General features: G+C 55.7%; 51 protein-coding genes, 1 other RNA gene and 2 pseudogenes (1 of these 54 running past the window's edge). 21 read left to right on the forward strand and 33 right to left on the reverse strand.

Annotated elements, in window-relative coordinates; genetic code table 11:
* On the forward strand, positions 1 to 282 hold a 282-nt coding region (locus tag BM029_RS26310; RefSeq protein ID WP_244545077.1), incomplete at its 5' end, for a transposase.
* Positions 283 to 364: 82 nt separating this feature from the next.
* Here BM029_RS26310 and ilvC read toward each other — a convergent pair.
* The 3 genes from ilvC to BM029_RS15480 form a co-directional block, all read right to left on the reverse strand.
* Positions 365 to 1,381, reverse strand: coding sequence for a ketol-acid reductoisomerase (gene ilvC / locus BM029_RS15470; protein ID WP_092437502.1), 1,017 nt, complete (start codon positions 1,379 to 1,381; stop codon positions 365 to 367).
* Positions 1,382 to 1,456: 75 nt separating this feature from the next.
* A complete protein-coding gene (ilvN, locus tag BM029_RS15475; RefSeq protein ID WP_014005248.1) occupies positions 1,457 to 1,948 on the reverse strand; it encodes an acetolactate synthase small subunit in 492 nt (163 codons plus the stop codon).
* 2 nt (positions 1,949 to 1,950) lie between these two features.
* Positions 1,951 to 3,678, reverse strand: coding sequence for an acetolactate synthase 3 catalytic subunit (locus BM029_RS15480; protein WP_092437504.1), 1,728 nt, complete (start codon positions 3,676 to 3,678; stop codon positions 1,951 to 1,953).
* 621 nt (positions 3,679 to 4,299) lie between these two features.
* Between BM029_RS15480 and BM029_RS15485 the strand changes: the two genes are divergently transcribed.
* The 4 genes from BM029_RS15485 to BM029_RS15500 are packed head-to-tail and all read left to right on the forward strand — an operon-like array spanning position 4,300 to position 6,585.
* Entirely contained in the window at positions 4,300 to 4,869 is a 570-nt protein-coding gene (locus tag BM029_RS15485; protein ID WP_092413402.1) for an RNA polymerase sigma factor, read from the forward strand.
* The gene (locus BM029_RS15490) at positions 4,866 to 5,273 is read left to right on the forward strand and encodes a DUF3619 family protein (protein WP_092437506.1); all 408 of its coding nucleotides are present in this window, start codon (positions 4,866 to 4,868) and stop codon (positions 5,271 to 5,273) included. Before BM029_RS15485 ends, BM029_RS15490 begins: the two co-directional genes overlap by 4 nt.
* The gene (locus tag BM029_RS15495; protein ID WP_244545078.1) at positions 5,270 to 6,031 is read left to right on the forward strand and encodes a DUF3106 domain-containing protein; all 762 of its coding nucleotides are present in this window, start codon (positions 5,270 to 5,272) and stop codon (positions 6,029 to 6,031) included. The genes BM029_RS15490 and BM029_RS15495 overlap by 4 nt, the downstream gene beginning before the upstream one ends.
* 5 nt (positions 6,032 to 6,036) lie before the next feature.
* Entirely contained in the window at positions 6,037 to 6,585 is a 549-nt protein-coding gene (locus BM029_RS15500) for an RDD family protein (protein ID WP_092437508.1), read from the forward strand.
* Between the two features lie 110 nt (positions 6,586 to 6,695).
* Here BM029_RS15500 and BM029_RS15505 read toward each other — a convergent pair whose 3' ends face one another.
* Positions 6,696 to 7,538 (reverse strand): ferritin-like domain-containing protein, encoded by an 843-nt coding sequence (locus tag BM029_RS15505; RefSeq protein WP_092437510.1) that lies wholly within the window; start codon positions 7,536 to 7,538, stop codon positions 6,696 to 6,698.
* Positions 7,539 to 7,662: 124 nt separating this feature from the next.
* Here BM029_RS15505 and BM029_RS15510 point away from each other — a divergent pair, with 124 nt between their 5' ends.
* Both BM029_RS15510 and hslO read left to right on the forward strand, forming a co-directional pair.
* Complete coding sequence (locus tag BM029_RS15510; protein ID WP_092437512.1) at positions 7,663 to 8,187, forward strand: gamma carbonic anhydrase family protein; 525 nt, start codon at positions 7,663 to 7,665, stop codon at positions 8,185 to 8,187.
* 75 nt (positions 8,188 to 8,262) lie between these two features.
* Complete coding sequence (gene hslO, locus BM029_RS15515; RefSeq protein ID WP_092437514.1) at positions 8,263 to 9,231, forward strand: Hsp33 family molecular chaperone HslO; 969 nt, start codon at positions 8,263 to 8,265, stop codon at positions 9,229 to 9,231.
* Positions 9,232 to 9,268: 37 nt separating this feature from the next.
* Here hslO and ftsB read toward each other — a convergent pair whose 3' ends face one another.
* From ftsB to BM029_RS15535, 4 genes are all read right to left on the reverse strand, one after another.
* On the reverse strand, positions 9,269 to 9,649 hold the full coding sequence (gene ftsB / locus BM029_RS15520; RefSeq protein ID WP_092413415.1) for a cell division protein FtsB: 381 nt from the start codon (positions 9,647 to 9,649) through the stop codon (positions 9,269 to 9,271).
* A 153-nt stretch (positions 9,650 to 9,802) separates the two neighbouring features.
* On the reverse strand, positions 9,803 to 11,086 hold the full coding sequence (gene eno, locus BM029_RS15525) for a phosphopyruvate hydratase (protein ID WP_092413417.1): 1,284 nt from the start codon (positions 11,084 to 11,086) through the stop codon (positions 9,803 to 9,805).
* Positions 11,087 to 11,217: 131 nt separating this feature from the next.
* Positions 11,218 to 12,072, reverse strand: a complete 855-nt coding sequence (gene kdsA / locus BM029_RS15530) for a 3-deoxy-8-phosphooctulonate synthase (RefSeq protein WP_092437516.1) — start codon at positions 12,070 to 12,072, stop codon at positions 11,218 to 11,220.
* A 9-nt stretch (positions 12,073 to 12,081) separates the two neighbouring features.
* The gene (locus BM029_RS15535; protein ID WP_092437518.1) at positions 12,082 to 13,737 is read right to left on the reverse strand and encodes a CTP synthase; all 1,656 of its coding nucleotides are present in this window, start codon (positions 13,735 to 13,737) and stop codon (positions 12,082 to 12,084) included.
* Positions 13,738 to 14,061: 324 nt separating this feature from the next.
* On the opposite strand from BM029_RS15535, the gene BM029_RS15540 reads away from it, so the two are divergent.
* From BM029_RS15540 to BM029_RS15565, 6 genes are all read left to right on the forward strand, one after another.
* The gene (locus BM029_RS15540) at positions 14,062 to 15,474 is read left to right on the forward strand and encodes an MFS transporter (protein ID WP_092437520.1); all 1,413 of its coding nucleotides are present in this window, start codon (positions 14,062 to 14,064) and stop codon (positions 15,472 to 15,474) included.
* A gap of 169 nt (positions 15,475 to 15,643) precedes the next feature.
* The gene (locus BM029_RS15545) at positions 15,644 to 17,152 is read left to right on the forward strand and encodes an efflux transporter outer membrane subunit (protein WP_092437522.1); all 1,509 of its coding nucleotides are present in this window, start codon (positions 15,644 to 15,646) and stop codon (positions 17,150 to 17,152) included.
* A gap of 17 nt (positions 17,153 to 17,169) precedes the next feature.
* A complete protein-coding gene (locus BM029_RS15550; protein WP_092437524.1) occupies positions 17,170 to 18,366 on the forward strand; it encodes an efflux RND transporter periplasmic adaptor subunit in 1,197 nt (398 codons plus the stop codon).
* Positions 18,363 to 21,548, forward strand: a complete 3,186-nt coding sequence (locus BM029_RS15555) for an efflux RND transporter permease subunit (RefSeq protein ID WP_092437525.1) — start codon at positions 18,363 to 18,365, stop codon at positions 21,546 to 21,548. Before BM029_RS15550 ends, BM029_RS15555 begins: the two co-directional genes overlap by 4 nt.
* Positions 21,549 to 21,675: 127 nt before the next feature.
* Entirely contained in the window at positions 21,676 to 22,389 is a 714-nt protein-coding gene (locus BM029_RS15560; protein ID WP_092437527.1) for a heavy metal response regulator transcription factor, read from the forward strand.
* Positions 22,386 to 23,783 carry a heavy metal sensor histidine kinase gene (locus tag BM029_RS15565; protein WP_092437529.1) on the forward strand — a complete coding sequence of 466 codons (1,398 nt, stop codon included), beginning with the start codon at positions 22,386 to 22,388 and terminating at the stop codon, positions 23,781 to 23,783. Before BM029_RS15560 ends, BM029_RS15565 begins: the two co-directional genes overlap by 4 nt.
* Positions 23,784 to 23,899: 116 nt before the next feature.
* On the opposite strand, the gene ffs is transcribed toward BM029_RS15565, so the two are convergent.
* Positions 23,900 to 23,998, reverse strand: an RNA gene (gene ffs / locus BM029_RS15570) — signal recognition particle sRNA small type.
* A 114-nt stretch (positions 23,999 to 24,112) separates the two neighbouring features.
* Entirely contained in the window at positions 24,113 to 25,597 is a 1,485-nt protein-coding gene (ubiD, locus tag BM029_RS15575) for a 4-hydroxy-3-polyprenylbenzoate decarboxylase (RefSeq protein ID WP_092437531.1), read from the reverse strand.
* 493 nt (positions 25,598 to 26,090) lie between these two features.
* On the opposite strand from ubiD, the gene BM029_RS15580 reads away from it, so the two are divergent.
* Positions 26,091 to 27,146 carry a lytic transglycosylase domain-containing protein gene (locus BM029_RS15580; protein ID WP_244545079.1) on the forward strand — a complete coding sequence of 352 codons (1,056 nt, stop codon included), beginning with the start codon at positions 26,091 to 26,093 and terminating at the stop codon, positions 27,144 to 27,146.
* A 95-nt stretch (positions 27,147 to 27,241) separates the two neighbouring features.
* Here BM029_RS15580 and BM029_RS15585 read toward each other — a convergent pair whose 3' ends face one another.
* The 11 genes from BM029_RS15585 to BM029_RS15635 all read right to left on the reverse strand — a co-directional run bounded on the left by BM029_RS15585 (position 27,242) and on the right by BM029_RS15635 (position 39,455).
* Positions 27,242 to 27,964, reverse strand: coding sequence for an ABC transporter ATP-binding protein (locus BM029_RS15585; RefSeq protein WP_092437533.1), 723 nt, complete (start codon positions 27,962 to 27,964; stop codon positions 27,242 to 27,244).
* Positions 27,964 to 28,734 carry an ABC transporter ATP-binding protein gene (locus BM029_RS15590; RefSeq protein WP_092437535.1) on the reverse strand — a complete coding sequence of 257 codons (771 nt, stop codon included), beginning with the start codon at positions 28,732 to 28,734 and terminating at the stop codon, positions 27,964 to 27,966. Before BM029_RS15590 ends, BM029_RS15585 begins: the two co-directional genes overlap by 1 nt.
* A gap of 9 nt (positions 28,735 to 28,743) precedes the next feature.
* Positions 28,744 to 29,958 carry an ABC transporter permease subunit gene (locus tag BM029_RS15595; RefSeq protein WP_092437538.1) on the reverse strand — a complete coding sequence of 405 codons (1,215 nt, stop codon included), beginning with the start codon at positions 29,956 to 29,958 and terminating at the stop codon, positions 28,744 to 28,746.
* A 14-nt stretch (positions 29,959 to 29,972) separates the two neighbouring features.
* Positions 29,973 to 30,902, reverse strand: coding sequence for a branched-chain amino acid ABC transporter permease (locus BM029_RS15600; RefSeq protein ID WP_092437541.1), 930 nt, complete (start codon positions 30,900 to 30,902; stop codon positions 29,973 to 29,975).
* 658 nt (positions 30,903 to 31,560) lie between these two features.
* Positions 31,561 to 32,493, reverse strand: coding sequence for a 4-hydroxy-3-methylbut-2-enyl diphosphate reductase (ispH, locus tag BM029_RS15605; RefSeq protein ID WP_092437542.1), 933 nt, complete (start codon positions 32,491 to 32,493; stop codon positions 31,561 to 31,563).
* 55 nt (positions 32,494 to 32,548) lie between these two features.
* Positions 32,549 to 33,004, reverse strand: coding sequence for an FKBP-type peptidyl-prolyl cis-trans isomerase (locus BM029_RS15610; RefSeq protein ID WP_092437544.1), 456 nt, complete (start codon positions 33,002 to 33,004; stop codon positions 32,549 to 32,551).
* 794 nt (positions 33,005 to 33,798) lie between these two features.
* A complete protein-coding gene (locus tag BM029_RS15615) occupies positions 33,799 to 34,959 on the reverse strand; it encodes a porin (RefSeq protein ID WP_092437546.1) in 1,161 nt (386 codons plus the stop codon).
* A 236-nt stretch (positions 34,960 to 35,195) separates the two neighbouring features.
* On the reverse strand, positions 35,196 to 36,332 hold the full coding sequence (locus tag BM029_RS15620; RefSeq protein WP_092437548.1) for an ABC transporter ATP-binding protein: 1,137 nt from the start codon (positions 36,330 to 36,332) through the stop codon (positions 35,196 to 35,198).
* A 57-nt stretch (positions 36,333 to 36,389) separates the two neighbouring features.
* The gene (locus tag BM029_RS15625; RefSeq protein WP_244545080.1) at positions 36,390 to 37,196 is read right to left on the reverse strand and encodes a carbohydrate ABC transporter permease; all 807 of its coding nucleotides are present in this window, start codon (positions 37,194 to 37,196) and stop codon (positions 36,390 to 36,392) included.
* Positions 37,197 to 37,222: 26 nt separating this feature from the next.
* A complete protein-coding gene (locus BM029_RS15630; RefSeq protein WP_092437552.1) occupies positions 37,223 to 38,137 on the reverse strand; it encodes a carbohydrate ABC transporter permease in 915 nt (304 codons plus the stop codon).
* A 46-nt stretch (positions 38,138 to 38,183) separates the two neighbouring features.
* The gene (locus BM029_RS15635) at positions 38,184 to 39,455 is read right to left on the reverse strand and encodes an ABC transporter substrate-binding protein (protein WP_092437554.1); all 1,272 of its coding nucleotides are present in this window, start codon (positions 39,453 to 39,455) and stop codon (positions 38,184 to 38,186) included.
* 427 nt (positions 39,456 to 39,882) lie between these two features.
* Between BM029_RS15635 and BM029_RS15640 the strand changes: the two genes are divergently transcribed.
* The 3 genes from BM029_RS15640 (at position 39,883) to BM029_RS15650 (ending at position 43,692) form a co-directional block, all read left to right on the forward strand.
* A complete protein-coding gene (locus tag BM029_RS15640; RefSeq protein ID WP_170851097.1) occupies positions 39,883 to 40,911 on the forward strand; it encodes a substrate-binding domain-containing protein in 1,029 nt (342 codons plus the stop codon).
* Positions 40,912 to 41,259: 348 nt separating this feature from the next.
* A complete protein-coding gene (locus BM029_RS15645; protein WP_211482488.1) occupies positions 41,260 to 42,630 on the forward strand; it encodes a class-II fumarase/aspartase family protein in 1,371 nt (456 codons plus the stop codon).
* A 57-nt stretch (positions 42,631 to 42,687) separates the two neighbouring features.
* Positions 42,688 to 43,692: a glucokinase gene (locus BM029_RS15650; RefSeq protein ID WP_092437558.1), complete on the forward strand. Its 1,005-nt coding sequence runs from the start codon at positions 42,688 to 42,690 to the stop codon at positions 43,690 to 43,692.
* A gap of 783 nt (positions 43,693 to 44,475) precedes the next feature.
* Here BM029_RS15650 and BM029_RS26625 read toward each other — a convergent pair.
* From BM029_RS26625 to BM029_RS25650, 3 genes and pseudogenes are all read right to left on the reverse strand, one after another.
* Positions 44,476 to 44,562: a hypothetical protein gene (locus BM029_RS26625; protein WP_371329127.1), complete on the reverse strand. Its 87-nt coding sequence runs from the start codon at positions 44,560 to 44,562 to the stop codon at positions 44,476 to 44,478.
* 28 nt (positions 44,563 to 44,590) lie between these two features.
* Positions 44,591 to 44,929, reverse strand: a pseudogene (locus tag BM029_RS15660) (transposase); the annotation flags it as partial.
* A gap of 158 nt (positions 44,930 to 45,087) precedes the next feature.
* Positions 45,088 to 45,390 carry a hypothetical protein gene (locus tag BM029_RS25650; protein ID WP_139217260.1) on the reverse strand — a complete coding sequence of 101 codons (303 nt, stop codon included), beginning with the start codon at positions 45,388 to 45,390 and terminating at the stop codon, positions 45,088 to 45,090.
* Between the two features lie 551 nt (positions 45,391 to 45,941).
* Between BM029_RS25650 and BM029_RS15665 the strand changes: the two are divergent.
* The 3 genes and pseudogenes from BM029_RS15665 to rpmG all read left to right on the forward strand — a co-directional run.
* Positions 45,942 to 46,163, forward strand: a pseudogene (locus tag BM029_RS15665) (JAB domain-containing protein); the annotation flags it as partial.
* Between the two features lie 135 nt (positions 46,164 to 46,298).
* Positions 46,299 to 46,535, forward strand: a complete 237-nt coding sequence (rpmB, locus tag BM029_RS15670; RefSeq protein ID WP_014005219.1) for a 50S ribosomal protein L28 — start codon at positions 46,299 to 46,301, stop codon at positions 46,533 to 46,535.
* 22 nt (positions 46,536 to 46,557) lie between these two features.
* Entirely contained in the window at positions 46,558 to 46,725 is a 168-nt protein-coding gene (gene rpmG / locus BM029_RS15675) for a 50S ribosomal protein L33 (RefSeq protein WP_009667251.1), read from the forward strand.
* Positions 46,726 to 46,830: 105 nt separating this feature from the next.
* On the opposite strand, the gene BM029_RS15680 is transcribed toward rpmG, so the two are convergent.
* Positions 46,831 to 47,805, reverse strand: coding sequence for a quinone oxidoreductase family protein (locus BM029_RS15680; RefSeq protein WP_092437562.1), 975 nt, complete (start codon positions 47,803 to 47,805; stop codon positions 46,831 to 46,833).
* A 103-nt stretch (positions 47,806 to 47,908) separates the two neighbouring features.
* On the opposite strand from BM029_RS15680, the gene BM029_RS15685 reads away from it, so the two are divergent.
* Positions 47,909 to 48,760 carry a LysR family transcriptional regulator gene (locus BM029_RS15685; RefSeq protein WP_092437564.1) on the forward strand — a complete coding sequence of 284 codons (852 nt, stop codon included), beginning with the start codon at positions 47,909 to 47,911 and terminating at the stop codon, positions 48,758 to 48,760.
* Positions 48,761 to 48,897: 137 nt separating this feature from the next.
* Here BM029_RS15685 and BM029_RS15690 read toward each other — a convergent pair whose 3' ends face one another.
* The 8 genes from BM029_RS15690 to BM029_RS15725 all read right to left on the reverse strand — a co-directional run.
* Entirely contained in the window at positions 48,898 to 50,091 is a 1,194-nt protein-coding gene (locus BM029_RS15690) for a DesA family fatty acid desaturase (protein ID WP_371329126.1), read from the reverse strand.
* 135 nt (positions 50,092 to 50,226) lie between these two features.
* Positions 50,227 to 51,627 carry a mechanosensitive ion channel family protein gene (locus tag BM029_RS15695; RefSeq protein WP_092437568.1) on the reverse strand — a complete coding sequence of 467 codons (1,401 nt, stop codon included), beginning with the start codon at positions 51,625 to 51,627 and terminating at the stop codon, positions 50,227 to 50,229.
* A gap of 65 nt (positions 51,628 to 51,692) precedes the next feature.
* Positions 51,693 to 52,946, reverse strand: coding sequence for an RsmB/NOP family class I SAM-dependent RNA methyltransferase (locus tag BM029_RS15700; protein WP_092437570.1), 1,254 nt, complete (start codon positions 52,944 to 52,946; stop codon positions 51,693 to 51,695).
* Between the two features lie 93 nt (positions 52,947 to 53,039).
* Complete coding sequence (gene purN / locus BM029_RS15705; protein WP_092413459.1) at positions 53,040 to 53,654, reverse strand: phosphoribosylglycinamide formyltransferase; 615 nt, start codon at positions 53,652 to 53,654, stop codon at positions 53,040 to 53,042.
* A gap of 182 nt (positions 53,655 to 53,836) precedes the next feature.
* Complete coding sequence (locus BM029_RS15710) at positions 53,837 to 54,235, reverse strand: barstar family protein (protein ID WP_092413460.1); 399 nt, start codon at positions 54,233 to 54,235, stop codon at positions 53,837 to 53,839.
* 73 nt (positions 54,236 to 54,308) lie between these two features.
* Complete coding sequence (locus BM029_RS15715) at positions 54,309 to 54,743, reverse strand: guanyl-specific ribonuclease (protein ID WP_170851098.1); 435 nt, start codon at positions 54,741 to 54,743, stop codon at positions 54,309 to 54,311.
* A 125-nt stretch (positions 54,744 to 54,868) separates the two neighbouring features.
* Positions 54,869 to 56,077 (reverse strand): patatin-like phospholipase family protein, encoded by a 1,209-nt coding sequence (locus BM029_RS15720; protein WP_092437572.1) that lies wholly within the window; start codon positions 56,075 to 56,077, stop codon positions 54,869 to 54,871.
* A 237-nt stretch (positions 56,078 to 56,314) separates the two neighbouring features.
* Positions 56,315 to 57,671: the 3' portion of a sodium-translocating pyrophosphatase gene (locus tag BM029_RS15725; protein WP_092437574.1), read on the reverse strand. Its footprint extends 1,127 nt past the window's final position; the window shows 1,357 of its 2,484 coding nt (coding positions 1,128-2,484); the start codon falls outside the window, past its right edge — the gene reads right to left on this strand; its stop codon occupies positions 56,315 to 56,317.

A 57,671-nucleotide genomic window follows, 5' to 3' on the forward strand; every position in this document is an offset into this window, starting at 1 on the left:
AAGGAAACGGTGGAGCGCAGTTTCGCCGATGCTAAGCAGCTACATGGCCATCGCTACGCAAAGATGCGTGGCTTGCGCAAGCTCGCCGAGCAGTGTCTGTTGGGGGCGGCTTGCCAGAATATGAAGAAGATCGCGCTGCTGCTGGCGCGGCTTTTAGCTTCTTTAAACGTCCATTTCGACCGCGCATACGTCTTTATGTGCCATTTCCTCTTGTATGGTGCCTTCTTCTGCCGATTGCCTGTTTTTTTAGAGGCGCGACCCAATTCAAACCACAAAAAATAAAACCCACCAAAAAATGGTGGGTTCGTCAGCAACCTGAGGACGGCAATGCCGTCCTTTTTTTTCGGAGCTAATCGTTTTCTGATTAGTTCTTCGACTGGTCAACCATTTTGTTCTTTTTGATCCAAGGCATCATGCCACGCAGTTGCTCACCAACTTGCTCGATCTGATGTTCTGCAGTGATGCGGCGACGGGAAATCAGGGTTGGCGCGCCAGCCTTGTTTTCCAGGATGAAGCTCTTCGCATATTCACCAGTCTGGATGTCCTTCAGAACCTGACGCATTGCGTTCTTGGTATCTTCTGTAACAATCCGCGGGCCAGTGACATATTCGCCGTACTCAGCGTTGTTGGAGATCGAGTAGTTCATGTTGGCGATACCGCCTTCATAGATCAGGTCAACGATCAGCTTCAGTTCGTGCAAGCATTCGAAGTAAGCCATTTCCGGCGCGTAGCCAGCTTCGACCAGAGTTTCAAAACCAGCCTTGATCAGTTCAACTGCACCGCCGCACAAAACAGCTTGCTCGCCGAACAAGTCGGTTTCGGTTTCTTCGCGGAAGTTGGTTTCGATGATGCCGGCACGGCCGCCGCCATTGGCGGTTGCGTACGACAAGGCGATATCGCGGGCGCTACCGGATTTGTCTTGATAAACGGCGATCAGGTGCGGCACGCCGCCACCTTGGGTGTAGGTCGCACGGACTGTGTGGCCTGGCGCTTTTGGCGCGATCATGATGACGTCGAGGTCGGCACGTGGCACGACTTGGCCGTAATGCACGTTGAAGCCGTGGGCAAACGCCAATGTTGCGCCTTGCTTGGCGAACGGTGCGACGTTTTCTGCGTAGACTTGAGCAATGTTTTCATCTGGCAGCAAGATCATGATGACGTCGGCTGCTTTCACTGCGTCGTTGACTTCAGCTACGTTCAGGCCGGCATTCTTTGCCTTGTCCCACGATGCGCCGCCTTTACGCAGGCCGACTGTGACCTTGACGCCGGAATCGTTCAGGTTTTGCGCGTGCGCATGGCCTTGGGAACCGTAACCGATGATGGCAACGTTCTTGCCTTTGATCAGGGAGAGGTCGCTGTCTTTGTCGTAGAAAACTTTCATTTTTAATCCTATATATGTAATTTGATGTTTAAGTTCATTGCACTGAACATTTCAGCGCGCCGTCTTGTTCTTTGCTTAGACTTTGAGAATGCGTTCGCCGCGACCGATGCCGGAACCGCCCGTACGGACAGTTTCCAGAATCGCTGCACGATCGATCGAATCGATGAATGCGTCCAGCTTGCCCTTGTTGCCCGTCAGTTCCAGGGTGTAGGACTTGTCGGTGACGTCGATGATGCGGCCACGGAAAATATCCGCGGTGCGCTTCATCTCTTCACGTTCCTTGCCGACCGCGCGCACCTTGATCAGCATCAGCTCGCGTTCGATATGTGCGCCTTCGGTCAGGTCGACCACTTTGACGACTTCAATCAGACGGTTCAGGTGCTTGGTGATCTGTTCGATCACGTCATCCGAACCGCTTGTCACGATGGTCATGCGTGACAAGGTCGCATCTTCGGTCGGTGCGACCGTCAATGTCTCGATATTGTAGCCGCGGGCCGAAAACAGACCGACCACGCGCGACAAGGCGCCCGCTTCATTTTCCAGCAATACAGAAACGATATGTCGCATGATTACAGATCCTCCGAACCGAGCAGCATTTCAGTCAAGCCCTTGCCCGCCTTGACCATAGGCCAGACGTTTTCGGTTTGATCCGTAATGAAATTCATGAATACCAGGCGATCCTTCATGCCGAACGCCTCTTTCAGTGCACCGTCCACATCGGCCGGATTTTCGATCTTCATGCCGACGTGACCGAACGACTCGGCCAGCTTGGTGAAGTCCGGCAGCGAATCCATGTAGGACTCGGAATAGCGCGAACCGTAATCGATCTGCTGCCATTGACGGACCATGCCGAGGAAACGGTTATTGAGCAGAATGATCTTCGGCGTCAGGTGATATTGCTTGCAGGTAGCCAGTTCCTGGATACACATCTGGATCGATGCTTCGCCGGTGATACAGGCCACGGTCGAACCCGGATTGGCCATCTGCACACCCATCGCATACGGCAAGCCGACACCCATGGTGCCGAGGCCGCCGGAATTAATCCAGCGGCGTGGCTTGTCGAAGCCGTAATACTGGGCAGCCCACATCTGGTGCTGGCCGACGTCGGAGGTGATGAATGCATCGCCGTCGGTGATCTGCCAGACCTTCTGTATCACGGACTGCGGCTTGATCACTTCTTTCGAATCGGCAAATTTGAGGCAATCGCGGCCGCGCCATTCGTTGATCTGCTTCCACCAGTTGGACAGGGCCGGAGCATTTGGCCGGGTCTCGGCAGCATCCAGTTGCGCCAGCAGTTCTTGCAGCACATCCTTGACGTTGCCGACGATAGGAATATCGACCTTGACGCGCTTGGAAATCGACGACGGATCGATGTCGATATGGATGATCTTGCGCGAGACCGAGGTGAAATTCTTCGGGTTGCCGATCACACGGTCGTCAAACCGGGCGCCGATCGCGATCAGCACATCGCTGTTCTGCATCGCCATGTTGGCTTCGTAAGTACCGTGCATGCCAGGCATGCCGACAAACTTGTCGCTGGACGACTTGTAACCGCCGAGGCCCATCAAGGTGGTGGTGCATGGGTAACCCAGGCGATCCACCAGCTTGTTCAGCTCAGGCGAAGCATTCGCCAGGATCACGCCGCCGCCGGCATAGATCATCGGCCGTTCGGCTGTCAGCAATAATTGCACCGCCTTGCGGATCTGACCGGAATGACCCTTGTCGACCGGCTTGTAGGAACGCATTTCGACTTCCTTCGGATAGTCGAAAACGTGGCGGTGCATGGTGATGTCTTTAGGGATATCCACCAACACCGGGCCGGGACGGCCGGTACTGGCGATAAAGAACGCCTTCTTGATGGTCGATGCCAAATCCTTGACATCCTTGACCAGGAAGTTGTGCTTGACGCACGGGCGTGTAATACCAACCGTGTCGCATTCCTGGAACGCATCTTCGCCGATCGCATAAGACGGCACCTGACCCGAAATCACCACCATCGGGATCGAGTCCATATAGGCCGTGGCCAGGCCGGTCACCGCATTGGTGACGCCAGGACCGGACGTGACAATAGCCACGCCAACCTTGTTCGAACTGCGGGAATAGGCATCGGCTGCGTGAATCGCAGCTTGCTCATGACGTACCAGGATATGCTGGAATTTTTCTTGCTGGAAAATGGCGTCGTAGATGTACAACACTGCGCCACCGGGATAACCGAACACATGTTCGACACCCTCTTCTGCCAGGCAGCGCACGAGAATTTCCGCGCCGGTAATAGGCAAATTTGTATCTTTGTTCATGATGACTAGATCCTTTCAAGGTCCATTGGAAATTGATCGGATGCTCTTTCCTGACGAAATGGCGCAGCGTACCAGTGCCACGGCGTCCCTTTTTTGTGCGATCACGTCATTCCGTTGCGTAGCCGTAGATACGATTCAAAATGGCGCTAAACGCTACTCGTTCGGCCGAAAATTCTGATTCCACCGCTGCCTGTTTCTCGCGCTTGTGGCACGGGTTGGAGCAAACAGCTTACAAATGTAAAGCATGCCTTTCTGTTGAACAACATCTTGAGTCGTCAGCGAAAAGGCTTGCACTTCAGGATTCTGAAGTGGATAGCTACCATAATGCGTAGTTTCATTCCGGTCAAGCCAAATTACATGAAATCCAAGTTAAATCGTGTCTTTTGCTGTAGATTTGCCCACAACCCGCCCCTTTTTTGCTAGGATTCGGCCAGTCTGGAAATTTATTGCAAGCCATTGTTTTCATTGTTGCTTGTATTGTTTATCCGGACGCAGGCCAAGGGCGGCAAGCGTAGACGAGTCAACATCGGGGTCCGTCCCAGGCGTGATCGTATTCCGACTCGCAACAGAATCTTGAATTAGCAGTAGGTAGTTAGTGTATGACCCAATTCGCCGCGAAGCATGGCCACAGATAAAGAACTTTCCGATTTCCTTGAAAACGTAGAACGCCGGGCTTTCAAGCAGGCGGTGTACGCCGTCCGCAAGGACGAATCCGCCTTGGACATCGTCCAGGACGCCATGATCAAACTGGCGGAAAAATACGGCGATAAACCGGCGGCCGAGCTGCCGATGCTGTTCCAGCGCATCCTGCAGAACACTATCCATGACTATTTCCGCAGGGAAAAGGTACGCAATACCTGGGTCAGCCTGTTTTCCAGCATGGGGCACAACAATGCCAATGACGAGGATTACGACGTCCTGGAAACCTTCGAGTCGGATGAAGATTCGCAAGCGACCGAATCCAGCGCCAACAAGCTGGAACGTGAGCAAATTCTCAATATGATCGATGAGGAAGTACAGAAACTCCCTGCGCGTCAACGAGAAGCCTTCCTGATGCGTTATTGGGAGGACATGGATGTTGCCGAGACCGCGGCCGCAATGGGATGCTCGGAAGGCAGCGTAAAAACGCACTGCTCTCGCGCAACGCACACTCTGGCGCTATCGCTCAAGGCCAAAGGAATCAGTTTATGAACACTAAAGAAATCAATTTCGCTTTCAAGGTGCGGCACGCACTGAATGAAAACCTGGACAATTTGCCAGCCCCTACCGCTGACCGCCTGGCTGCTGCCCGCAAGGCGGCGATGGCGCGCAAGAAAAAAGATGCCCCGACCCGTGTGCTGGCGCGCCAAGGCGTATTGGCAGGCCACGCCGGCAGTTTCTTCGGCGACCGCCTGTCCTGGCTGATGCGGATCGGCGTTGCCGCACCAATTCTGGTCGGCGTGGTGCTGCTGTCCGGTTTGTATCAATATGAACAGCAACATCGGATTACTGCCGCCGCCGATATCGATGCCGCCATGTTATCGGACGAATTGCCGCCATCGGCCTACCTGGACCGCGGTTTTAGCGCCTACCTCGCCCAGCAGCAAGAACAATGACGTCAAACTCTTCCTCCAATACGAGCGCCCGCAAGCTAACCATCAACATGTTAGGCAGCCGCCGCAAGCGTTTCATCGGCGCCGCGTGTGCGTTGCTGGTGACCGGCGCCGCAGCGCTGGCAGTACTAGGCCCGGTTGCGCCGACCCAGGCCGCCGGCCGCCCGGCTGCCGCCAGCGTCAAGGAAGTCCCGAGCACCCCCGCTGGCAACCAGCCCAAGATGACCAAGGTGGTGAATAGTGCGGCTCCTACCTGGAATGAGCTGAGCGCCGTCCAGAAACATGTCCTGGAGCCGCTCGCCCCCGACTGGGATAAATTAAAACCGACCACCAGGAAGAAGTGGCTGGAAATCAGCAACCGCTACGCCAGCATGACGCCGGCCGAGCAGGAAAGATTGCAGGCCAGGATGCGCGGCTGGGTGACATTGACCCCGGAGCAGCGCCGTATCGCCCGTGAAAACTATGCCCGCGCCAACAAGCTTGATACCGAGCAAAGAGCGCTGCGCTGGCAGCAGTATCAGCAATTGTCGGAGCAGCAAAAGGAAGAGCTGGCTGAACAGGCAACACCGCGCCACAAACGGGTAACCACCTTGCCGCCTGCCACGCTCAACAAATCCAAACCGGCAGCGCCAGCCAAACTGCCCCCCCCTGCGAACCAGGAACAGACTGCAGTAGTCACACCGACACCAGCGCCTCCATCGGCACCGGTGCCAGCACCTGCAGCGGCTCCAGCGCCGACGCTGGCGCCAGCCACGAAATAAACATTTTGAATCCTGCCGCAATCGACCAGCTTGCCAGCCAACAGCAGACGCCATCGCTGAAACGCCGCTTCGGCAGCATCATGTATGAAGCCATGCTGCTGTTCGGCATCCTGTTCATTTCGGGATGGATTTTTTCCACCTTGCTGCAGCAGCGCAACGCGCTTTACCTGCGTCACGGGCAACAAGCCTGGCTATTTATCGTACTCACCCTGTATTTCGTCTGGTCCTGGAGTCATGGCGGACAAACACTGGCCATGAAAACCTGGCGTATCCAGCTGGTCAACCGCGACGGCAGTGCGGTCAAGGCCGGCCGTGCCGCCATCCGTTTCCTGCTCAGCTGGTGCTGGTTCCTGCCCGGACTGGCGCTGGCCTGGGCGCTAGGCGCGCATACCTGGATGCTGGTATTGATCCCGGCGGCGAATTTCGTGCTCTGGGCCATGACTATCTATCTCGATCCGCAACGGCAATTCCTGCATGACCGTATCGCAGGCACCAAGCTGGTGAATATGGCGGAAATCGTCAAACCCGCCGGCAGACACAAGTGGTATCACTAAACTATCCAAAGCCCTTGTAGGGTGGGCACGCCTTTGTGCCCACGCGGGCTCCGCATTTGCCATCCAGCGTGGGCACAAAGGCGTGCCCACCCTACACCGCAGCCGCTCGCTTAGAGCGGCTTTGTTTCTTCTAACAGGGCAAGTAATTCCAGCTCGGAAAACCCGGCCGCCCTCCTCGCTTCCAGATTGAATGGCCCACGCAATATCGGCGCCTTGTGCTTCAGCGCCAAGGCTGAAAAGGTTGCCAGCGGCTCCAGCTGACGCGCCTCGCACAGCCAGCCATACCAGTGGTTGCCGATCGCCACGTGGCCAATCTCGTCGCGCAGGATAATGTCGATGATCGCCGCCGCATCCTCGTCGCCGGCCTGCGCCAGCTTGGCGCGTGTGCGTGGTGATGCGTCCAGGCCGCGTGCTTCCATCATGCGCGGCACCAGCGCCATCCTGGCCAGGATGTCATGACTGGTTTTCTCCGTCAGTTCCCACAAGCTGTTGTGCGCCGAAAAATCGCCATAGGCAAACCCCAGCGTCTGCAGGTGACTTGCCAACAAGCTGAAGTGATAAGCTTCTTCCCTGGTGACACGCAGCCAGTCGACGTAATAATCTTCCGGCATCCCGGTAAAACGCCAGATGGCGTCGAGCGCCAGGTTGATGGCATTGAATTCGATGTGCGCCAGCGCATGAATCATGGCGGCACGCCCTTCCAGCGAAGCCATGGAGCGATGCTTGACTTCGCGCGGCGGGACCAGCGCCGGCAGTTGCGGGCGCCCGGGTATGCTTAAGGTTGCGCTCAGCACGCGCTGCTTATCCAGTGTCATTTCGGCATTTTTCCAGCCTGCCGCCATTGCCTCGACCCCGGCTACCTTGGCGGCAACATCAGCCTCGCAGAGCCAATGCAGGGCTGCACCACGTAGCTCCGGCTCATCCGGCGTTACGAGAAAGGGAGAATGGTTCATGTTGACAGCGGTAAAATGGCGCTACTGTTGAAAAATCGCACTTCGGACATATCTACACACATTAAATAAGCATCCAGCAAAAGGGCATCACGCAGGCCCGGCAACCAGCATTCTACGGAGATTTATGGCCATCTACCAATTGGGCGAACATGCCCCCGACATCGACCCTTCAGCATACATTGCGCCGTCTGCCAATCTGATCGGCAAGGTCAGGATCGAAGCCGACGCCAGCATCTGGTTCGGCGTCACTATCCGTGGCGACAATGAATTGATTACGGTCGGCCAGGGCAGCAACGTGCAGGAAAGCAGCACGCTGCACACCGATATGGGTTTTCCGCTGACACTCGGAAAGAACGTCACCGTTGGCCATCAGGCAATGTTGCATGGATGCACGATTGGCGATGGTGCATTGATCGGAATCCAGGCGGTCATCCTGAACGGCGCCAAAATCGGCAAGAATTGCCTGGTCGGCGCCGGCGCGCTGGTTACCGAAGGCAAGGAATTCCCGGACAACTCGCTGATTATCGGCTCACCGGCCAAAGCCGTGCGAACCCTGAGCGAGCAAGATGTTGCGGCGCTGGCCGGCAACGCTACGCATTATATAGAACGCGGGCTAGAGTACAAAACGGGCCTGAAGCAAATCGGATAAGCAGTTGCCAATAAAGTAATACTCAAGCAGAGAATCGGCAACAAATTAGCAGCAACAAATTAGCGGATAAAAAATATGGACGTAACAAAAATGATGGATGCCGGCGAACTGCACGGCGATAGCGACTCACTTCAGAAATTCATGGTTGAGAACGCTGCCGTGCGTGGCGAACTGGTACAGCTGTCTGCCACCTGGCAGCAAACGCTGACGCACCGCCAGTACCCGGCGCCAGTCACGACTTTGCTGGGCGAAATGATGGCTGCGGCAGCGCTGCTGTCCGCCAATTTGAAATTCAACGGCGTCATCGTCATGCAAATATACGGCGACGGCCCGATCCGGCTGCTAGTGGTTGAATGCGATTCACAACTGCGGATGCGCGCCACGGCAAAGCTCGCGCCCGATGCCGTGATCGACCCGGACGCTACCATGTCGCAGCTGGTTAATCTGAATGGCCAGGGGCGTTTTGCCATCACGCTGGACCCGCAGGATAAAATGCCCGGCCAAAAGGCTTATCAAGGCATCGTCCCGCTGGATGGCGAGAGCATCGCCACCGTCATCGAAAATTATATGCTGCGCTCGGAACAGCTCGATACCAGGCTCTGGCTGGCAGCTGACGACAAAGTTGCACGCGGTTTGCTGCTGCAGAAATTACCGAATCACGGCGGCATCGATGTGCCCGTCAACGACGATCTGGAAACATGGAATCGCTTCTTGGCGCTGGGCGGTACTTTACGTCCTGAAGAAATGCTGGCAACCGATATCCAGACACTGCTGCGCCGCCTGTTCTGGGAAGAAACCATCCGTGTTTTCGAACCGCAGCAACCCAGCTTCCAATGCAATTGCTCACGAGAGAAAGTCGGCAACATGTTGAAAATGCTGGGTCAGCCCGAGATCGAGGAAGCCCTTGCCGATTTGGGCAAGCTGGCGGTGGATTGCGATTTCTGCGGCAAGCATTATGAATTCGACAAAGTCGATTGCGCACACCTGTTTGCCAGCGCGGCGCCGGTTGAAGCGTTGCTGCCTACAGGCAGCAGCAAGCACTAAAGGTAAGTACTAAGGGCTGATATGGAGATGCAAGAGATCAGGGCTCTGATTTCTTGTTCGTTTCGGTTGGCACCGCGACCGCGACCGTCTTTTCTATCGCTGCCAGTGCCGCATTTGGCGGAGCCGGCGCATCTGCCGGATTGCCGTTCGGATCGAGAATCTGTATGAAAATCTCGTTTTGCTTGATCATGCCCAGCTCGGTGCGCGCCCGTTCTTCGACCGCACCGGTGCCTTCTTTCAAATCATGTACTTCCGAATCCAGCTTGGCATTGCGGGCTTTCAGTTCGTCGACCTTGTCATGGGCAGCATGCACTTGCTGATCCATGTCCCACACACGCAGCCAGCCGCCCTTGCCTAGCCACAGTGGGTACTGGACCAGTATCAGCAAAGCGGTCAGGAAAATGGCAATCAGGCGCATTGTTTGGGGGTGGGTCTACCGTCTTATCTAATCTAGTCAAACGCGGGGTGGGTAGTCATACCCACCCCACTCTCTAATCAGTTGAGGAAAGAGTCGCCCAGAAGAGGGTCATTCGCCACGCTACGGTGGCTCTTAAACTCTTTCCCCAATTTGTTACTTCAGATTATAAAACGCGCCACGGCCAGGATAGCTGGCGATGTCGCCCAGATCTTCTTCAATGCGCAGCAACTGGTTGTACTTTGCCATGCGATCCGAACGCGACAACGAACCGGTCTTGATCTGCAAGGCATTCATACCTACCGCGATATCGGCAATGGTCGAATCTTCAGTCTCGCCCGAACGGTGCGAGATCACCGCGGTGTAGCCGGCGCGCTTGGCCATTTCAATCGCAGCGAAAGTTTCGGTCAAGGTACCGATCTGGTTGATCTTGATCAGGATCGAGTTGGCGATATCTTTATCGATACCTTCCTTCAGGATCTTGGTATTGGTGACAAACAGGTCGTCGCCAACCAGCTGGATTTTCTTGCCCAGCGTTTCTGTCAGCAGTTTCCAGCCGTCCCAGTCGTTTTCGGCCATGCCGTCTTCGATGCTGATGATCGGGTACTTGTCGCACCACGATGCCAGCAAACCGGTGAATTGCGCGCCGGTCAAAGTCATGTTTTCGCCGGCCAGGACGTAGCTGCCGTCTTTGTAGAATTCGCTTGCAGCGCAATCCAGGCCCAAGGCGATCTGGGTGCCTGGCTCGTAGCCTGCGGCTTCGATTGCCTGGATGATCAGTTTCAGTGCATCTTCGTGGCTAGCCAGCGATGGTGCAAAACCGCCTTCATCGCCAACCGAGGTTGCCAGGCCCTTGTCGTGCAAGATTTTCTTCAGCGCGTGGAATACTTCAGCGCCGTAACGCAGCGCTTCGCGGAAGCTAGGTGCGCCGACCGGGATGATCATGAATTCCTGGATATCCAGGTTGTTGTCGGCATGCTCGCCACCGTTGATGACGTTCATCATCGGCACAGGCATTTGCATCGCGCCGCTGCCGCCGAAATAACGGTACAGAGGCAAACCGGCTTCTTCTGCCGCCGCTTTGGCAACTGCCATCGATACTGCCAGCATGGCGTTAGCGCCCAGGCGGCTCTTGTTTTCAGTGCCGTCGAGATCGATCAGGGTGCGGTCCAGGAACGCTTGTTCGCTGGCGTCCAGGCCCATGATGGCTTCGGAAATTTCAGTATTGATATGCTCGCAGGCCTTCAACACGCCCTTGCCGCCGTAACGGCTCTTGTCGCCGTCGCGCAGTTCGATCGCTTCGCGTGAGCCGGTGGAAGCGCCGGACGGTACTGCTGCACGCCCCATGACGCCGGATTCCAGCAAGACGTCGCATTCGACTGTCGGATTACCGCGCGAATCAATAATTTCGCGGCCAATGATGTCAACGATTGCACTCATGTATTTCCCTATCAAATAAAAATATGCGCGATATTAAAACCATTTACGGGGTCAAACTGCTGGCGCTGCCACTTGTGTGTATAGCGGAAGCGATATAGTCAAACGACTCTAGCGAGCCCGACCCCAAGCAATCAACCGAAATTGCTTTCGATAAAGCCATTCTTTTTGACGACCCGATCCAGGTCTATCATGGTCGACAACAATTCTTTCATACGTCCCAGCGGCACCGCATTCGGTCCGTCGGATTTAGCTTCTGCAGGATTCGGATGGGTTTCCATGAACACCCCGGCAACGCCGACCGCAATCGCAGCCCGTGCCAATACCGGCACGAATTCACGCTGACCGCCGGAAGTGCTGCCCTGGCCGCCCGGCAATTGCACCGAGTGGGTAGCATCGAACACTACCGGGCAACCGGTTTCGCGCATGATCGCCAGCGAGCGCATGTCGGATACCAGGTTGTTGTAACCGAACGACGCACCGCGTTCGCATGCCATGAAATTATCTTCCGGCAGGCCGGCTTCACGGGCAGCGGCACGCGCCTTGGCGATGACATTGATCATGTCGTGCGGCGCCAGGAACTGGCCTTTCTTGATATTCACCGGCTTGCCTGATTGCGCGCAAGCATTGATGAAATCAGTCTGGCGACAGAGGAAAGCCGGTGTCTGCAAGACATCGACCACCGCCGCCACCGGCTTGATTTCATAGATTTCGTGGATATCGGTCAGTACCGGCACGCCGATTTGCACTTTGACGTCAGCCAGGATCTCCAGCCCTTTTTCCATGCCGAGGCCGCGGAAAGAAGTGCCGGACGAACGATTCGCCTTATCGAAAGACGATTTGTAAATGAAGTTGATGCCCAGCGCGCTGGTGATCTCTTTCAATTGTCCGGCGGTATCGAGCGCCATCTGGCGCGATTCGATAACGCACGGGCCGGCGATCAGGAAAAACGGTTGATCCAGACCAACATCAAAGCCACAAAGTTTCATGTTCTTTCCTTACGCTGCGGTTGCAGTATTAGCTTGCTTGTGCGCCAACGCAGCCTTGATGAACGAAATAAACAGCGGATGTCCATCGCGCGGAGTCGATTTGAATTCCGGGTGATATTGGACACCAACGTACCAAGGGTGGGCATTATCGCCGTTGCGTGGCAGTTCCATGATTTCGCACAGGCCTTCGGTCGGCGTACGGGCCGACACCACCAAACCGGCCGCTTCGATACGGTCCAGGTAATGGTTGTTGGCTTCGTAACGATGACGATGGCGTTCGGTCACGGTCGGACCGTAGATTTCAGAGGCCAGCGTATCCGGTTTGACATCGCAGGTTTGCGCGCCCAGGCGCATGGTGCCGCCCAGATCGGAGTTAACATCGCGCAACTCTACCTTGCCATCGTGATTTTGCCATTCGGTGATCAAGGCCACTACCGGCTGATCGGTTTGCGCATCGAATTCAGTCGAATTAGCGAGCGGCAGGCCGGCCTTGCCGCGTGCATATTCAATCAGTGCAACCTGCATGCCGAGACAGATGCCCAAATAAGGAATCTTGCTTTCACGGGCGAAACGGGCCGCCGCGATCTTGCCTTCGACACCACGCTTGCCAAAGCCGCCTGGCACCAGGACCGCATCGTACTTGGCCAATGCGCCAGTACCGTTGGCTTCGATTTCTTCGGAGTCCAGGTATTCGATGTTGACCCGGCTGCCGGTATGGATACCGGCGTGGCGCAACGCTTCAGTCAGCGACTTGTACGATTCGGTCAGGTCGACATATTTGCCGACCATGCCGATAGTGACTTCGTAGGTTGGATTTTTCAGCGCGTGCACCAGCTTGGTCCAGACCGAAAGGTCGGCCGGCCTAGGCGACAGGCCCAGCTTTTCGCAGACGATCGCATCCAGCCCCTGGTCGTGCAGCATTTGCGGGATCTTGTAGATAGTGTCAGCGTCCCACACCGAAATCACGGCGTCTTCCTGGACGTTCGAGAACAAGGAAATCTTGGCCCGTTCGTCGTCAGGAATCGGACGGTCGGCACGGCACAGCAATGCATCTGGCGAAATACCGATTTCGCGCAGTTTCTGCACACTATGCTGGGTCGGCTTGGTCTTCAATTCACCGGCCGATACCAGATATGGCACCAGGGTCAGGTGGACGAAAGCGGCTGCATTGCGGCCCGCACGCAGGCTCAGCTGACGCGCTGCTTCAAGGAACGGCAAGGATTCGATATCACCGACAGTACCGCCGATTTCCACCAGCGCCACGTCGAAACCTTCGGCGCCGCGATAGATGTAATCCTGGATTTCATTGGTGATATGCGGAATGACCTGCACCGTCTTGCCGAGATACTCGCCCCGGCGTTCCTTCCGGATCACGGATTCGTAGATCTGGCCGGTAGTGAAATTATTCACCTTCTTCATCTTGGCCGTAATGAAGCGCTCATAGTGGCCGAGATCGAGATCGGTCTCTGCGCCATCGTCGGTCACAAACACTTCGCCGTGCTGGAACGGGCTCATGGTGCCTGGATCGACGTTGATGTACGGATCGAGTTTAAGAAGGGTGACTTTAAGGCCGCGCGATTCTAATATCGCGGCGAGAGAGGCGGCTGCAATCCCTTTACCAAGGGATGAGACAACGCCACCGGTAACAAATACAAACTTAGTCATTACGGAAGGTGCCGAACGGCACATGCGGGAAATTCGAATTATACATCAAACAGCCGTCGCGACAGCCGCCGGTGTTCCTAAAAATCGCTGCTTTTGTTGCCAGGCCCAAGATAAACCCGTGACCCCCTACTACAATCACTAAGCCGATGCCTGCGTGAAATTGTGCTTCATGTGATAATTCGCGACTTCCGCCTCGGCCTATCAATGCTTCCCTGATTTTAATGCTGACAGTGCCTGCCCCGCCATTACTCCGTTCAAGTGTTGCGCCAAAGTCGCGCCGCCAGAAACTCGACGCCTGTAACCCATTTTATAAATGCATTTCATATGAATAAGCTCTTCGGCGATCTCCCCGAGGACGACGGCCTGCCCGGAGCAACGCGCCGGGTGGCGATTATCGTCGTCATTTTTGGCACCAGCATGAGCGTGCTGGACGGCTCTATCGTCAATGTTGCACTGCCCACGATTGCGCGCAGCCTGCAGGTCGATGCGGCTGCCGCCGTATGGATAGCCAACGCCTACATCCTCGCCGGCGCCATCACCATGGTCGCTTTCGCCTCGCTGGGCGAGGTGCTAGGCTTTCGCCGTGTATATATGAGCGGGATCCTGGTATTCACCCTGGCTTCGCTGGGTTGTGCGCTGTCGCCCTCGCTGGCGATGCTGACCGGCATGCGTTTTTTACAAGGTCTGGGCGGCGCTGCCGCCATGAGCATCGGTCCGGCGCTCTACCGCAATATATTCCCTACCCGCCTGCTGGGAGCGGCGTTAGGCGTCAACGCCCTGGTGGTGGCCTCCTCTACTGCTGCCGGCCCGGCGATTGGCGGCCTGATGTTGTCTGTGCTGAGCTGGCCGTGGCTGTTTGCGATCAATGTCCCGATCGGCATTATCACGCTGTTGATGGCATGGAGCGTGCTGCCGCGCGATCCGGGACGCGGCGGCAAATTCGACGCCATCGGCGCCGTGCTCTCGGCAGTGGCCCTGGGCACCTTCGTCATGGCCGTCGACGGCTTGGCGCGCCACGACAGCTGGGGCAAGGAAATGCTGCTCTTCGCGATCGCGCTGGTTTCAATTGTTTTATTTATCATTAGACAACGACGTTACACAGCACCGTTACTGCCACTTGATATTTTTGCATCACAACGGTTTTCCATGGCGGTAGCTACTTCGCTTTGCTCTTTTGTCGGCCAGGGAATTGCCTTTATTGCACTACCATTCCTGTTTCAGGGCGCCTATGGCTATAGTCCATTGGTATCGGCAGCCTTATTTACGCCGTGGCCGGTGGCGATTGCCATCACGGCGCCGATCGCCGGCCGCCTGGCCGACCACTATTCGGCATCGCTGCTATCAACCTGCGGCCTGCTGGTGCTAACGCTAGGCCTTGTCTTGCTAGCCTGCCTCGGCGAACACGCTTCGATACCGGATATCTTGTGGCGCGCCTTTGTGTGCGGACTTGGTTTCGGTTTTTTCCAAAGCCCCAACAATCGCGAAATGCTAAGCAACGCACCGCGTGCGCGCAGCGGCACCGCATCCGGCATGCTGGCGATTGCCCGCACTTTCGGTCAATCCCTTGGCGCAGCGCTGGTCGCCGTGGTGCTGGCGGCAACCAGCATCGCCCAGGCTTCCGCCGACACCGCGCATATCGACGCCAGCGCGGTCCATTTGTCGCTATGGCTGGCGGCAGGCGCAGCCTTGCTTGCCACTGTCATCAGCGCACTAAGAATCAAGCACGGGCGAAACTGACAGAATTGTCATATTTGCGACAGCATCAGGTACTGCAGCAGGACTTAAAGTAAGTCCTGAATAATGCCCGATGCTGCGATTGTTGTGACTGTTGCGATTATTGCAACCGCTGCTTGTTCGCCGCTCGGACATTCCATCCGATGTTCCGAACGTCAGACCAAGCAGACTCATGAATTTCTCCTTTCCCCCAAGATCCCAGCGTTCGTTTGCAACCAGCGTCATGGCTGCAGCAGTGGCGCTATCACTGACAGCATGCGCAGTCGGCCCCGATTATGTGCGGCCGTCGATGGATGTGCCTGCCAGCTATAAAGAGAGCGGTCCGTGGAAACAGGCACAGCCGCAGCCAATCGACAGCAGCAACTGGTGGGAAGTGTACGGCGACGCCACCCTGAACAGCTTGATACAGCAAGCTAACCAGGCCAACCAGAATATTCGCCAGGCGGAAGCCCAGTATCGCCAGGCGCGCGCTGCCGCCGATGCGGCACGTGCCGGTTTCTGGCCGACGATCGGCGTCAACGCCGGCGTCGACCGCGCCCTCAGCAACACTAACGGCATCAAGCTCAGTAATGGCTACACCGCTGGTGTACAAGGCAGCTGGGAGCCAGATGTCTGGGGTAGCGTGCGGCGTTCGGTGGAAGCCGGCGACGCCGGTACCCAGGCGAGCGCCGCCGACCTGGCCGCCGCTCGCCTCAGCATCCAGGCAACCTTGACGCAAGACTATCTGCAACTGCGGATTACCGATCTGCTGAAAGATTTGTATGCGCGCACCACTGCCGCCTATACCCGCTCGCTGCAACTGACCAAGAGCCAGTACGCCGCCGGAGTCGCGCTGCGCTCAGATGTGGCGCTGGCGGAAAGCCAGTTGAAAACCGCCGAGGCGCAAGCCATCGACTTGCAAGCGCAGCGCAGTCAGCTGGAACACGCGATTGCCATCCTGACCGGCAAGGCGCCTTCCGGATTCAATTTGACCGCACTGCCGGCCGACACCCAAATGTTAAGCAAAATGCAGGCAGGTTTGCCGCCGGTTCCAACCGGCCTGCCTTCGGATCTGCTGGAACGCCGGCCCGATATCGCCAGCGCAGAACGTCACGTTGCGGTTGCCAACGCCAACATCGGCGTCGCCAAGGCCGCCTTTTTCCCGGCATTGACGCTGAGCGCGAGCGGCGGCTTCAACAGCGCCAGCCTGGCGCAGTGGTTCAACACGCCAAGCCGGGTCTGGTCGCTCGGCGCGGCGCTGGCAGAAACCATTTTCGACGGCGGCTTGCGGCGCGCGCACAGCGCTGGGGCAATTGCCGCGTATGACGTCGCGGTAGCGCAATACAAGCAAACCGTACTGGGCGGCTTCCAGGAAGTCGAAGACAACCTGGCCACGCTGAACGTCCTGGCTCAAGAGGCGATCGCCCAAAACCAGGCGGTGCAAGCCTCGCAGCTGGCAGAACGGCTGGCGCTCAGCCAGTATCGCGCCGGCACTGCGACTTATCTGACCGTGGTCACGGCGCAAACGCTTTCCCTGAGCAATGAACGCACTTTGGTGCAACTGCTTGGACGCCAGTTGCTGGCGAGCGTGGCCTTGATCAAGGCCGTCGGCGGCGGCTGGGATGCCGGCCAGCTGAGCGGCGCCGAGCGCCCAAGCCAGACTCCAGCGGCACAGCAGGCACAAAACAATACGACCAACTAATTCTCCGAGCAGACAACATGACCACCACACTTTCCAAACCACGTTCAACGCTGCTCATTACCGCCGCGATACTGGTCCTGATCGGCGCTGCCGGCTGGGGCATCGTACACAAGGCCAGCGCCGTCTCTGCGCCACCCGCCGCAGCCAACGCCATATCGGTCACCACCGCAGCCGTCAAGCAGCAAGATATGCCGATCTACCTGACGGGAGTCGGCACCGTCACCTCGAATGCCAGCGTCACTGTCAAGGCACGTATCGACGGCCAGCTGGACAAGGTCGGTTTTGTCGAAGGCCAGGACGTGAAGGCCGGCCAGTTGCTGGCGCAAATCGATCCGCGCACCTTGCAGGCGCAACTGGACCAGGCCGTAGCGCAAAAGGCCAAGGACCAGGCGCAACTGGCAAATTCCAGGCTCGATCTGCAACGCTACACCACGCTGGTGCAACAGGATGCCGCGACACAACAGACGCTGGATGCAACGCGCGCGCAAGTGACGCAACTGCAAGCCGCGGTGCAAGCCGACGAAGCGCAGATCAACTACGCCAAAGTACAACTCAGTTTTACCCGCATCCTGGCGCCGATCAGCGGCCGGGTCGGTGCGCGATTGGTTGATCCTGGCAATATCGTCCACGCTGCCGATGTCAATGGCCTGGTGGTGATCAATCAAATCGACCCGATTGCAGTCGTGTTTACGCTGCCGGAAGAAACCTTCCAGAACATCAACACTGCCTTGCATGGCAGCCAGAAACCGTTGAGCGTGCAAACCTTCCCGCGTAACAGCACCACCATGCTGGCCCAGGGTAATCTGGCATTGCTGAATAACCAGATCGACACCAGTACCGGCACGGTGCAGCTGAAAGGCATTTTCCAGAATCCGTCGCATGTGTTGTGGCCGGGCCAGTATGTCAACGTAAGGCTGGTGCTGGGCGATCGCAAACAGGCGTTGACGATTCCTGCAGCGGCAGTACAACGAAGCCAGGACGGCACCTACGTCTACGTCGTCGATGCCGACAATACGGTAAAGAATCAGCAGATTCAACTGATCAATATCCAGGACAACGTAGCCGTGATCGACAAGGGGTTGAATCCGGGGCAACGGGTGGTGGTCGATGGCCAGTACAAGCTGAAGCCCGGCATCAAGGTCGCCGAAGCCGGCGCTGCTGCCAGTAGTACCGGCACCGTACCAGCTCCAGCCGCCAAAGGGGCAAGCAATTGAGCATCTCCGCGAACTTCATTAAACGCCCGATCGGCACCACGCTGCTCGCTATTGCGATATTCCTGATTGGCGCTGCGGTGTGGCCGCTGCTGCCGGTGGCGCCGTTGCCTCAAGTCGATTTCCCGACGATCCAGGTTTCCGCCAACCTGCCCGGCGGCAATCCGGAAACCATGGCATCGAGCGTGGCGCAGCCGCTGGAACGGCAATTCTCATTGATTGCCGGTTTGTCGCAGATGACCTCGACCAGCACGCTCGGCTCTACGCAAATTACTTTGCAGTTCGACCTCAACCGTAGCATCGACGCTGCCGCGCTGGATGTGCAGGCCGCGATTACCGCTGCCAGCGGCCAGCTGCCGGCTAATCTGCCGAGCCCGCCGACGTTCCGCAAAGTGAACCCGGCCGATTCGCCGATCCTGGTGATGTCGGTGCAATCGGACGCGTTGCCGCTGATCCAGGTGAACGACTATGCCGATAATATTCTGGCGCAGCAGATTTCGCAGATTCCTGGCGTTGGCCTGGTCAACATCGGCGGCGTGCAAAAACCGTCGGTGCGGATCCAGGTAGATCCGACCAAACTGGCAGCGATCGGCATCAGCCTGGAAGATATTCGCGGCGTCATCGCCAGCCTGACTGTCAATCAGCCGAAAGGCACGGTAGACGGCGCCAAGCAAAGCTTCACTGTCTACACCAACGATCAGCTGCTGAGCGCAGAACCATGGAACGACATGGTATTGGCTTATAAGAACGGCGCTCCGATCCGGGTGCGCGACATCGGCGTCGCGATTGATGCGGCGGAAAACCTCAAGGTTGCCGGCTGGGCCTTTGCCGGTGCCGCCGCACCGGCCGCCAACACGATTACCAACGGCCGCTCGATCGTGCTGGCGGTGACCAAGCAACCTGGCGCCAACGTGATCGAAACCGTGGATCGCATCAAGGCTGCCCTGCCGCGCCTGCAAGCGGCGATTCCGCCGACAGTGCACGTCAATACCTTGATCGACCGCACCCAGACCATTCGCGCCTCGGTGCTGGATGTGGAATTTACGCTGGTGCTGACCATCGCGCTGGTGGTGCTGGTGATCTTCCTGTTCCTGCGTAACATCCCGGCTACCTTGATCCCGAGCGTGACCGTGCCGCTGGCGCTGCTCGGCACCGCAGCTGTCATGTACCTGCTCGGTTTCAGCCTCGATAATTTGTCGCTGATGGCACTGACCATCGCGGTCGGTTTCGTAGTCGACGATGCGATCGTGATGCTGGAAAATATCTATCGATATGTCGAAGAAGGCATGTCACCGATGGAGGCCGCCTACAAGGGTGCGGGAGAAATCGCCTTTACGATTATTTCGATCTCGGTTTCGCTGGTTGCCGTGTTTATTCCGCTGCTGCTGATGGGCGGTATCGTCGGCCGCCTGTTCCGTGAATTTGCTATCACCGTGACATTGACGATTGCGGTATCGGTCGTCATTTCGCTGACGCTGACGCCGATGCTGTGCTCGCGCTTCCTGAAGCCACATAGTGCTGAATCGCATGGCCGCATGTATCAGATGTTCGAACGCGGCTTCGATGCCATGCTCAATGGCTACAAGCGCGGCCTCCATGTCGTGCTGCACCATCAGTTCATTACCCTGATGGTGTTTTTCGCCACTATGGCGGCTACCGTGGTGTTGTTCATCGTGATCCCGAAAGGCTTCTTCCCGCAGCAAGATACCGGCTTCGTTTACGGCTTTGCCGAATCGGCGCAGGATTCGTCGTTTTCTTCGATGAACAAACGCATGCTGGCGCTGGCCGATGTGGTACGCAAGGATCCTGATGTCACCGGTTTCGGCATGAGCGGCGGCTTCAGCACATTCAATACTGGTAATTTTTTCATCAGCCTGAAACCAAAAGATGAAGGACGCACCGCCAGCGCCGACGAAGTGATTGCACGCTTGCGGCCGCAACTGGCCAAGGTGCAAGGGGTCAACCTGTTCCTGCAAGCGGGCCAGGACATCAACGTCGGCGGCCGTTTGTCGCGCACGCAATATCAGTACACGGTGACGGACTCGAACCTGGACGAACTGAACGTCTGGGCGCCGAAGCTGATGAACCGTTTCCGCCAATTGCCGCAACTGACCGATGTCGCTTCCGACCAGCAAAACGCAGCTGCGGCAGCCAACCTGACGATCGACCGGGCGCGCGCTTCCAGCTTCGGGATTTCACCGGCGCTGATAGACTCGACCATCTACGATGCCATAGGCCAGCGCCAGGTCGCCCAATATTTCACGCAGATCAACAGCTATCACGTGATCCTGGAAGTGACGCCCAAGCTGCAGCAAGATCCCGAGCTGTTCAGCAAGCTTTACCTGACCTCGCCGATCACCGGGCAGCAAGTGCCGCTGTCGACCTTTGTCACCGTCGATACCAGCAAAACCTCGTATCTGGCAATCAGCCATCAAGGACAGTTCCCGGCCGTGACGATTTCCTTTAACCTGGCGCCGAATGTGGCGCTTGGCGAAGCAGTCGATGCGATCCAGAAGGCCCAGCACGAGATGGGCGTGCCGGACACCTTGACGGGTGCTTTCCAAGGTACCGCCAAGGCGTTTGGCGATTCGCTGTCGTCGCAGCCGTATCTGATTGCAGCCGCGCTGGTTGCGGTGTATATCGTGCTCGGTTTGCTGTATGAAAGTTATATCCACCCGCTGACGATCTTGTCGACCTTGCCTTCAGCCGGTGTCGGCGCCCTGCTGATCTTGATGATGGGCGGTTATGATCTGAGTGTGATTGCATTGATCGGCATCATCCTGCTGATCGGTATCGTCAAGAAAAACGGCATCATGATGATCGACTTTGCGCTGACTGCGGAACGCGAGCACGGCATGAAACCGGAGGAAGCGATCTACCAGGCTTGCCTGCGCCGTTTCCGGCCGATCATGATGACAACCATGTGCGCGCTGCTGAGTGGTTTGCCGCTGATGCTGGGTCACGGCGCCGGCTCGGAATTGCGGCGTCCGCTGGGTTATGCGATGGTGGGCGGCCTGGTGCTGTCGCAGGCGCTGACCTTGTTCACGACGCCGGTGGTCTATCTGTACCTGGACCGGGCCCACTACTGGTACATGAGCCGCAAGGAAGCGCGGCAGGCACGCAAGGCAAATAAAGCCGGTATTGCTACAGATATCGGGACGGCAAGCGTGATAGATTCAAAGTAATGCGTCGAAGTAATTCGTCGAAATAATGCATCAACATGATGTACCGAAATAAAATAGTAAAACGTCTTCCTGCATATCGATCTGTTCCTGGCGATATGCGGGAGACTAGCCAGGAGACAGGCCGCACATGAAAATCCTGATCGTCGAAGATGAACAGAAGACGGCCGACTACCTTTGCAAGGGGTTGACCGAGCAGGGTTGCGCTGTCGATGTCGCTCATAACGGCGTCGACGGCCAGCACCTGGCTTTACAGCATGACTACGACGTCATCGTGCTCGACGTCATGCTGCCCGGCATAGACGGCTTTGCGGTATTGCACGCCCTCCGCGAAATCAAGCAAACCCCGGTCATCATGCTGACTGCACGCGATCGCGTGGAAGATCGCATCAAGGGCCTGCAAGGCGGCGCCGACGATTATCTGGTCAAGCCGTTTTCGTTTCTCGAATTGCTGGCGCGCCTGCAAGCGCTGACGCGGCGCGGCCGCGCTTTGGAGCCGGCGCAATTACGCATCGCCGATCTGCAGATCGACCTGATCAGCCGCAAAGCCTATCGCGCCAATGTCCGTATCGACCTCACCGCCAAGGAGTTTTCCCTGCTGGCGGTACTGGCGCGGCGCCAAGGTGAAATCCTGTCCAAGACGGCCATCGCCGAACTGGTTTGGGACATGAATTTCGATAGCAATACCAACGTCGTCGAAGTCGCCATCAAGCGCTTGCGCGCCAAGATCGATACGCCGTTCAGCCCCAAGTTGCTGCATACGATACGGGGCATGGGTTATGTTCTGGAACCGCGGGAAGCGCAGGAATCGCAGGAACCGCGCACCCAGGAAAGTAACCAATGAAGCGTTCGATCACCGTCCGCCTGGTAGCGATGTTCGCTTTGGCCGCGTTGCTGATTTTTTCCCTGATCGGCAGCGCGCTGTATGGCGTGCTGCGACGTGAACTGGCGCGTCACCAACAGGATGAGCTCAACACGCGATACCTGGACACCAGTTACATGATCGGTCACAACGGCGACCCGGCACGGTGGCCGCGGGTTCAGGCCAAGCTGGATACCCTGTCGCCAGCCGACGGCAGCATCCGTTACTGGGTGCTAGGCGACGATGCGCGTTTTCAATATGGCAAAGGACTGGCTGAAATCGAACAGCTGGACCGTAATCCGAATGGCATGGGAGTCATGACGCTGCACGGTCGCGAGTATCCGATGCATACCATGATCGGTACGATCGAGCCATTCCAGGACCGGCCTGCGGTGCGCCTGATCGTAGCAGTCGATGCCGCACCTTACATGCATACCCTGCATGCCTTCATGACGGCACTGGTCGGCCTGTCTCTGCTGGGTGTGCTGCTGGTCATGCTGCTGGGTTACTGGATCGCGCAGGTCGGCTTGCGGCCGCTGAAGCAACTATCCAGCGCCGCCCAATCGCTCGGGCCCAAAACGTTATCGCAGCGTTTGCAAATTTCCCAGCTGCCGGGCGAATTGTCGGATTTGACGATTGCCTTCAACGGCGCCCTGGAACGTATGGAAGGCGCTTACAACCAGCTCGAAGCCTTCAACGCCGATGTCGCGCATGAACTACGCACACCTCTGGCAAACCTGATCGGCGAAACCCAGGTAGCATTGTCACGGCAACGCACCGCGCCGCAATTCGAGGAAGTGCTGCAGTCGAACCTGGAGGAACTGGAACGTTTGCGTTCGATCATCAACGACATGCTGTTCCTGGCCCGCGCCGACCAGGGTGAAGCCGCCACCAGCCTGGTGCGCACCTCGATCGCGCTGGAAATCGGCAAGACCGTGGAGTTCTTTGAATTCGTTCTGGATGATTTGAAAATGGCGGTCACGGTCGATGGCGATATCAACGCCGAAGCCTCCATCGAAACCTCGCTGTTCAAGCGCGCCATGAGCAATCTGCTGCATAACGCGATTCAGCACTCCGACCCCGGCGCCGCAATTGCGGTCAAGATCACGCAGCAGCCTGCGGCGATCCAGATTGCTGTATCGAATCCCGGCAAACCGATCGCCGAGAATCATCTACCACGCCTGTTCGATCGTTTCTATCGGGTCGATGCTGCCCGCAACGACACCAATCAAAGCCAGCTGCACGGCCACGGCCTGGGGCTGGCAATCGTCAAGGCGATTGCCAAGATGCATGGCGGAGGCGTGTTTGCCAGCAGCGTCGACGGCATAACGACGATAGGCTTCAACATTCCTGCCGGCGATGCGGTAACGCACTGAAATAGCCTGCAGGCTTGTATAGATGGTAACGCCTGGAAAATAAGGGGTGTTGCGAGGATGTAAAGCGGGCGTGAAACGAGACTAGTGCGGAGTAGTACAGAAATAGTACAAAGGATAGAGGCGAGCCTTGTCTGCGGCACTTGCAGGAAATGGCTGTGGCTGCTTCGTTCCCGACCTGACCAGGTTGACCACGCCACAATGCGCAGGGGCCCGCCGGGGTGAATTGTACCGCATTGCGGCATTGCTGGCAGCGTTTTTTCATCCTTGCTGCCAGTTTCCCCTGCACTTCCTGCAACCTAACCTGCAAACCCCGCCTTACAAGAGCTGCTTCACAAACCCAACTCTTGCCAGATCTGATCCACGCGCGCCTTTACCTCATCCGTCATGCTGATGGTGCGTCCCCATTCGCGGTTGGTTTCACCTGGCCATTTATTGGTGGCGTCGATCCCCATCTTGCTGCCCAGGCCGCTGACAGGCGAAGCGAAATCGAGATAATCGATGGGAGTGTTATCAACCAGGGTAGTGTCGCGGATCGGATCGACCCTGGTGGTGATGGCCCAGATGACTTCGTTCCAGTCACGGATGTCGACGTCCTCGTCGACCACCACGATGAACTTGGTATACATGAACTGGCGCAGGAAACTCCAGACGCCAAACATCACGCGCTTGGCATGACCGGCATACGCCTTCTTCATTTGCACCACCGCCATGCGGTAACTGCAGCCTTCGGGCGGCAAATAGAAATCGGTAATTTCAGGGAACTGCTTTTGCAGCAAGGGAATGAACACCTCGTTCAACGCCACGCCGAGCACCGCCGGCTCATCCGGCGGCTTACCTGTATACGTAGAGTGATAGATCGGCGACTTGCGCATCGTGATGCGATCGATGGTGAACACCGGGAACCAGTCCTGCTCATTGTAATAACCGGTGTGGTCGCCATACGGTCCTTCCAGCGCCATTTCATAACCGGATGGATGCGACGGGTCGGGATTGATGTGCCCTTCCAGCACGATTTCGGCCGAAGCCGGCACCCGCAACTCGCTGCCGATGGCTTTGACCAGCTCGGTGCGGCTGCCGCGCAGCAGGCCGGCAAACTGATATTCAGACAAACTGTCCGGCACCGGCGTCACAGCGCCTAATATAGTAGCGGGATCGGCGCCCAGCGCTACCGCCACCGGATACGGCTTGTTACCGGTGGCGATCGCATGTTCGCGGAAATCCAGCGCGCCGCCGCGATGCGCCAGCCAACGCATGATCACCTTGTTACGGCCCAGCACCTGCTGTCGATAGATGCCGAGATTCTGGCGCTTCTTGTGCGGCCCTTTGGTAATCACCAGGCCCCAGGTAATCAGCGGCGCCACATCGCCCGGCCAGCAATGCTGGATCGGCAGCCTGGCCAGGTCGACCTCGTTACCTTCCCACACGATATCCTGGCATGGCGCCGAGCGGTGCTCCTTGGGCGCCATGTCCCACAACGATTTAACCAGGGTGCCAAGGCCGAGGATGTCCTTAAAACCTTTGGGCGGCTCCGGTTCTTTCAGCATTGCCAGCACGTGGCCGATGCGCCGCAATTCGCTGACGTCGTCGGCTCCCATGCCAAGCGCAACGCGCCGCGGCGTGCCGAATAAATTAGCTAGCACAGGTATCGAATGCCCGACCACATTTTCAAAAAGAAGCGCCGGTCCGGCTGCCCGCAAAGTACGATCGCAGATTTCCGTCATCTCCAAATAGGTCGAAATCGGCGTCGAAACGCGTTTTAGCTCACCAATCTGTTCTAATTTGACAATAAAATCACGTAAATCTGAATATTTCATGGGTTTTACAATGTTTATGAATGTTAATTTGATAATTAAGCCTTTTCGGCCAAGTGCTTGATTTTATTGGCTTGCGGCGGTAAACCGGTATAATCGTTATACATAAAAGTTATTGATATTGCTTTTTATAGTATTGACTTGATATAAACCGCCCCCTACAATGCGACCAGCTTGTAGAAGCCGCGTCGCCCAAAAAGCGATTTTTTGTCGGCTCTCAATTCTCACGGGATCGGGGTCCCAAATGACATTTTAAGGAGTGTTTTCAAAAGGCGTCAGCCTTCTCCCCCGAACAAGCTGTTTGCCTGTAGCCGGCGCGCTCTACTGCGGCCGATAGATCCAAAGCTACTTAAGCGCAAACAGCAACGACGTATTGGCACACCGCAGACCAAATGCGATGCCTTGCGATATTGATTACGGTGCACGCAGCATTCAGTACATTTGCTCCAGCTTTACCAAGGGGCCTGCTTGCGCCGCGACGATTCAGGAGGTTCAATTGTTAGCAAGATCTACCAGAGCACTACCGAGTTGGGCTACGCTCGGCTATGCAAAGAAATTCAGCAGTCAGTTCGTCAGCCGCGTGTTTTTTGCGCGCGACACCGTCGGCGGTTTCATCGCCACCACCCGCATCACCGTTTTATTCAGCGGCTTGCTGGCCATCATCGGTTTCACCACAATGATGGTAAAACCGGACCTGGCATCGAAGCTCCAGAATCTGCCAGTGTTTGCCAGCAGCACCGCGCAAAACGTTGCGCCGCAAGTGCAAGCTGCACCGGCGCCAGAACTTTCGGGCCAGGCCAATGCCGCGCCTGCAACAACTGCAGCGCCTAAAGTGGCTGCCCTGACCGTACCTGCACCGGCAGCCGATAACAATCACGTGCTGCGCATGGATGGGATGTTGAACAAAGCCATCAAACCGGTTGACAGCTCGCGTCAGCAGCAATGGGTCACCAACTGGTTGTCCAAGCGCTATCGCGTAGCGGGCGACGCCACCAACATGTTTGTGACGACAGCTTACAAGACAGCACGGGAAACCAAGCTTGACCCGCTGTTGATCCTGGCTGTGATGGCGATTGAATCCGGCCTGAATCCGTTTGCCGAAAGTCCGGTGGGAGCACAAGGCCTGATGCAAGTCATGTCGAAGGTGCACGAAGACAAGTTTGAAAATCTGGGCGGCATCAAGGCGGCCTTGAATCCGACTGCCAACATCAAGGTCGGCTCCATGATCCTGAGAGATTATGTTGCCCAGGGCGGTTCAGTTGAAGCCGGCTTGAAACGATATGTCGGCGCCGCAGCTTTTGCCACCGACGGTGGTTATGGCTACAAGGTGCTGGCTGAATATCGCCGCCTGCAAGACGTCGCCATCGGCAAGAACGTACCGTCGACCGGCTCGTCTGCACCAATCGCGACACCGAAACCACGTCAGATACAGGCAGTTTCGCCAATCAATGCTGGCCAGGTACCGGCCGAAGCCGCTGTCAACACGCCGGACGCTAACGAACATCGCATCCAGCAATCAGACAATCAGCTCAATGCGTTGCCTTTGACCTGACCGTTGAATCTGCCAGATAAAAAAAAAGAGCCTGTGGCTCTTTTTTTTATCCCTGCAAACTGGCCGGGGCGGGTTCCCCCGGCCCCGGGTTTCGATTACTCGCCCAGATAAGCAGCCTTGACCTTAGGATCGTCCAGCATGTCGCTGGCTTTTCCGCTCATCGTCACCAGCCCCGAATCCATCACATAGGCGCGATGCGCCGCTTCCAGAGCCAGCTTGGCGTTCTGCTCGACCAGCAGGATCGTGATGCCTTGCGCGGAAACGTTACGGATCACCTCGAAGATCTTTTCCACCATGATCGGCGACAAACCCATCGACGGCTCATCCAGCAGCAACAACTTTGGATGGCTCATCAATGCGCGCGCCATCGCCAGCATCTGCTGCTCGCCGCCCGACAAGGTGCCGGCCATTTGTGCGGCGCGCTCTTTCAAGCGCGGAAATACGCCAAACCACTTGTCGATGTCAGCCGCAATACCGGCCTTGTCGTCACGCGTATAAGCGCCCATCAGCAAATTTTCCTGGATGCTCATGCGGGTGAACACACCGCGCCCTTCCGGCACCATGGCCAGCTTTTGCTTGACCAGGCTAAACGAAGTAGTGCCCTTGGTGTGCTGCCCCAGGTAATGCATCTCGCCTTCCACCTTACACAGCGGTAAAGTGCCGGTAATCGCTTTCAGCGTAGTGGTCTTGCCGGCGCCGTTAGCGCCGATCAGCGTTACCAGCTCACCTTCGTTGACTTCCAGGTTAATGCCTTTGACGGCCTGGATGCCGCCGTAAGCGACTTTCAGGTTGCTAACCTGCAGAATATTGTTTGCCATTAGTGACCACCTCCCAGATAGGCTTCAATCACTGCCGTGTTTTTCTGGATTTCAGCCGGCAATCCCTCTGCAATCGGCTTGCCGTAATCAAGTACCGTCAGACGGTCGCACAAGCCCATCATCAGCTTGACATCATGTTCGATCAGCAAAATGGTCTTTCCTTCATTCTTGATTTTCACCAGCAGCTCGCGCAGCGCCAGTTTTTCGGTGGCGTTCATGCCGGCTGCCGGCTCGTCCAACGCCAGCAATTGCGGATCGGTAGCCAGCGCGCGGGCGATTTCCAGGCGGCGTTGATCGCCGTAGGACAAATGCCGGGCAGTACGCTCGCCAAAACGGCCGATGCCGACGAAATCCAGCAGTTCCTGCGAACGCTTGCGGATAGCTACCTCCTCCAGGCGAGCAGCCTTGTGGCGGAACACAGCGCCGAACAGGCCCTGCTTGGTACGCACGTGGCAACCCACCATGACGTTTTCCAGCACAGTCATCTCGCCAAACAGGCGAATGTTCTGAAATGTACGTGCAATCCCGGCCTTGGCCACCTCATGCGGCGCCGAAGGCGAGTATGGCTTGCCGGCCAGCTCAAAGGAGCCGGTATCGGCCTGGTACAAACCGGTAATCACATTAAAGAAAGTCGTCTTGCCGGCGCCGTTCGGTCCGATCAGGCCATAGATCTGGCCCTGCAGGATCTTGATATTCACTTCCGCCAGTGCCTGCAAACCGCCAAATCGTTTATTGACGCCGGAGATATTTAAAATAGTTTGTGCGCTCATGTGATCTCCTTAAGCCTCTACCACGCCGGTGGCCAGCGTAGGTTTATCGATATCGGCATCCGGCCGGTCCTCGTGCTTAGGCGCAGGCCACAAGCCGGCTGGACGGGTCAGCATGATCACTACCATCGCCAGGCCGTACAACAACTGGCGCAGCACTTCGGCATCGATCAGGACTTTGCCGAAAATGGCCATCTGCATCGGCTCCACGGTATGCCGCAGCACCTCGGGTAACGCCGCCAGTAATATGCCGCCCAGCACCACGCCCGGGATATGCCCCATGCCACCCAGCACCACCATCGCCAGCACCGCGATCGACTCGGTCAACGAGAACGATTCGGGAGAGACGAAACCCTGGAACGAGGCAAACATGGCACCGGCGACGCCGCCAAACGAGGCACCCATCGTAAATGCCAGCAGTTTCATGTTACGGGTATTGATGCCCATTGCCTTGGCGGCAATTTCATCTTCACGTATCGCCACCCAGGCACGGCCCAGGCGCGAGTTCTGCAAGCGGATCGAAATAGTGATGATCGCAATGCACAGGATGAGGAACAGGAAGTAGTAGGCATTCACCGATGGCAAGCTGAAACTGCCCAGCTGGACCGTCGCATTGGACCCCCGCTCCCCTGCCAGCGAGACGCCGAAGATGCGGATAGGATCGATCAGGTTGATACCTTGCGGACCGTTGGTAATGTTGACCGGCGCATTCAGGTTATTCATGAAAATCCGGATGATTTCACCGAAACCGAGTGTCACGATAGCCAGGTAGTCGCCGCGCAGCTTGAGTGTCGGAGCGCCGAGAATGGCGCCGAACATCCCTGCCAGCGCCGCTCCCAGCGGCACGATCACCCACAACGACAGGTGGATGCCGTTCTGGGTGATTTCCGGGCCGCAGATCATCACCAGGAAATTGCCGATGGCCGGATAGGTATTGACGAACGATTCCAGCACCGAAGCAAACTGCGGAGATGCCAGCAAGCCGGTCATGTAAGCGCCGATCGCATAGAACGCGATGTAGCCCAGATCGAGCAGGCCGGCGAAACCGACCACGATGTTCAGACCCAGCGCCAGCATGATGTAGAGCAGCGCAAAGTCCATGATGCGGACCCAGGAATTACCGAAATTGGCGGCAATAAACGGGAAAATCACGAACAGGATAGCGAGGGCGACCAGGCTGGTGTAAGCCTTGGTCGGGTTCTTTTTAGTATCGAAAAAATTAGCCATGTATCCTCCCCGGATTAAGCGCGATCGGCGACACGTTCGCCCATGATGCCGGATGGCCGCAGCGTCAGTACGATAATCAGCACGATGAAGGCAAAGATATCCTGGTAGTTACTACCGAAGAAATTGCCAGTCAAATCGCCGATATAGCCAGCGCCCAGGCTCTCGATCAGGCCCAGCAGGATACCGCCCAGCATGGCGCCGTAGATATTGCCGATACCGCCCAGCACCGCGGCGGAGAATGCTTTCAAGCCCGGCACGAAACCCATCGCGAACTGCGCGGAAGAATAGTTCGCGCCCCACATCACACCGGCAACCGCAGCCAGCGCAGCACCGATGGCGAAGGTCATGACGATGACGCGGTTGGAATCGACCCCCATCAAACCGGCAACCCGCGGATTCTCGGCGGTAGCGCGCATGGCGCGGCCCATCTTGGTTTTTTCAACCAGCATCACCAGGCCGAACATCGACGCGGCGGCCAGGATCAGCAGCATGATCTGCGTCGGCGAGATCAATGCGCCGAAGATATGCACCGGATCAGACGGCATGACTTGCGGCACCGGCAGCGGACTGCGGCCCCAGATCATCATGGCAAACGTCTGTAACAGGATGGAAACGCCGATCGCCGTGATCAGCGGCGCCAGTCGCGGCGCATTGCGCAGCGGCCGGTAGGCAACCCGCTCGATGATCAGGCTGACGATAACGCAGACCGGGATGGCGCCGATGATGGCAATCGCCAGCTGGACAATCCCGGGCAGATCCGGCGCCACGTGTTGCAACAGCTTGAGGATCGACAGGCCAACCATGGCGCCGATCATCAAGATGTCGCCGTGGGCGAAGTTAATCAGGTTCAACACGCCGTATACCATCGTATAACCGAGGGCAATCAACGCATACATGCTTCCCAGCACCAAGCCGTTGATAACTTGTTGGATAAAGATATCCATAATTTCCTTGTTCTATGTGTGTTTTGGTTCAAATCGGTCAGAACACTATTGCGACCATAGGTAGCACAGCAAAAATCATTCCCGATACAAAAACGGCACCCTGGATAAATCCTAGTGCCGTTGGGAGACGCCCTTCTGCTCCTCTGGACGAAAGCTGGAAAGGTAATTTGGCCATGCGTGAACAGCCGGAATAAGTAAAGTGAACAGGGTACACATACTCGTTTGTCTCCTATACGTCTTCTGTAAAAACGTTTTTTATCTTAAGTGTATTGCATCGAGGGCAATGCACCATGACTGTGCAGATCATCACTAACGTTGAGCGATGAACAACTCTGACAGTACTGCAATATTACCCTTCTACCTGCAGTTCGCACAGGGTTTTACAATCAAACCGCAGCGCCGCAATAATAGCTAGGAAAACAGAAAACTATCGATGGAAAAATAGAGCTTCTTCGAAATATAATTTCGCGCCAGAATGAAGCAGGAAAGCCGCCATAGGCAACGCTGTCGAAGAAGTTTTGACAGATAACAATCAGAAGTGCGGCAAAGGTGAAGTTGGTGCAAAACAGCGTTGCCAATCCGCATCGATAGATGCCCATTGACAGGCTGTTTTGTTATTTCACATATTCCATTTATTTCATTGCTGCCATTATCCGGATCAGACCCGCGCCAGCCCCTTCGGCATAGGGAAAGTGACATTCTCTTCGGCGCCGTCCAGCGTCCGCACGTTCTTGGCGCCATAGGCCTTCAAACGGTCTATCACGGCTTGCACCAGTATCTCCGGCGCCGACGCGCCGGCGGTGACGCCGATGCGGTTTTTACCCTGAAACCAGGCCTGGTCAATCTGCTCGGCGTTATCCACCATGTAGGCGACAGTGCCTTTTTTCTCGGCCACTTCGCGCAAACGGTTGGAATTCGAACTGTTCGGGCTGCCGACCACGATCACCACGTCAACCTGTGGCGCCATGAACTTGACGGCCTGTTGGCGGTTGGTGGTGGCGTAACAGATGTCGCCCTTTTTCGGTTCGGTAATCGTCGGAAATTTTTGCTTCAGGGCAGCGATCACGTCGGCCGTATCGTCGACCGACAAGGTGGTCTGCGACACGTAGGCCAGCATCTCGGGATTCGCCACGTGCAGCTTGTCGACATCGGCCACGGTCTCGACCAGATGCATGCCGCCCTCGGTCTGGCCCATGGTGCCTTCGACTTCAGGGTGTCCCTCGTGCCCGATCATGACAATTTCACGCCCCTCGCGACGCATTTTTGCGACCTCCATGTGCACCTTGGTCACCAGCGGACAAGTGGCGTCGAATACTTTCAAGCCACGCACTTCGGCTTCTTCCTGCACCGCCTTGGAGACGCCATGCGCGGAAAAAATCACGGTATTGCCGGCCGGGACATCCGCCAGCTCTTCAATGAAAATGGCGCCTTTATTGCGCAGGTCCGCCACCACGTAAGCGTTGTGGACAATCTCGTGACGTACATAAATCGGTGCGCCGAATTGCTCCAGCGCGCGCTCGACAATTTCAATCGCGCGGTCGACTCCGGCGCAGAAACCGCGCGGTTGCGCCAATAAAATCTCTTTATCCATATTCATTTCCTCTAACCGCACACTACGCGCTGACTACACGCGAATTACACGTTGTTTACAAGACACCGATGATTTTCACTTCAAACTTGAGCGACTGCCCGGCCAGAGGATGATTGAAATCGAATAAGGCGCCCTGCTCGTCTATTTCACGCAGCACGCCGGCAAACCTGCCGCCGCCCGGCGCTGCAAAGTCCACCAGGTCACCTATACGATACTCCTCTCCCAGCTGCGAGTTCTGGCGCAATGTAGCGCGCGAGACACGCTGGATCAGCTCGGGATTGCGCGGGCCGAAAGCTTGTTCCGGCGCCAGGTCAAAGGTTTGGTGGGTACCTTCCGGCAAACCCAGCAAACAGGTTTCCAGAAACGGCGCCAGCTGGCCCATGCCGAACTGCAGCGTGGCTGGCGACTCTTTGAACGTGCTGACAATATCTGTGCCATCTTGCGAGGCGAGGCGGTAGTGCAAGGTCAGATAAGAGGCTTCGGTAACGACGGGGAGAGACGAATTAGGCATGATTAAGCAAAAGTACCATTAACAAAAAAATAACTACTTGGCGGAAGATGATATTGTAAGCCACCTTGAGCCATAAGACTTCGCCGGCTGCACACCTGGATTCACCCAGGCTCACCCAGATACACCTAATCCTGACTAAATCATGGCAATTACCTGTTGCGTGTTGCGACCGGCAGCACACGACCCAAAGCCGCCTGTCACGGTTCGCGGGTTCAACGGCAGAAATGCAGCGGTTGCGGTCGCTGGCTTTCCATGACGCGGTACCCGATGCTGAAGGTATTGGCCTTCCTCAGACGCAATTCTGAGCGGCGGCTCCACTTCACATAGCGGTCGCTTGCCGATTCAAACGACAAATACTTTGGAGTTACTTTTTTTGAATGGCCAGTTCTATACTTTGGAACGTTTCCCAAGAGGAGATGGCCAACGTTTGACATGAGCGGACGTATTCAAGTGCCTTCGAGGCACCCACAAGGTAAGCTATCAAGTTCCGACTTACTACATTGCGACGTTGCACATGATAGTCAATGACCGTTGAGACTCCGGGCGTCCCAACGAATGCAGCTATCGCAGTGAGAATGCTACCGAACAAAGGGAGACCGTTCAATGAAGGCGTGCGAAACTGGCATCGTCTGCTATGACGTTCAAACAGCGGTCGACGCGAAGCATTAGAATAAATTCAAGAAAACCTAGACCGGCTTTTCTCCGTTCTAGGTTACAGGCCCATTCGTTATGAAGCCCCCTGATGCATACTCTTGATGACCATCAGGCAGCGGCTTCTTGACCGGGGAAACATCTTAGAAATCGTACTTGATACCAACAGTAATCGCACGCGGATTATGGGCCAGCGTGCCGGGACTGCCGGCATTCCTGGCGCCGCCAATGTCGTATGCAGAGTTGCTACCGTTGCGCAATTGTGCAACTTGCGACCACAGGTCAACTCGCTTCGACAGTGCATAGCGATAACCCAAGACGAACAAATTAGCCTGTGTACCGTCGCCGACATAGATCCCGGAAAAGACCGGAGTCTGATTTCCCTGGCCTTTACCTGCATGGTACCAACCCAGTTCAACTCTACCGGGACCGAAATAAACGCGCCCGACCAGGCCAAAGCCGTTTTGTTTCAGATTGCTCCGACCTGGATTGTCGTACTGCAATGTTTGGTAGTAAGCGCCGATGTAGGCCTGCGGGTTAATGTTGTAACCGGCGGCCAGCATCACGATGTGATCGTTGAGACCTTGGCCGCGAAGATTGTGATGAAGGTTATAAGCCAGTGCAATATTCACGTCGTTTTGCTGATATTGCAGCTTGGTCGACCATGCAAACGGATTGCAGCCGGCGACTTCGCCCAGAGACAAATGCGTTGCGACATTCACGCCATTGATTGAGGGTGAGTCATAGCGAATCGAATTACCGTAGCGGTTATCGAATGCAAAACTATTTGTATTGCCGGCATTGCCCGCAACTTGCTTGCAGCCGTCGCTCCCAGGGTTGCTACTGGTACTGCCGGTAAACGTATTGCCGTAGCCGTTTGCCCAAAAGCCATTCAAATTATCATTGGTCACATTGGTCTGATAACCGGGACCTGCTATCGCATGCAGATCGTCCAGCGCGTTTAACATATAACCGAACCGCACTTTACCAAAATCACCTTGCAGCCCGACGGTGGTCTCGCGGCTCCCCAATGCCCCGGCGCCGGTGTCCGGGCTAAAACCGGTTTCGATAACGAAGATGGCGCGCAGGCCGTTACCCAGATATTCCTGCCCTCTAAACCCCAAACGACTCGCCAAGTTGTTTTGCTGGGTAACCGTCCCACGACCGTCCCCATAACCCGCGTAGTTAACCATCCCGACATTGAGGCGGCCATACACTGCGACATTGCTTTCTTCCTGCGCATATCCCGCACCGCTCACCGCGGCGAGCGCGATCACTAATAAAAGCGTCTTTTTCTTGATCATTTCATCTCCCTGCCTATAGTCAGATATAGTTCAACATCCCTCAGAAAATTCCGAGGATTTCTTCGGCGGACATCTTAAAGACGCCCCCCACCCATGAACCGCTCTCCGGCGGCTAAACCACGTGTTTATCCGCTCGCGTGAGTCATCTCCGCGAGTGATTGCACACCTGCAACACGTTTTATTTACGTCGCAATATGGACGAGAAAAAACTTAGTATCTGTTACGGACTTGTTACCTCAGGTCGGCAATTCAACCGTCCTGGTACAGGCCAATCCGGCGCTGTCGAACAAGTGCAACTGATCTGGCAACAGACGCAGAGACAGGCTTGTTCCCTGCACCGGTCGCACACTGCCTTCAACGCGAACAGTAAACATCGATGGGCCGCCAGGCAGATTCACATACAACAGTGACGCATCCCCCAGTCGCTCCACATGCTCAAGGGCTACCTGTATGGATGCGGGTGCGCCCTCCTCACCAAGCACAATGTGCTCCGGACGAATCCCCAACTTCACTGACGCGCCGGCCGCCAGATGGCGTGCGTCGACGGCAGCATTCAAGCGATGGCCGGCGACCTCCACTACCGCGTGACTGTGCTCGGCGCTGATCAATTTTGCCGACAAGATATTCATTTTTGGAGAGCCGATGAACTCGGCAACGAACAGACTGGCCGGACGGTGGTAAAGCATCATCGGCGAACCGGTCTGTGCTACGCTGCCTCGCTCCTGGATTAAGTCGCCGGTATGAAGCAGAACGATCTTGTCGGCCAACGTCATCGCCTCTACCTGATCGTGCGTAACGTAGATCATGCTCGCGGAACCAAGCTCGCGATGAAGTTTGGCAATTTCCAAGCGGGTCTGAACGCGCAAAGCGGCATCGAGATTGGAGAGCGGCTCATCGAACAAGAACACCTTGGGCTCCTTCACGATGGCACGACCGATCGCCACACGCTGCCGCTGTCCGCCTGACAGTTCCTTGGGCAGCCTGTTCATCAGCGGACCCAGCTGCAGGATGTCGGCGGCGGCCTTGACCTTGCGGTCGATCGCGGTCCGGTCAGCGCCGAGAATTCTCAATCCGAAAGCCATATTTTCCGCTACCGTCATGTGCGGATAAAGCGCATAAGACTGGAACACCATCGCCACACCGCGCTTGGAGGGCGGTAGCTTATTGACGGTCGTGCCGCCGATGATTAACTCGCCCTCGCTGATTTCCTCAAGTCCGGCAACCATGCGCAACAGCGTAGATTTTCCGCACCCCGACGGGCCCACGAAAACACAAAACTCGCCATGCTCGACGGTCAGTTCCGCCTTATTGATCGTCAACGGAAGTGCCGGTCCGTAGCGTTTTGACACTTCCTTGAATTCAATACGTGACATCATGTACTCCTTGAATATTTGGCGATTTGAGCGCTCATGTGATTGGATTGGCGCTCTTCAGCCTTTGACCGCTCCGGCGGTCAGACCGGAAACGATTTTTCTTTGAAAAAACATCACCATCAGGATCAGCGGCAACGTGACCACCACTGAAGCTGCCATGATCGCCCCCCACGGTATTTCAAATGGGCTGGAACCTGAGATCAGGGAGATACCGACAGGAACAGTCCGCTCTGAATCCTTGACCACAAATGTCAATGCGAACAGGAACTCGTTCCATGCATGCATAAAAGCGAGTAGCGTGGTCGACACCAGGGCGGGCCACAGCAGCGGCATAAAGACATTCCAGATAATGCGCAATGGCCCACATCCATCCATAATCGCGGCTTCCTCGAGTTCGTGCGGCAAATCGCGCATGAACGTGGTGAGTACCCAAACCGTGAACGGCAAGGTGAATATCATGTATGGCACCGCTAATCCAATCGCCTTGTTATAGAGACCCATGGCGCGAATGAGTTCGAACATGCCCGACAACACAGCCACTTGCGGAAACATCGATACGCTCAAGATGGCTATCAACAGCAAGCCCTTGCCCTTGAACCGTATCCGGCCAAGTGCGTAGGAGGCAGTCACCGCAAGAACGAGCGAAATCACCACCACGGTTGTGGCCACCATCAATGAATTTAGCATCTGCCGACCGAATGGCTGCGCACTTTGGAATAGGCCGATATAGTTGTGCAGCGTTGCTTGCCGCGGCCAGAGATGCGGGTCAAACAGCGCCGATCCTGTCTTAAGCGAGGTCGATATCGCGTAAAGGAACGGGTACACTGCAACAATGGTGACCAATGCCGCCAGCAGATACAGCATGACGCTGCCTAAAGTAGATCGCTTGTTCATGCTGCAGCCCCCGAAACGCGAACCCGTGCGAGCCGCATGTAAATGATGGTAGCGGCGCCGATGATGAGAAAAAGTGCCGTCGACGCTGCAGAGCCGAGTCCGATATTGCCGTTATCGATCATTTCGCGGCGTACAAAGCCGGACATGCTAATCGTGCTGCCGCTATTTGAAGTCAGAATGTAGATGAGATCGAATACCCGCAGCGCGTCCAAGAGGCGGAAAATAACCGCGACCATCAACGCCGGTTTGATCAATGGCAAAGTAATTTTCCAGAAAACCCGTAACGGGTGGACGCCATCCACCCGAGCCGCCTCGTAACAGTCCTTCGGCAAGGTCTGCAGCGCCGCCAGGATAAGCAAGGCCATGAACGGCGTGGTCTTCCAGGCGTCAACCAGTACCACGGTCCACAAGGCGTACTGCGCTTCGGCCGTCCAGGCAATCTTGTGCGCTATCAATCCGGTTGACATCAACATATCGTTGATGACGCCAAACTGATCGTTCAGCATCCATCCCCACATCTTCGCCGAAACAACCGTGGGAATTGCCCAAGGCACGAGTACGGCTGTGCGTACGAACATACGGCCTTTGAAATTAGCGTCCAGTAATAAGGCAACGCCCAACCCTGCCATCGTTTCAAGCCCCACGGAGGCGATAGCAAACTGAAGTGTGTTTACAATCGCCATACCCCAATCGCTCTTCCAGAAACCGTCCGTGTAGTTGGGGTTCGCAAACAAACCGAATTCACCGAAGTAGTTCTCGAAGCCGACAAAGCGGGCATGAGAAAGATCGTTGATATTAGCGTCTGTGAAACTGAACCATATCGATCGGCCGAGCGGCCACACTGCGACCGCCACCAACACGATCAGCATGGGCGCAAGAAAGATCCAGGCTGTACGAGTCCTGTTATTCATAAAAAAATCCTTTGGGGAAAATGGTTAAGTCCGATTCGCCTTGAACTCACCACTTATTGCGCTTAATCTGATTGAGCTTGGCCTCGGCCTTTTTCAGGCTCTCTTCGGCACTGACCTTTTTAGACAACACGTCATGGGCGGCGATCCAAACCGTATTGCTGACTTCCGGGTACTTCATTGCCGTCACTGTCGACGGCCGCGCTCCGCCGTCCATCAGCGCTGCGTAGATATTAGCCATGAAAGGATTTGATGCCAGCACGTCCTTGTCCTTAAAGAGTTCTGGTCGAGTCGGGATGTACGAGCCCCTCACTGCGCGATCTTTCTCGACTTCTGCGCTAGTCATGTACATGACCAGATCGGCCGACGCAGCGATGTTCCTGGAGTATTTCGACACAGCCAACTCCCGCCCACCCAATGTCGAGGCGGTTTTGCTTGCATCGCTGCCTTTTGGCAGCAGCGCCAATCCGACTTTGCCCTTGACAGGGCTGTCAGCCGCCTCCACAAGCTTCAGCGCATAACCCCAATTGCGCATAAAGAGCGCCTTACCGTTTTGAAACACGCCGCGTGCGTCTTCTTCACCGTAGTTCAGCACACCTGTCGGAGCAATGGTGCCGATCCAGGAAGCGGCGGTGTTCAGTGCTTTAATCCCCCCGGGATTATTGATGGTGATCTTGCCGGTGTTATCGACAAAGGTACCGCCGCCAAAGCTCAGGAACCACTCGAGCGTGTTGCACGTCAATCCTTCATACGCCTTGGCTTGAAACACGAATCCCTGAAAATCGGCATTGCCCGCCCCTCGCTCGGCAGCTTGAATCTTTTTTGCAGTTGCGGCGAAGTCATCCCAGGTCTTGGGAACATTCAGCTTGTATTTTTCGAGCAAATCCTTGCGGTAGTAAAGCAAGGCTGCATCGGCGTACCATGGCATGCCGAGCAGCCGCCCATCCACGGTGTTATTGGTAATAATCGAAGGGAAATGCTGAAGCTCCGCGCCTTTCGCATAAGGCTTCAAGTCAACAAGGTGGTCCTTTAAGGTTCCTGGAGACGTGACATCGATCATCATGACGTCGATATCGGCACTTTGCGCTGCAAACATCTGACGGTACAGCGCCAATGTGTCAGTGGTGGTGATAGGCGCGGAGAAAACATTGATAGTGTTGCCCGTCTTCTTCGCCCAGGCATCAGCGTGTCGTTTGCAAAATTCGAAGTTTGGTCCGCTAGTCGGTCCACAGGCAATGGTAATAGTGGCAGCGCTTGCGCCCGTCACACAGATGGCGGCAAGAAATAAAGCGGCAGCGAAGCCGGATATATGGCGGAACATTAGGTGTCTCCTCGTTTAGAAGGTCATTTTGTATGCAATCTCGAAGAACGGCCCAATCAGCTTGCAATAGCATGCACATTGCCGACGTTCGAGCTTGCTTACGACTCACATGCTTAGGCGCGGCCGCTGTCGCAGCCATTACCTTCATGTTTTATTTAAAATTTAAAGCGCTTGCGTAAGTATAGGTAGGCTATTTTGCACTGTCAAGCGGCGGCGTAAAACTAATTTTATTAAGCCAGTCATGACATGCTGAGAGTTTTAGAAGGCTGAAAGACAACAAAAACATCTGGCTTTGCCTATCGATTCGACCACGATCCTTAACATATTTTGAAGCGCTTGCGTCTACGCCGACTTTCCTCTAACCTGACATCCAAGGCTGACAAGGATCAGCAAGACCACCTAACCAACCACAATGACGAAAAATCGCATGGATCTGAAGATGTTCGCAGAACGTCTTGGCATTTCCCAATCTACTGTGAGCCGCGCACTTGCCGGACACGAGCAAATTAGCGCAAAAACGCGGCAACGGGTTGCGGAAGCAGCCGCGGAATTGGGTTATCGCCCTAACCAGGCGGCCAGACGGCTCGCCACCGGCCGCGCCAATGCCATCGGCCTCGTATTTCCTCTTGCGCGACTCTTGATGGCTCAAACCAACTTCGTTGACGTTCTCGCAGGCATAACCGGAGCACTGAAGCAACGCGACTTCGACCTGGTATTGGCGCCATTTGACGAGGATGACGAAGAATCAATCCTGCGCCGACTTGCCGCCACGCGCTCGGTCGACGGCATCATCGTCACCCGAGCGCGCGTGCACGACTATCGCGTTCCGCTCCTCCACTCATTGGGCCTTCCCTTCATTTTGCACGGACGAACGGAAACCGACACCCCCTACTCGTTCGTCGACATTGACAACGAGGCTATATTCATGAAACCGGCAAATCTGCTGCTGAACCTAGGACACAAACGCATAGCGACATTAAATGGATTGCCTGAGTTCATGTACTCAGCCACAAGACGCCGAGGATTTCATCGCGCCTGCGAAGCCCGGGGGATATTGCCCGACCCCGCGCTGCAGCATGAAACATCAATGACTGAAGAGTCCGGATATGCACTTACGATGCAAATGCTTGCCTCACCCTCCCCCCCGACCGCTATCATCTGCGGCGCGCTCTTTCTGGCGCAGGGCGTCTATCGCGCCCTTAAAGAACATGCGCTTCAGCCTGGCCGCGATATTTCCGTGATCGCCCACGACGACCAGCTTCGCGGCATTCACGCAAACTCGTTCGAACCGTCACTGACAACGACGGCGGCGTCAGTACGGCTGTCTGGGGAGCACTTGGGAGAATTTATCGTGGACCAAATCTTGCACCCCGAAAAAAATATTCAGCCAAAACAGGACATCGCGCCTGTCGACCTCGTTGTAAGAGATTCCATCGGGCCGCCGCCCGGGCGGTAATCCCCTCCTGAAGCCGAAGTCCCGTCCTTCGGCTCACATTGCCAGCAGACGTCAATGCTTACAAGTCATGTCACTGGCACATCTCAAAATGGCGTTAAAACACCGACAAAATACAAGCGCTTTAATTACTCCTCCGTACAACCATGTATTTCCGATATCAATCTTCATTGCAAATAGATAAAAACTGAATAAATACGAGAATTTGATGTCTTGACATCGCAATCCCATCTTAGTATTCTTATGCAAGCGCTTTAAATTAAAATAAAAAAATACTGCGCAATGATGTATTTATCCAAGCTGCCGAAGACTTAAAATCAACCGCGTCGGCGGCATTAGAGAAAATTAACCATGATAAATCCAAGATTTACCGACTCCAGAGTCCCCAATGCCGGCATTCGGACGCTTTTCGACATTGAGAATCGCTGGCAAGCGTGGCTCGATGTAGAGGCAGCTCTGGCACAGTCTCAAGCCGGGTTCGGCATCATCCCGGCCGCGGCGTCCGATGCTATCAGCACCGCAGCACAACTCAATCAACTGGATTTGGCGCGTATTCGCGTCGGGATCGCAGAGATGAGCCATCCCCTGATGCCATTGATCGTCGAACTGAGCCGAGTCGTCGGAGAAGCATACGGCGGCTATGTACACTGGGGCGCGACAACGCAAAACATTACCCAGACCGGCGATATTCTGGTGTTGCAGCGGGTGCACAGCGCTTTGCTTAAGCAGATGTCGCGATTGCTCGTGGTCCTGGCAGATCTCGCTGAGCGCGGGGCGGACATGGTCATTGCAGGAAGAACCCATGGCCAGCACGCCGTCCCTGCGACGTTCGGATTCAAGGTGGCCGTATGGATTGACGAGCTGGCCCGCCACGCCACCCGCATGACCCAATTGGAGCCTCGGCTATTCGTCGCGATTATCGGCGGCGCAGCGGGCACCTTCGCGGCACTTGGCGATCGCGCGCCCCAACTCCAGGCCGACATTGCGCAGCGGCTCGGCCTTGCTCCAATGGCGATACCTGCGCGCAGTATCGGCGACCACTTCGCAGAATATGTGTGCACGCTAGGCCTTGCAGCAGCGACATGCGGAAAAATCGGCCGCGAGATCTACACGCTGATGAAAACCGAATTTGGCGAAGTTGAAGAACCGGTACCTGCAGGGACCGTTGGCAGCTCCACGATGCCGCAAAAACGCAACCCGCAGCTGTGCCAGGACATTATCAACATATCGACCGAGATCCGCTCACTCGTCCCTCTCGCGCTGGAAGCGGCGCAATGCGAACACGAAGCCGATGGCACCGGCGCATTGATGCACGACGCAGTGACCAGAGCTTCCATTCTGACGGGCGACATGCTGGAGCGAATAATCCTCGTGACATCCGGCCTCCGGCTCTATCCGGAGAGAATGAAAGCGAATCTCTCACTTTCCGGCGGCCTCATCGCGGCTGAGGCGGTCATGCTGGAGCTTGGCGCAGCAATAGGCAGGCAGCACGCGCATGACGTCGTCTACGTTGCGGCACAAGCCGTGGCTACTCAAGGCGGCTCTTTTGCGGATCGGCTTATCGCAGATGATCGTGTCAATGCGCACCTTAGCGCAGATGTCATCCATGCGCTGCTGGAGCCTAGTCGTCACACTGGCTTATCGTCTGACTTGGCGCGGCGCGGGGCAATCGCGGCACGACATGCGGCGGCGGACCTCGAAGCGCGCAGGAAAGTTGCATGATTTGAGAAAAACACGTGCGTTTAAAAACTTGTCTGTGCTCACCCGAAAGCCACCTGCATGTCTTCCACTACAACCGTTCATTTCCACGACTTGAACCCCGCGGCATATCCCGATGGCCCCCGCCTCCTGGGTGATGTCGGCGGCACAAATGCTCGCTTTGCCCTGGAGTACGCTCCGGGACGAATCGACGCCATTCGGGTACTGCAATGCGCCGACCACGCCGAATTTTCTGATGCGGTCGAAGCATATTTGTCGCAATGCCAGAATCCCTCAGTGCGACATGCGGCAATCGCCATCGCCAATCCAGTGCGAGGCGATGAAGTGAAAATGACCAACCATAGGTGGAGCTTCTCTATCGACGCCACGCGCCGGCGTTTAAGTCTGGAAACACTGCTGGTAGTCAACGACTTCGCTGCGCTGGCAATGTCTCTGCCGCATCTGGAGCCTACCCATTGCGTGCAGATCGGTGACGGCAAGGCAGTAACGGGCAGCGCAATAGGATTAGTCGGCGCTGGCACCGGACTTGGCGTCGGCGGCCTGATTCCCACAGACGGGCGCTGGCTGGCGCTGAATAGCGAAGGAGGCCATGTTTCGTTTTCACCCGCCGATGAACGCGAAGTGGCCGTCCTGCAGTATTGCTGGCGCAGTTATTCCCACGTTTCGGCTGAACGACTAATCTCCGGCCCAGGCATCGAATTGATTTACCAGGCATTAGCATCACACCGCGGCCATTACAGCAATGCATCGCTGGCAACACCCGAAATCGTCAATCGTGCATTGGCCGGTACAGATACTCTTTGCCAGGAGGTAATTGAGTGTTTTTGTGGGATGCTTGGAACGATCGCCGCAAATCTCGCTGTCACTTTGGGTGCGCTGGGCGGCATCTATATCGGCGGCGGCGTGGTGCCTCGTCTGGGCGAATATTTCACTCAATCACCGTTTCGTTCCCGCTTCGAGAGCAAAGGCCGGTTCAGCGAATATCTCGCGCAGATTCCGACCTACGTCATCACCGCGCAATATCCGGCATTTGTCGGCGTGGCCGCAATTTTGTCCGAACATTGATCCCGCCTGTCATCTTTGCCCTATTCTCTATCAATTCAAATAATTCTAAGAGATTTAAAGCTCTTCCAGACTGGGCATGTGCAAATTCTTATTCTGTCGCCTTGAACTGATCTGTGAGAAAACTGCACCTATCATGATAGCTGCGCCGTGTTGGCTAGCATCAAACTTTGCAGGACTGACCCCAGCGTCTAGATAGCGGGATAGTTGGCAAGATCGCTTATCTTTTGCGTTGTTTTCATTAGCAGAATTCAAAGTCGTTAGCTGCCCGCCAGCTTTGGCAAACCAGCCGCTGGTTGAGAAATTTCCGGCAACGGCCGGTCTACCTACCTAAGCCGCCGTTCGTTCCAATGTCGCCAAAGAACGCATTTTGCATAGAGCTGTTTGGCATTCCATCGAATGCCCAGTGGCCGCACCCAGTCTGAAACGGCCAGTGAAGCCTGATTCATTGAAGTCTGCAATGCAGCGGTTGCGGACATTGATTTTCCATAACGCTGTTACTAGTGTCGACGGTATTGGCCGTCCTCAGGTGCAATTCTGAGCGGCTGCTCCACTTCGCATAGCCGTCGTTCCGCGATTCAAACGACAAATACTTTGGCGTTACTTTCTTGAATGGTCGGTTTCTAAATTTGAGAGACCGGACCCGACCCCGAGCAGCCTGTCACGGCTCGCGGGTCCAACGGCAGAAATGCCGCGGTTGCGGTCATTGGCATTCTATGTCACGGTTATTGATGTCGACGATTTTGGACTTTCTCAGATGTAGTTCTCTGAAAGAATAGAAGCGGATCACATCGTTTCTTCCATTAGGTAAAGTCGGGCGCCGACCTGCAGGCGAAAGCGCCCCTCAGCCGAATCAAGATCAAGTCCGACCAACTCCGATATGCGCCCAAGTCGGTAACGTATCTTTACGAAAGCTGGCGATCGTCTTGAAGTCAGGTTTCAGGTGACCCGTTAGCCACATCAGTTCCACATTGCGTTGCGCTTCCCGCTCAAGACGCCGGCTCGATTGAATGCGATTGAGGTAACCGTAAATATAGATTTTAAGAAGTACAGAGGGGTGATACGCAGGCCGTCCGGTTTCTGCTGGATTGACGCCATCAAATCCCATCTGATCCAGATCCAGTTCATCAACGAAGACGTCGACTACCCGCACTGGGTTGCTTTCTGTAACGTAGTCGTCCAGCTGCTCTGGAAGCAATATGCCTTGCGTCCGGTCCCTGCCTTCGATGAAACGTCCCATATTGATCACCCGAGATATGACGAGATATCGCTATGACACGACAGAGCCTATTTCGTTTACTCGGGGAACAAGAAAATTACGTTATATTTGAAGCCAGTTGCGGCTTGGATCTGTTTTTACACAGTCTGGGCCGCAAGCAGACTCTCAAGATTCATAAGTCAGGCAGGTGTCCACACTCTTTTAATGCGTCGCTGACTTCGCTTTTCAGGCCAAGCTGCCAACCGTCGCACAACTGATTCATCCATGTTGCGGAAAGAATTGCAACGCATGCACTCCAAATCTTCCCAAAAATCGATAACAGATTGAATCATTTGCTCCAGTACGACTTCATAAAGTGTAACGTTTTCGAAAGATGGATATTGGGGGGCGTCATGTGGCACAGTAATTTGAAACGGCCCAGCCTGAAACGATTCGCCTGGTGCAAACCAGCCAAACCACAACGTAGGCGCTAGCTCAAACACGCGTTTATCCTTTCGCTTTACGCTTCCCATTAAAAGAGGTGGCGCCGGTTGGCTTTGTGCTGTTCGCCAATATTTCGTTTCCACCAAATATTCGATCTCCCGGTCTACCCAATTTCTATCGCCACGCTCCGTTTGCTGACGAACTGGGAGGCTTCTTCAAGGAGGCGCACAAGACGACGACTGCTAAGTTACGAATTCGGAAAAAAGTAGATAAATTAGTAGGCTAGAATTTTGATTCCAGCATCAGGCTCGCTCCCACTTAAATATCTCCGGGAAAAGGTCGGAAAGGCCCCTTTCATGCGACCCGCCGATTCGTGCCGCATTTTTTGCGGTGTGCGCTACACGTAGCGTTCTCAGAAAAGATGAACTGTTCATTTTTAAGAATCAAGGGCTTGTGACCTACTCTCTCGAGATTACCCCCTGCATATGGACACGCTGCACCAAGAATTGTCCATAATAAATAAATATTAATGGACAACATGTTTCAATCTAAGTAATTGATTATGTTCACTAATACGATGTCCATTTTTGTAAAACTTGTCAGTCCAGTCATCTATCCGCGCGAAGTGGTCAAAGCGGCATTGGCGCACAATGCCGCCAGCGTCATGCTGGCGCATAATCACCCTTCGGGGACACTGGAGCCAAGCGCCGCGGATCGTAAATTAACCAACACTTTGAAGCAGGCGCTGGAGCTGATCGACGTCAGGGTGCTTGATCATTTCATCGTTGCGGGAACGCAAGTGCACTCGTTTGCGGAGCACGGCCAGCTGTAAACCCTCCGATTTCAAATTGTTAAATCTTAAAAAGCGCAGAAGACACAATTGTTTTTCGCAAGTCATTGAAAAATCTCATATTTTTATATATACTCACCTTTTTTCCAGTTTCGGAAATCTTTTAGGAGTAAAAACATGGCACGTGTCTGCCAAGTCACCGGGAAGGGGCCGATGGTCGGCAACAACGTTTCCCATGCAAACAACAAGACGAAACGTCGCTTTTTGCCTAACTTGCAAAATCGCCGCATTTTCGTCGAGTCTGAAAATCGCTGGGTCTCCCTGCGCTTGTCCAACGCCGGTCTGCGCGTAATCGACAAAATCGGCATTGATGCCGTGTTGACCGATTTGCGCGCTCGTGGCGAAAAAGTCTAACTAGCAGAATAAAGGAAGAATCATGGCGAAATCAGGCCGCGACAAAATCAAGCTGGAATCGACCGCAGGTACAGGTCATTTCTACACAACTACGAAAAACAAGCGTACAACCCCGGAAAAAATGTCGATCATGAAGTTCGACCCGAAGGTTCGTAAGCATGTTGAATACAAAGAAACCAAGATCAAGTAATTGATCCTGTTCTTCAAAAAAACCCGCAAGACATCAGTCTCGCGGGTTTTTTTACGTCCGGCCCGTAGGGTGGGCACGCTTTTGTGCCCACGCGTGACCTGGCCATCACGGAATCAACAGCAAGCTGCCGGTGGTGCGCCCTGCTTCAAGATCGGCATGCGCCCTCGCAGCTTCAGCCAACGGATATTCACCGCCAATTTCAGCCACGACCCCGGCTTGCATCATGGCGATGAGTGCCGCGGATGCCACTGCATAAGTATGCGGATCCGCCAGGTAAGCCATGATGCTTGGGCGCGCCAGCGAGAGCGAACGGCGAGGCCCTAACTCTCCAACATTGATCGGCGCTATAGGGCCCGCCGCTTGCCCTATGCTTGCGACCGTACCGAATGGCCGCACACATGCAAGCGTCTTCAGGAGCATGTCGCCGCCGATACCGTCGATCGCGAAATCGACGCCTTTGCCACCGGTCATGGCGGCAACCTCGGCTACGATATCGGCATCGCGTCCTACGATGACATGATCAGCACCGTATGCCTTGGCGATTTTTGCCTTTTCGGCAGATCCGGCCGTGCCGATCACTGTCGCGCCAAGGTGTTTGGCCCAACGCACCAGCAGCGCACCGAGGCCGCCAGCAGCAGCGTGGATCAGAATCGTGCTGCCTGCGCTGGCCGGGTAAGTGCGAGTGAGCAGCATATGTGCAGTTAGCCCTCGTAACATGGAGGCGGCGGCCAGGCGCGTGTTGATGTTCTCAGGCAACAGAATCGCCTTTGCCTGTGGCAGCAAACGTGTTGCGGCATAGGCGCCGACCGGTGCGCCGGCATAAGCAATACGATCGCCGATAGCGAGATATTCAACACCCTCCCCGACGGCATCGACCACCCCGGCACCTTCGACGCCAAGAACCGCCGGCAACGCTGCAAGCGGATAAAGGCCGGTGCGATGATATATGTCGACAAAGTTGACGCCAATCGCCTCGTGCCTGATCCGCAGTTCGCCCGGACCGGGCAACTGCGGCTCGCAGGTAACAACTTCGAGTTGATCCGTGCCACCCACACCCGCCATTCTGACCATTTGATTCATTTTGCCCCCCGTTTTGTCCTTCGTTAAGTTGGACTTATTCTGATCGATTGCGCTTTGTTTGAAAATTCCCTAATATTTGTCATCTTATGTGCAAATATTAACAATGGCTGATTGGGAAAATCTTCGGCATTTTGCCGCGTTGGCGCAGGCTGGGACTTTATCCGGCGCAGCGCGACAACTCCATGTCGAACATGCGACCATAGCGCGCCGCATTGCCGCGCTCGAGGCTGAATTGAACCTTAAGCTGGTAGACCGACGTGGCCGCAGGCTGTCATTGACGATGGATGGCGAACGCATTGCAGCCTTGGTCGAACATATGGAGAGGGATGCGCAGGCGATTAACCGCGCAGCCGATGGCGCGCGCTTGGAAGTGGCAGGACATGTCACCATCAGCGCACCGCCAGCCTTAGCTGCGGCGATGCTGGCGCGACCGCTTGTAGCCCTGCGCAAGCAACACCCCGACCTCGACATCAGCATTCTGGGCGAAACACGCCAGGTCTCGCTGGAACGCCGGGAAGCCGACATAGCCATCCGCCTCAACCGGCCCACCGACGGCGATTTCATTATCGTAAAGCTTACTGAGCTTACCTATCACCTGTATGCCAACCGGGCATATCTCGACCAGACACCACCGGAGGACTGGGCCTACATTGGCTATATCGAGAGCATGGACGCCGCGTCGCAGCAAGCCGCCCTTATCCGGCACATGGCTGGTGAATCCCTAAGCTTTCGGACGACAACTCTCGATATCCAGATCGCACTGGCGAGTGAAGGCGGCGGCGTGGCAATGCTGCCAACGTTCATGATGGAGGATGACTCAACCCTGGTCCCGGCAATTCCGGATCAGCAGCCGGTGATGCGGGATGCATGGCTGGTCTGGCATGCAGACTTGAAAAGCTCGGCCGCTATACGCGCCGTCGTCAAATCTATTCAGGACGCATTCGGCAAGCCATAAAATAAATCTTGAAACAACTCGCCAGGCAAAAAAAAACGGTCCAATTTACATGGACCGTTTTCTTGATAACGATAAGCGCCAGAGAACGCAAGAATCTATTTATGCAAGCACGCTAGCGACCTGCCTTTTATCCTGTATCAGGAATAGCTACGCAGGCGCAGCGAGAAATCCTGCAACGACTTGATGCCCGAAGCTTCGGCACGTGCACACCAATCCTGCAGCTGATGCAGCAACTGGTCGCGTGTGAAATGCGAACGTTCCCAGATTGCACCCAACTCAACCCGCATCTCGTGCATGGTCTGCAGTGCTTTGCTATGCAGGAACAACTCTGTCAGCTGCTGCTTTTGCGGCGCTTCCAGTTTGGTCGGCTCACGTTGCAACAACTTCTTCGACGATTTCAGGAAACCCGATCCCAGTTTAGCCTTGTCGGTCAAATGGCTGCGTTCTTCATGCCAGGCGCTCTTCAACGATTTTGCATACTTTGCCATGACATCGTAACGGTTCGCGATCACCGATTGCAGCGTATCCAGATCCGGCACCAGCTTGGCGTGGTTGAATTTCGGCGCAGGCGCTACTTTCTTGACCTTGGCCAGGCCGCAGATTTCCAGAATCCGGATATACATCCAGCCGATGTCGAACTCGTACCACTTCGACGATAATTTGGCCGAGGTGCCGAACGTGTGGTGATTATTGTGCAGCTCTTCGCCGCCAATGATGATGCCGAACGGGATGATGTTGGTAGCCGCATCGTTACAGTCGTAGTTGCGATAGCCCCAATAGTGGCCGATGCCATTGATGATGCCGGCGGCGGTAATCGGGATCCAGACCATTTGCACAGCCCAGACGCTGACGCCAATCACACCGAACAGCATGACGTTAATAAACAGCATCAACACAATGCCCCAGGCGCTGCGTTTGGTATAGACGTTTCTTTCGATCCAGTCGTCCGGCGTGCCATGGCCGAATTTTTCCATGGTTTCCAGGTTCTTCGATTCTGCGCGATACAGCTCCGCGCCTTCCCAGAATACTTTCTTGATGCCGCGGGTAACCGGGCTATGCGGATCTTCCTCGGTATCGCATTTCGCGTGATGCTTGCGATGGATCGCCGCCCATTCCTTGGTGACCATACCTGTCGTCAGCCACAGCCAGAAACGGAAAAAATGACTTGGAATGGCGTGCAGCTCCAAGGCGCGATGGGCCTGGCCGCGATGCAGGAAAATAGTCACTGCAGCGATCGTGATGTGCGTCACGACCAGCGTGAACACGACCACTTGCCAGGCGCTTGCGCCTGTTACGCCATTCGACAGGAAATCGAGAATTGCATTGAACACTATGTGTACTCCATGTGTAGATGATGCTACTACTTGCTTTACGGTGAGATACGGGTGAAATGTGAGTAAGATACCAGCACGTTGACGGGTAGTTACCGAACAGTTACCCGAATTTCGAGTGCAATTGTACCCTTATTATTCGCTCTTTCGAGGTTTTGGCGCATCTTGTTGGCCATCTAATTGCAAGCCGTGTTGTGTATCGGCCTTGAAGTTGCCACTTTGCAACGTCACAGTATCGCCATCTTCGCCTGTCGTGGCTTGCACTACCTTGATATCTCGTTTCACCTGAGCAATCTTGATTTGACGGGCTTGCAACACCCGCCAGATTGCCCGGTTAACATCAGACAACACATTCAGGCGACCGTTCTCCGGATCCGTGATCCAGAATCCGACCTCTAGCTCTAGCCCATCCGGGCCTATCTTCAGCAGCAAAGCTTGCGGCAAGGTTTCCTGCGAAACGCGGTTAACCTCGATCGTTGCTTGCTCCAACAGCAATAATACACTTTCAACATCATCCTGATGTTCAATCATCACTTGTGTCGACAAACGCAGGATCCGATTGGTCAGCGAATAATTCTGTACCGAATTAATCATGAAGATTTCATTCGGTACTACCGTATCGACCCCGTCCAGACCTTGCAACACGGTATAGCGGCTATTGATCTGGACCACCTTGCCATAAAAGGTACTGACACCGACCATATCGCCGATCGCCAGGCTGCGTTCCAGCAAAATCACGAAGCCTGACACATAACTGCTGGCGATTTTCTGTAAACCAAGCCCCAGCGCCACACCCAGTGCGCCGCCGAAGACCGACAACACGGTTAAGTCGATACCGACCAGCGATAAACTGACCAATACCGCCACCAGGATCAGGAAGGCCCGCGCCATACGCGCTACCACTGTGCGGATCGAGGAATGCATGGTGTTGACCCGCATCAGGCGCTCTTCCAGCGTGGCGCCGACCCACAATGCGATCACCAGCGTCACCAGTACCGAGATCAGCGCTTGCATGACCGCGAGTAGCGAAACCTTATGGCGGCCGATCGGCAGCACCGTGCTATCCAGGTAATCAAGCAGATCCGGCCACCAGCCGGTGATATACAGCAGCAAGCCGATCCAGACCAGCGCGCCGAAACTCTTTTCAAACAACAGGAGGAAAGTACCGACGCCGCTATTGCGCACAAAAATCCGGCGCAAGACATAGAACACGAAACGCATCAGCGCCAGCGAAGCTACCAGCGGAATCATCAGCCGCATGAGATTCACCGGCTGATGCCATTTTTGCAGGGCCATTTTGACCAGCACCAGCAGCAGCAAGGTGATGACGGGCGTCAAGACCTTGACGAAACTGACAAGCCCGATCTGCATCGCCGGCGGCTGGGCCGGATTAAGATTGAAAGTACGGCGCAGCAGCCGAGCCAGCAACCAGCCCAGGCCGATACATGCCACCAGCAAACCGACTTGCGCCAGCAAACCCGGCGCCCGCAGGTTGCTCAGCAAATCGTTCAACAGGTCATTGAGGATATCTGGCATCGTTTTGAACAAAGCGTAACGCCCCGACAGTCACGTGGGCATGCCGCCTGCTTATTTACGCAAAATTATTTACGTACAAATACTGCGGCAAAGAAGCCGTCAGTCTGATGCTTGTGCGGCAGCAATTTGAGGTAGTCACCCATCTCCAGCGCAATTTTCTGCTCGGCCAACACATCTTTCATCGGCACCAGCGAAAAATCTTCGTGGCTGGCGAGGAACTGCGCAGCAATCGCTTCGTTTTCTTCATCCAGCAAACTGCAAGTACCGTACACCAGGCGGCCGCCGGATTTCACCAGGCGCGCGGCGCTGGAGAGAATCGCGATTTGCTTGACATTCATTTCGCCAATCGCTTCCGGTGTCTGCCGCCATTTGACGTCCGGATTACGGCGCAAGGTGCCGAGACCGCTGCATGGTGCATCGACCAGCACGCGATCGATCTTGCCGGCCAGGCGCTTCACCTTGCCGTCATTCTCATGCGCGATCAACACCGGATGAATATTCGACAAACCACTACGTGCCATACGCGGCTTGAGTTTTGCCAGGCGCTTCTCGGAAACGTCGAAAGCATACAAGCGACCGGTATTGCGCATGGTCGCGCCCAGGGCCAGCGTCTTGCCGCCGGCGCCGGCACAGAAATCGACCACCATCTCGCCGCGCTTGGCGCCGACGATTTGCGCCAGCAACTGGCTACCTTCATCCTGCACTTCGATCGCACCGCTCTTGAACAGCGGCAGGTTTTGTAAAGTCGGCTTCTTGATGACGCGCAAACCAAGCGGCGCATAAGGCGTCGGCACACACAAGATCGGCGCTTCAGCCAAAGTGGTGACGACTTCTTCGCGATTGGCCTTGAGCGAATTCACGCGCAGATCCAACGGTGCCGGTTGATTCATCGCATGCGCCAGTTCCAGGGTGGCGGCTTCACCGTCACGCGCTACCAGCTTGTCGAACAACCATTGCGGCAAGTTGGAACGCATCAGCGGCGGCATCAGGTCGCGGTTGATTTCGGCAACCCGCTTCAGCCACTCGGTTTCTTCATCCGACAAGCCGCCCAGGGATTCGATGCTGACCGCATCGGCCAGGCCCAGCAGGGTCATGCGGCGCATGGTCGGGCCGTTGCCGGATTCGGCAAAGCTGGTGTAGATTGCTTTGTTACGCAACAAACCATATACCGCTTCGGCCACCACGCCGCGTTCACGCGAACCCAGCTTTGGATGGTCACGGAAGTAGCGCGACAAAGTGCCGTCGGCCGGGCCGGTAAAACGTAGGATTTCGCGCAGAACTTCTTCGGTGTGACCAATGATCGCGGGAGGCAATCTCATAGTAATTCTTTCATAAAATTCTTGTAAACTGTTGATCGTGCCCGGACCGGCCAGGGCAAACGATCGTCTTGGCGTTCGTGCTAGCCGGCACGCTTATGCACTATTACGGACTCGTCCGTCTTCGATACTCAATCGATTTTCGACAAACCAGCGCACTGCACGTGGATATAGTTGATGCTCTTCAATCAGCACTCGCTGCTCTAGCGATTGTTCGGTATCGTTTTCCAGCACCGGCACCACTGCCTGCGCTACGATCGGGCCGTGATCCAGCTTCGCCGTGACGAAATGGACAGTGACGCCATGCACCTTGACGCCAGCTTCCAGTGCTTGCCTGTGGGTTGCCATTCCCGGAAAACTCGGCAGCAGCGAGGGATGGATATTCAACATGCGGCCGGCATAATGTTCTACGAACGGCGCCGTCAAAATACGCATGAAACCCGCCAGCACTACCAGGTCAGGGGAAAATCCATCGACAACGACGCGTAAGGCGGCGTCGAACTGTTCTCGGTCAGGATAGTCTTTATTCGCTACTACTGCCGTGGGAATACCTTGAGCAGCAGCAAATTTCAAACCTTCGGCATCGGCCTTGTTGCTGACAATCGCGGCGATTCTGGCAGGCCATTGTTCGGTTTGAGCGGCGCGGACGATGGCTTGCATATTACTGCCACGCCCGGAAATCAGGATAACAATGCTTCTCATGGCGCGCATTGTACCCGTTGCACTGCTGTTTTTGAGCAAACAGGGTGGCTAATTATCATAATTGCAGACAATATCGCACTGATTTGCCCGGGGGAATCGGAAAATCGGCTCACTTTACAACAATAAAAAACAGCTAAAACAATTAAGCCAGCGTCCCCGTCCTGCCAGGCTGGCCGATATTGCAGCTGCCGCTATTGGAATGAGTAAAAAACGCGGAACGCTACTTTCTTGTCAGCCCAGAAATCGGCGCTGTCGCGGAATACGTCGAGCAGGGTTTCCCGGGCTTCTTTATCGAACTTGGGCGTATTCGGCAATTGCTCGATTACCACGATGAAACCTGGCTGCGGGCCGGCTTTATGGGCCAGATCGGTCAGGCAATCGGCCAGTGCGTCGAAATTCTTGCCAAAATGCCTGGGAAAATGAAAGGCGTGGGCGATATTCGCCAGCACTTGTTGTTTAGTCGTTGCCTCGGCACAATAGGCATACAGGAAATGCTGCCCGAGACGGTTGGCCTCCGCCTGCAGATCTGTCACACGGAAGGCGCGGATGGACTGCACTACATTTGGCGGTACGGTTTTAAACAAACTCATTTTTCCCTCAGCTAGAGCAATGATGATGGATTGTTGTTGTATTTCACACACTCGTCTCATTTACCCTTCTCGGTCACTCCTGAATGCGCCTGAAAGTCTGATAGTGGTTGTCAGTGTAATAATATTCGCCAGAAGTCTGGGGATTGCCGCCGGCAATGATCCGGCGTGCGCCACGATTGCGGGCATACGGGGTCTTTACCGTAAATTCATGATAATACCCACGCCGCTGCCTGGGCAGCATTCCTTCATAATTGCCAAAGGTCACACCATCTTTGGCATATGGAAACGGTCCGCCTTGCTTGATTAATATCAGTGTCGCCTGCGCTTCCTGCGGCAACTGATTTACCGAAATCACGTCTTGCGACACGGTCTCCCGGAACGGCTCCCGGGCAAAAACCTGGAATGACAGCAGCAAACCAAGCAGCAACAGCATCCCGTTACGCAGCATGGCGGCGACGAAATCGGAACTTAGACCAAAGAAATGATGCCGGGTTGCCTGGCTTTTCATAAATTCAATATTTTATGGTTCTGATACCGTAGGGTAACGTGTTGATGAAAACGAATCAACCCGTATCCTTGCCCCGGCTTCTAGTGTTGCAATATTTGACAATATTATTTGACAATATTAATCAATTACAAGTTCTGCCCTTCTTCACCAAGAGCGGAAACGGGGCCAGGGCCAAAAAATTCGGCCACCTCATCGCGCCGCGCCAGCGTATCTTTCTGGCCCATACGGATCAACTCGCGCGTATAGCCGGATTCAAACAACAGATAAGACGCAAGGCCGCCGCCACGCACATCGGTCGCCCCCAGACCGCCCAGCAAGGTTCGGATCGGCAGGGGCAAACTTGAAAAATGCTTCGATGCAATATCATCAATTTGTTCCGAAGGCGAAATAATCAGCATCTCCACCGGCTTCAGCGGCGTTTGCTGGCGTTGCTCATCCGTCAAGAAAGAAAGTGTGTGGTTGATACGCTCCAGGCGTTCGATATCCACCGCCAGCCCATCCAGGAAGATGCTGGACAATGCGTGGCTGGCAATTTGCGCGAGGCTGGGATAACGGGCAAGCATGGGTGCATCGGCCGGCGCCTCCTTGCGACGCCCGGCGCCAACCACCATCACTTTGCTGGCGCCAAGGTGGATCGCCGGAGAAATCGGCGCCAGCTGGCGCATCGAACCGTCGCCGAAATATTCGCGACGGCCATCGCAGTAAATCGGGATCGCAGGAAAGATGAACGGAATCGCTGACGACGCCAGCAAATGGCCGACGCCGATCTGATCCCGGACCGCCCGCCGCTGGCTGCGGGTCCAGCCCTGGATTTCGACGGCGCTCTGGTAAAAAGTAATGTGCTGGCCGCCGCTATAGGAGGAAGCGGTGATCGCCAGTGCCTGCAAGCTGCCGTTGGCCAGCGCCGCGTCCAGTTTCTCCAGGTCCAGCAGCCGGTGCAGCAAGGTGATCAGCGGCGTATTGTCGAGCAAGGAGTTAGGCGGGTGCGCATGCCATTTACGCAGCAGCCAGCCAAAAGACAGCAAGGACAACCAGCGCGCGCCGGACCGCAGGACGCCCAGGGAATCGGCGCGGTACACCTGCTCCACCGTAAAGTGCTCCCAGACATCCATCAGTTTTTGCACGCCAAGGCCGAAATTCTCGACCCGGCAAGCCAGCGCCGTCGCATTGATGGCGCCTGCGGAAGTGCCGCAAATGATGTCGAAAGGATTTTGCTCCGGCGCCCAGCCCTGCTCGCGCAAGATGGACGCTACTGCATCCATCACGCCAACCTGGTAAGCCGCGCGTGCGCCGCCGCCGGTCAAGATAAGGCCCGTTTTCTGTTTTGTCTCCATGGCTATGAAGAGTAACAGGGAGAGGAAATTTGTGGGGAGGTTGGTTTATTTAGGACTTACGCAAAACTGTTCCAGCAAGGCACGACGACGAAGACAGTACGAATGTACGGCTAGGAGAAGTAACGCCGCTGGGGCAGTTTTGCGTAAGTCCTATTATTAATACTTGTGTAAAACGAAGTAGCAAGTGCATACGTCTTGCACCTGCTACTTCGCCACATCAGTTGCCCGGGCTCACTGCTAGTGAACGCTGACTTCAACCCGTCGTGCCTGCGCGTTATCGCCGCTGCCGGTTGTCACCTGAGGTTTCTCCAGCACGATGGCGTCTTCCGCCACGCCTGCGATCAGCAGGATGGCTTTTACGCTTTTGGCGCGCTCCTTGGAAATCTCCTCGTTTTTAGCCGGATCGCCGGTGGTGTCGTGGAAGCCGCTGACCACCACTTTGGCATCGGCCCTGGCTTTGGCCGCATCGACGACAGCCGCCAGTTTTTCAGCGGTATCGGCCGGAGCTTCTACCTTGCCTGATTCAAAATAGACGACAGCTGCGGGCGACGCCGCCGCAGCCTTAGCCGCAGTTCCGGCACTGGCGTCGACCGTGACCGCTGCGGGCGCCACCACAATTGCCGGTGCAACTACCGGTACCGGCACCAACACGACTTCCTGTCCCGTCAGCGCGCCTTGCTGCATGCCCGAAGCCGGTAGCAACGGCACTAGCAACAGGGCCACGATATTGATGATCTTGATCAGTGGATTGACCGCAGGACCGGCGGTATCTTTATAAGGATCGCCAACGGTATCGCCAGTGACCGCAGCCTTATGCGCTTCCGAACCTTTGCCGCCGTGGTTGCCATCCTCGATATATTTCTTGGCGTTGTCCCAGGCGCCGCCGCCTGTGGTCATCGAGATAGCGACGAACAAACCGGTCACGATGGTCCCCATCAATAAACCACCGAGCGCTGCCGGCCCCAATATCAGACCGACCAGAACCGGCACTACTACCGGCAACAGCGACGGGATGATCATTTCCTTGATGGCCGAAGAGGTCAGCATATCGACCGCTTTGTCGTACTCAGGCTTGCCGGTGCCGTCCATGATGCCTTTGATGTCGCGGAACTGGCGGCGCACTTCAACCACCACCGCACCCGCCGCCCGGCCGACCGCTTCCATCGCCATGGCGCCGAACAGGTAGGGAATCAAGCCGCCGATGAACAAGCCGACGATCACCAGTGGATTGGACAAATCGAATACCGTGCTCTTCCCTACCGAATCCAGCGCGTGGGTGTAATCTGCAAACAAGACCAGCGCCGCCAAACCGGCCGAGCCGATGGCGTAGCCCTTGGTGACTGCCTTGGTGGTGTTGCCGACGGCGTCCAGCGGATCGGTAATCGCTCGCACCGAATCGGGCAAACCCGACATTTCGGCAATACCGCCGGCGTTATCGGTAATCGGGCCGTAGGCATCCAGCGCGACAATGATGCCGGCCATCGACAGCATGGCGGTAGCGGCAATCGCAATGCCGTACAGGCCGCCCAGCCAGTAGGAAGCCAGGATGGCGACACATACTGCCAGCACCGGATAAGCGGTCGATTTCATGGAG

It is taken from the genome of Collimonas sp. OK607, assembly GCF_900111995.1.
GTDB lineage: Bacteria > Pseudomonadota > Gammaproteobacteria > Burkholderiales > Burkholderiaceae_D > Collimonas.

Coding starts and splice junctions, on each gene's coding strand:
- kdsA (WP_092437516.1), bottom strand. CDS start 12,072: ATGAAACTTTGTGGCTTTGATGTTGGTCTGGATCAACCGTTTTTCCTG.
- BM029_RS15720 (WP_092437572.1), bottom strand. CDS start 56,077: ATGGAGACAAAACAGAAAACGGGCCTTATCTTGACCGGCGGCGGCGCA.
- BM029_RS15625 (WP_244545080.1), bottom strand. CDS start 37,196: ATGCTGTATCTGCTGGCGGCATTGGTCACCATTGTTGCAGTGTACCCG.
- BM029_RS15695 (WP_092437568.1), bottom strand. CDS start 51,627: ATGCCAGATATCCTCAATGACCTGTTGAACGATTTGCTGAGCAACCTG.
- rpmB (WP_014005219.1), top strand. CDS start 46,299: ATGGCACGTGTCTGCCAAGTCACCGGGAAGGGGCCGATGGTCGGCAAC.
- ilvC (WP_092437502.1), bottom strand. CDS start 1,381: ATGAAAGTTTTCTACGACAAAGACAGCGACCTCTCCCTGATCAAAGGC.
- BM029_RS15590 (WP_092437535.1), bottom strand. CDS start 28,734: ATGAGCGCACAAACTATTTTAAATATCTCCGGCGTCAATAAACGATTT.
- ftsB (WP_092413415.1), bottom strand. CDS start 9,649: ATGCGCCTGATTGCCATTTTCCTGACCGCTTTGCTGATACTGGTCCAG.
- BM029_RS15540 (WP_092437520.1), top strand. CDS start 14,062: ATGAATAAGCTCTTCGGCGATCTCCCCGAGGACGACGGCCTGCCCGGA.
- BM029_RS15565 (WP_092437529.1), top strand. CDS start 22,386: ATGAAGCGTTCGATCACCGTCCGCCTGGTAGCGATGTTCGCTTTGGCC.
- BM029_RS15640 (WP_170851097.1), top strand. CDS start 39,883: ATGGATCTGAAGATGTTCGCAGAACGTCTTGGCATTTCCCAATCTACT.
- BM029_RS15600 (WP_092437541.1), bottom strand. CDS start 30,902: ATGGATATCTTTATCCAACAAGTTATCAACGGCTTGGTGCTGGGAAGC.
- BM029_RS15535 (WP_092437518.1), bottom strand. CDS start 13,737: ATGACTAAGTTTGTATTTGTTACCGGTGGCGTTGTCTCATCCCTTGGT.
- BM029_RS15480 (WP_092437504.1), bottom strand. CDS start 3,678: ATGAACAAAGATACAAATTTGCCTATTACCGGCGCGGAAATTCTCGTG.
- rpmG (WP_009667251.1), top strand. CDS start 46,558: ATGGCGAAATCAGGCCGCGACAAAATCAAGCTGGAATCGACCGCAGGT.
- BM029_RS15505 (WP_092437510.1), bottom strand. CDS start 7,538: ATGAACCATTCTCCCTTTCTCGTAACGCCGGATGAGCCGGAGCTACGT.
- ilvN (WP_014005248.1), bottom strand. CDS start 1,948: ATGCGACATATCGTTTCTGTATTGCTGGAAAATGAAGCGGGCGCCTTG.
- BM029_RS15650 (WP_092437558.1), top strand. CDS start 42,688: ATGTCTTCCACTACAACCGTTCATTTCCACGACTTGAACCCCGCGGCA.
- BM029_RS15585 (WP_092437533.1), bottom strand. CDS start 27,964: ATGGCAAACAATATTCTGCAGGTTAGCAACCTGAAAGTCGCTTACGGC.
- ubiD (WP_092437531.1), bottom strand. CDS start 25,597: ATGAAATATTCAGATTTACGTGATTTTATTGTCAAATTAGAACAGATT.
- BM029_RS15685 (WP_092437564.1), top strand. CDS start 47,909: ATGGCTGATTGGGAAAATCTTCGGCATTTTGCCGCGTTGGCGCAGGCT.
- BM029_RS15715 (WP_170851098.1), bottom strand. CDS start 54,743: ATGAAAAGCCAGGCAACCCGGCATCATTTCTTTGGTCTAAGTTCCGAT.
- BM029_RS15630 (WP_092437552.1), bottom strand. CDS start 38,137: ATGAATAACAGGACTCGTACAGCCTGGATCTTTCTTGCGCCCATGCTG.
- BM029_RS15610 (WP_092437544.1), bottom strand. CDS start 33,004: ATGCCTAATTCGTCTCTCCCCGTCGTTACCGAAGCCTCTTATCTGACC.
- BM029_RS15510 (WP_092437512.1), top strand. CDS start 7,663: ATGGCCATCTACCAATTGGGCGAACATGCCCCCGACATCGACCCTTCA.
- BM029_RS15550 (WP_092437524.1), top strand. CDS start 17,170: ATGACCACCACACTTTCCAAACCACGTTCAACGCTGCTCATTACCGCC.
- BM029_RS15710 (WP_092413460.1), bottom strand. CDS start 54,235: ATGAGTTTGTTTAAAACCGTACCGCCAAATGTAGTGCAGTCCATCCGC.
- BM029_RS15620 (WP_092437548.1), bottom strand. CDS start 36,332: ATGTCACGTATTGAATTCAAGGAAGTGTCAAAACGCTACGGACCGGCA.
- BM029_RS15680 (WP_092437562.1), bottom strand. CDS start 47,805: ATGAATCAAATGGTCAGAATGGCGGGTGTGGGTGGCACGGATCAACTC.
- ispH (WP_092437542.1), bottom strand. CDS start 32,493: ATGGATAAAGAGATTTTATTGGCGCAACCGCGCGGTTTCTGCGCCGGA.
- purN (WP_092413459.1), bottom strand. CDS start 53,654: ATGCGCGCCATGAGAAGCATTGTTATCCTGATTTCCGGGCGTGGCAGT.
- BM029_RS15595 (WP_092437538.1), bottom strand. CDS start 29,958: ATGGCTAATTTTTTCGATACTAAAAAGAACCCGACCAAGGCTTACACC.
- eno (WP_092413417.1), bottom strand. CDS start 11,086: ATGAGTGCAATCGTTGACATCATTGGCCGCGAAATTATTGATTCGCGC.
- BM029_RS15645 (WP_211482488.1), top strand. CDS start 41,260: ATGATAAATCCAAGATTTACCGACTCCAGAGTCCCCAATGCCGGCATT.
- BM029_RS15485 (WP_092413402.1), top strand. CDS start 4,300: ATGGCCACAGATAAAGAACTTTCCGATTTCCTTGAAAACGTAGAACGC.
- BM029_RS15615 (WP_092437546.1), bottom strand. CDS start 34,959: ATGATCAAGAAAAAGACGCTTTTATTAGTGATCGCGCTCGCCGCGGTG.
- BM029_RS15490 (WP_092437506.1), top strand. CDS start 4,866: ATGAACACTAAAGAAATCAATTTCGCTTTCAAGGTGCGGCACGCACTG.
- BM029_RS15560 (WP_092437527.1), top strand. CDS start 21,676: ATGAAAATCCTGATCGTCGAAGATGAACAGAAGACGGCCGACTACCTT.
- BM029_RS15545 (WP_092437522.1), top strand. CDS start 15,644: ATGAATTTCTCCTTTCCCCCAAGATCCCAGCGTTCGTTTGCAACCAGC.
- hslO (WP_092437514.1), top strand. CDS start 8,263: ATGGACGTAACAAAAATGATGGATGCCGGCGAACTGCACGGCGATAGC.
- BM029_RS15635 (WP_092437554.1), bottom strand. CDS start 39,455: ATGTTCCGCCATATATCCGGCTTCGCTGCCGCTTTATTTCTTGCCGCC.
- BM029_RS15495 (WP_244545078.1), top strand. CDS start 5,270: ATGACGTCAAACTCTTCCTCCAATACGAGCGCCCGCAAGCTAACCATC.
- BM029_RS15700 (WP_092437570.1), bottom strand. CDS start 52,946: ATGAGATTGCCTCCCGCGATCATTGGTCACACCGAAGAAGTTCTGCGC.